This window comes from Brachybacterium sp. J144 (assembly GCF_036321705.1).
Taxonomy (GTDB): Bacteria; Actinomycetota; Actinomycetes; order Actinomycetales; family Dermabacteraceae; genus Brachybacterium.
Genome location: NZ_JAZDCG010000007.1, coordinates 55,680 through 107,279 on the forward strand (window position 1 = coordinate 55,680; position 51,600 = coordinate 107,279).

Here is a 51,600-nt window from a genome sequence, read left to right on the forward strand (position 1 = left end):
GCGAACTCCCTCCCGGCCCTCCCCGAGCGCTACGCGGAGCATCCCGAGCTGCTCGAACCGGTGCCCGAGTGCCAGTCCCCGATCTTCCTGATCACCGAGGTGGAGGGGACCGGGAGCGGAGCCACCGCGCACCTGTTCTTCTCCGCCCCGCCGGAGGCGCCCACGACGCGCGGCTTCGCGGCGATCCTCGCCGAGGCGCTCGACGGCCGCACCGTCGGCGAGGTCCTCGAGATCCCGGAGACGGTCACGAGCGAGCTGGGTCTCGCCGAGGTGGTGAGCCCGCTGCGGCTGAACGGCATGGCGGGCATGCTCGCCCGGATCAAGCGGCAGCTGGCCCAGAAGGCCGGCCTCTAGGCCGTCAGGAGCGCCGCCTGAGCCGCCACAGGGTCGCGGCGGCGCGACTCAGCTCCTGCCGGGCGACACGCAGCGCGGCCGGATCCAACCGCTCGGCGGGCTCCGCCGGCGCGGGATGCCGCGCGGCGAGCGCGCTGGACTCGACCTGTTCGTGCCGCGCGATCGCCGTGCGCAGCTCGAGCGGGACCCGCACGAGGCGCTCGAGCCGATCGCGCACGGCGCCGCGCAGCAGCTCGGCCTGTCGGGCCAGGAAGTCCTCCTCGGTGCCGCCGGGGGCCATCGCCCAGGCCCGCGAGAGGAGGTAGGAGGCGAGGTCCGCAGCGGTCTCGAGCGAGAAGCCGTAGGCATCGGCCGCGTAGTCCCCGTCGCGCAGGGCCAGGGCGTCGTCCCGGGCGAGGGTGCTCGGGGCGATCACCAGCGAGGCGACCACCTGGTCGAAGACGGCGCGCACGGCCGGGTCCGCGGCGACGTCCGCCGCGAGCAGCTCGGCGCGACCCCAGCCGTCGGGGAGGTCGACCAGTTCGGTGCCCTCGCGGGCGAACTCGTCGACCGCGGCATCGAGGACGAGGCGGTGGGCGCGGCGCACGACCTGGGCGGCGTCGGCACCCCGCGGCAGGTCGGGGACGACCGCGCGGACGTCGGCGAGGATCGCGTCCCGCGGGGAGGCGGGCGGGGTCAGGCGCATCATCACTCCCGGCCCGGCGGCTCGTCGAGGAACTCGGTGCTCGCGAGGTCCTGCGGTATCGGGTCCTCGGGACCGAGGCCGGTGTACCAGCTCGGGAGCAGCCGCAGGATCGCCTCGAGCAGGGGCTGCTGGTCGAGGTCCTCCCCGGCGCGCGCGGCGGGCTCGGTCTCGACCAGCCACTGGATCAGCAGGTCGAGCGAGCCGCCCGCGAAGTAGCGCCCGATCCGCTCGTGGGGCAGGTCCAGCGGGACCACGTCGCCCATCCGGTCGAGGGCGACGACGTGCAGGTCGGCGAGGGTCCCGACGAGGATCAGGTAGGTGCGGTGGGAGAACTTCCACTCCAGGGCGCCGCGCAGGAAGGCGTGGTGCCGGGCGACATAGGCGACCATCGTCGCGGCCGCGACCTGGACCATCTCCTGGGTGGTGCCGCCGGCCGCGGCGAGCTCGCGCCCCCGCTCCTGCTGCCGGTCGAACATGGTGCCGAGCATGCCGCCCATGAGGTCGTCGAGCCCCGAGAAATGGCTGTAGAAGCCGGCGCGGCTCACCCCGGCCCGCTTCGCGAGGGCGTTCACGGTGATCTCCCCATCGGCCACGGTGAGATCGCGCGCGGCGGCGAAGATGGCGGCGCGGGTCCTGGCGGGGCGCGGATCCGGGGCGCGGCCCTCTGTGGCGGTCATGGCCCCATGGTAGGCGGGGGTGAGAGAGGATGCGTCGCGTGCGCTCCTTCCTCTCCTCCGCGATCCCGCCCGATCCCCCGCTGCTGCGGGGCCTCGTCGGGCAGACGGTCCTGCACACGCGGGTGGCGGCGCGCGGGACCTGGACCGTGACCGAGCGCGGGGCGGTGCTGCACGCCCGGATCCAGCGACTGGACGGCGACCCGGTGGGCCTGCGGGACGCCCGGGTCGTGGGGGCGCGGATCGCGGGCGCGGGGATCGGCGTCGGCCAGGAGCTGTGGGTCGCCCTGGAGGGCCGGCGCCGCCTCGTCGTCGCGCCACGCTGGTCGCTCGAGGGCCCCTACGGCGCGCTGCTCGCGGTGGACGACGACGGGGAGACCCGCGCCGTGGCGGCGGGCGCGCCGCGCTTCGCGACGGCGGAGCGGATCGACGAGTTCTCCCGGTCGACGCCGAGCAGCATCGAGGAGCGCCTCGCGGAGCTGGGCCGGGAGGGCCCCTTCCATCCCGGGCAGGTCGTCGAGGTGCTCGCCGCGGCGGGGGCGCTCGAGGACGAGGAGTTCGCCGTCCGGGGACCGCTGCTGCTGGGCCGGATGCTCGCGCGCGGCGAGCTGCGGGCGGGCTTCGTGGTCGACGGCGCGTTCCGCGCCTGGGAGCTGCCGCTGGCGGACGTCCTCGAGCACGTGGCCTGGACCTGGGGAGGGCTCGGCGGGCGCACCCCGGGGCGGGACATGATCGCGTGGTTCGCCCTCAGCCCTGCTGGCCGCGAGGCCCTCGGCCCGCCGCGCCACCCCTGACGCACGAACGAACTGTAACCGCTCGTGGGCCCACCGAGATAGCTTTTCTGGTCGGATGTCCGTTTGGCCGGGTCCGCTGGGACGGGACGGGGGCGCTACCCTGGGTCCGACCGACCGGAGAGGCGTGTGAGATGCCAGAACGTACCGTGAGGATCGCGAGCACGAGCGGGCTCCACGCCCGGCCCGCCGCGATCTTCTCCCAAGCCGCGAGCGAGCAGAGCGCCGAGGTGACGATCGAGACCGCCGGATCCGCCGCCGTGAAGGCCTCGAGCATCCTGATGCTGCTCACCCTGAACGTAGGCCACGGCGACGAGGTGACGCTGCGCGCGGAGGGCGAGGGGGCCGAGGAGTCCCTCGACGCGCTCGTCGCGCTCCTCGAGAGGAATCTCGACGACGCGCTCTGAGGACGACGACGGGCCCCGGTTCTCACCGGGGCCCGTCGATCACCTGGGCGGTAGCGGCGGGATTTGAACCCGCGGTGGCTTTGACACCACACATCATTTCGAGTGATGCACCTTCGGCCGCTCGGACACGCTACCGCCGGACAGCGTAACCGCCCCTCCACCTCCTGTTCAAACCGGAGCCGGGCGGGGGCGAGTCAGATCACTCGCCGCGGACCACCACGACATTGCCCACGCCGTGCAGCACCGTCGCATGCGCCGCCGAGCCGAGGGCCGTCTCGTCGGCGCCCCGATGCCCCATCACCAGCACCCGCGACCCCGCGGCCGCATCGAGCAGACCGTCCGGGACGGTCCGCGCCGGGAGGATCTCGACCCCGTCCGGGATCCCGCCGCGGTCCGCACCGGGGACCGCGACGTGCACGCGGCGCAGCGGGGCGCCCCAGGCGGCCGCGAGACGTGCGCCGGTTTGCTCGGCCCGGCCGCTCACGGGCGATCCGTCGACGGCGACCAGCACGGGGCCGGCGCGATGCTCGGCCGAACGGATGATCGCGACCGGGCAGCCCGTCTCGTGCAGCAGCCCGCGGCTGACCGATCCGAGCAGCAGGCCGAGCACCCGGCCCAGGCCGCGGGTGCCGACCACCAGCAGGGACGCGTCGGCGGCGATCTCCGAGAGCACCTCGCGGGGCTCGCCCGGGACCAGTTCTGCGCGCACCTCCAGCCCGGCGACGTGCGAGCGGACCTCGTCGGCGACCTCGTCCATGTGCCGCTGCGCCTGGTTGTGGGGACCGGCGGCCGCGAGGGTCGGCATGCCGGTCAGCTCGTCGCCCAGCAGCGGCCACGACCAGGCATGGACGATCCGCAGCGGGGTCCCAGTGGCGGCGGCGAGATCCGCCGCCCAGCGCACGGCCTCCGCGGAGGCGAGGGTGTCGTCGTAGCCGACGACGATGTCGCTGACGCTCATGCACCCAGGGTACGCCGCCAGTAGGCTCCCGCCCATGACCTCAGTCCTTCCCGATGCACCCCGTCCCGCCCGCCGCCCCACAGAGCGCCACGCCCACGGCGACGTGGTCGCAGACCCCTACGAGTGGCTGCGCGACAAGGAGGACCCGGAGGTCATCGCGCATCTCGAGGCGGAGAACGCCTACGCCGACGCCCGCACCGCACATCTGGGCGCCCTGCGGGAGGCGCTGGTCGCGGAGTTCGTCGGGCACACCCAGGAGACGGACCTGTCGGTGCCGGTGCGCCGCGGCGACTGGTGGTACATCACCCGCACCACCGCGGGCGACGACTACCCCCGCTACACCCGCGTGCGCGACGCGGGGTCCCGGCCCGAGGTCGCCCCGGGCGAGATGCTCGACGGGGAACAGGTGCTGCTGGACGCGCAGGCCGAGGCGGCCGGGAGCGAGTTCTACTCGCTCGGCGGCCTCGTCCCCTCCCCCGACCACGACCTGCTCGCCTACGCCGTGGACACCGCGGGCGACGAGCGCTTCACCGTGCGCGTCAAGGACCTCGCGAGCGGGGAGATCCTCGACGAGGCGGTGACCGGGGTCGGCTACGGCCTCGCCTTCTCCGCGGATCAGCAGTGGTTGTTCTACGCCCGGGTCGACGACGCCTGGCGCCAGCACCAGGTGTGGCGGCACCGGATCGGCGCCGATCCCGCGACAGATGTGCTCGTCCTCGAGGAGTCCGACGAGCGCTTCACCGTGTGGTTCGAGCGCTCGCGCGACGGCCGCGCGCTCGTGTTGCAGTCCTCCTCGTCGACCACGGCCGAGGCCTGGCTGGTCGATCTCGAGGACCCGACCTCCCCGCCCCGTCCCGCGGGCGGCCGCCGCGACGGGGTGGACTATGCGATCGAGTGGGCGGGCGACCGGCTGCTGGTGGTGCACAACGACGGCGCGGAGGGCTTCGCCCTCGCCGAGGCGCCGCTCGAGGATCCCACCGCCTGGCGCGTGCTGATGACCGCCGGGGAGGGCGAGCGCCTGCTGGGGGTGGAGTCCTTCGCCGGTTTCGTCGCCCTCGAGCTGCGCAGCGGCGGCCTCGCCTCGGTGCGGCTGATCCCCCGTGCGGCCGACGGCTCGCTGCTCGTGGAGAGCGCCGAGGACCTCACCCACGGCGGTGAGCTGGACACCGTCGAGCTGGACTCGAACCCGAACTGGGAGCAGACCACGGTCCGCTACCAGCTCACGAGCCTGCTCACCCCGCCCACGGTCGCCGAGCGGGATGTCGCCGCCGGGACCACCGAGATCCTGCGCGTCACCCCGGTGCCGGGCTACGACCCCTCGCTCTACGTCGAGCGTCGCGAGTGGACCACGGCCGCCGACGGCACTCGGGTGCCGCTCAGCGTCGTCTCCCGCCGCGAGGTCGCCCCCGACGGCACGGCCCCCGGCTATCTGTACGGCTACGGCTCCTACGAGGTCTCGATCGACCCGTCGTTCGTGCCGACCCGCCTCTCGCTCCTGGACCGGGGGGTGGTGGTCGCGATCGCGCACGTGCGCGGCGGCGGCGAGATGGGCCGCGCCTGGTACGACCACGGGAAGCTGCTCGAGAAGAAGAACTCCTTCAGCGACTTCGTCGCGGCGGCGGCGCATCTGGCCGAGGCGGGGATCGTGGATCCCGCACGGCTCGGCGCGGAGGGTCGCAGCGCGGGCGGTCTGCTGATGGGCGCCGTCGCGAACCTCGCCCCCGAGCGGTTCCGGGCGATCATCGCCGGGGTGCCCTTCGTGGACGCCCTGACCACCATCCTGGATCCCTCGCTGCCGCTGACCGTCGGCGAGTGGGAGGAGTGGGGCAACCCCGTCGAGAGCGCCGAGGTCTACGCCTACATGAAGGAGTACACGCCCTACGAGAACGTCCGGGCGGCCGAGTACCCGGCGATCTTCGCCTCGACCTCGCTCAACGACACCCGCGTGTTCTTCGTCGAGCCCGCCAAGTGGGTCGCCCAGCTACGGGAGACGGTCACCTCGGACCCGGCGGAGCGGCCGATCGTGTTCCGCTGCGAGATGGTCGCGGGGCACGGCGGCCGCTCCGGCCGCTACCGCAAGTGGGAGCAGCGCGCCGACGAACTGGCCTGGCTGCTGGACCAGCTCGCGGCGACGGAGCCGATCAGAACGCGGGGATGACCGATCCGTCGGTGTAGGTCTCCTCGATGAACGAGCGGACCTCGTCGCTGTGGAGCAGGCCGTCCAGGGCGACGAGGGCCTCGTTCTCGGCGTCCGCCGAGCGCACGACCATCATGTTCGCGTTCGGGTTGCCCTCGCCCGCCTCGATCACGAGCGCCTCCTCGGCGGGGTTCAGGCCGGCCTCAAGGGCGTAGTTGCCGTTGATCACGGCGATCGCGAAGTCGCCGAGGGAGCGCGGGATCTGCGCGGCCTCGAGCTCGGTGAACTGCAGGTTCTTCGGGTTCTCGGCGATGTCGCCCGTGGTCGCCGAGGTCGGGGCGACGCCGTCGGCGAGGGTGATCAGGCCGTTGGCGGCGAGAAGGTCCAGGCCGCGACCGCGGTTGGTGGGGTCGTTCGCGATCGCGACCTCGGCGCCGTCCTCGAGCTCGTCGAGCGAGGTGAGCGTCTCCGAGTAGACGCCGAGCGGCTCGACGTGGACGCCCTCGAAGGCGAAGAAGTCGAAGCCCTTCTCCTCCATCTGTCCCTCGAGGAACGCGGGGGTCTGGTAGAAGTTCGCGTCGATGTCGCCGTCGGCGAGCGCCTGGTTCGGGATCTGGTAGTCGGTGTACTCGGTGATCTCGAGCGCGAGACCGGCGTCGGCGGCCAGGTTGTCCTTCACGAAGGTGAGGATCTGGGCGTGCGGGGCCGGGGAGGCGCCGATGCGGATCGTGGTCACGCCGTCCTCCTCCGTCGGGCCCTCGGACCCGCCGGCGCCGCAGGCGGCGAGGGCGAGCGCGGCGAGGCCGGCGCCGGAGGCGAGCAGAGTGGTGCGGCGGGTGATCGGTGCCATGGGTGAGTCCTTCTCGATGAGGGGTGGGGGGTGGGTCAGCGGGCCGCGGCGCGGTGGTCGACGGCGCGGGAGAGGGCGGTGCCAGCCGCCTGGACGACGATCACGATCGCGACGAGCACGATCACGGTCGCGATCATCACGACGTCGTCGTAGCTCTGGTAGCCGTTGCGGATGGCCAGGTCGCCGAGGCCCTTGCCGCCGACGGTGCCGGCCATCGCGGTGTAGCCGATGACGGCGATCGTGGTGGTGGTGAGCGAGCCGATGATGCCGGGCAGCGCCTCGGGCAGCAGCACCTGGCGGATGATCTGCCAGCGGGTCGCGCCCATCATCGCCACGGCCTCGATCTTCCCGGCGGAGATCTCGCGCAGGTTGATCTCGATGAGGCGGGCGAGGAACGGGATCGCGGAGATCGCGAGCGCGAACATCGCGGCGTTCGGCCCGGTCACGCGGCCCACCACGAAGCGGGTCACGGGGATCAGGGCGATGATCAGGATGATGAACGGGAACGAGCGGCCCACGTTCACGGCGAAGCCGACCACGCGGTTCACCCAGGCGGCGACGCCTCCCCGGGCGCGGGACGTCTCGAAGAGCAGCAGGCCCAGCGGCACCCCGATCAGGGTGGAGAACAGCATGGTCCCCACCGTCATGTAGAGGGTGATGAGCGTGTTGGACCACAGGGAGGTGTTGGAGTCCCAGGTGGTGAAGACGGGGTTGTCGAGCCACTCCATCACGCGGTGACCTCCTTCGTGACGACGCCGGCGGCCTGGAGCTCGGCGAGGAAGGCGTCGAGCCCCTCGCGGGAGATGGGGGCGCCGGAGCGGTTGCGCAGGGCGAGCTGGACCCGGCCCACCTGGCGGCCGCTGATCGTCTCGATCGTGCCGGCGACCAGGGTGGCCTCGGCCTCGTAGGACTCGGCGAGGCGGATCAGGTCTTCGGTGGTGCGGAAGCGCTCGGAGTCGCCGTAGTCGCAGTTCACGACGAGGGCGTCGATTCCGGTGGGGGCCGGCGGGAGCGGGATCAGCTCGGCGCTGAGGGGGCCGTGGGGATCGGCGGCGACGTCGATCAGGTCGCCCGTCTGCGTGATCGTGCCGTCCTGCAGCAGGGTCACGGTGTCGCACACCTCGCGGACCACGGACATCTCGTGGGTGATGATCACGACGGTGATGCCGAGGCGCTCGCGCAGGTCGGCGAGGAGGCCGAGGATCTGGCGGGTGGTGCCGCCGTCGAGGGCGCTCGTCGGCTCGTCGCACAGCAGCACCTTCGGCTCCGCGGCGAGGCCGCGCGCGATGCCGACGCGCTGGATCTGCCCGCCGGAGAGCTGCGCGGGGTGGTTCTGCTCGCGGCCGCTGAGGCCGACGAGCTCGACCAGCTCGGCGACGCGACGCTCGCGCTCGGCGCGGGGCACCCCCGCGATCTCGAGCGGGTGGGCGATGTTCTGGGCGGCGGTGCGGGAGTCCAGCAGGTTCGCGTGCTGGAAGACCATGCCGATGTTCCGTCGCGCCGCGCGCAGGGCCGCGCCGTCGAGGGCGGCGATGTCGGTGCCGTCGATCTCGACCCGGCCCGACGTGGGCTTCTCGAGCCCGGTCAGGCAGCGGATGAGCGTGGACTTGCCGGCGCCGGAGCGGCCGACGATGCCGTGGATGCGTCCCGCGTCGAGGTGGAGGTCGATACCGCCGAGCGCGACGACGGGGTCTCCGCCGCCGGGAGCGGGGAAGACCTTGGTCAGTCGGTCGAGTGTGATCACGCTGGGAAGTCAAGCACCCGTCCCCGCTCGTCGCGGAGCACTTTGTCATCTGACGCAACAAAGCTCACAGACCTGCGACGACGTATGTGCACGGGGTCACCTGACAGGTGTCACGGCCGGAGGGTGAGAGGGCGCCCTACCGCGTCGGCCGAGGCTCCGGGAGGGTGGAGCCATGATCCAGGACCTCTTCGCCCAGCTCACCGCCCTCGTCTCCGACCTCGAGCCCTGGCAGCAGGTGCTCGCCCTGATCCCCATCAGCGCGATCCCCTTCATCGAGTCCTATCTCGGCAGTTTCCTGGGGATCCTCGTGGGGATCCACCCGGCGATCGCGATCCCCGCGGCCGTGGTCGGGAACCTGGTGGCGACCTTCGCGGTGACGGCGCTCGCGGGCCGAGCGCGGGGAGCCGTGCTCCGCGGCCGCGGCGCCGGGGAGCCCGGGGCGCCCGGGGAGCCGGACGTCCCCGCGGCGGGCGGCGGCCGCTTCCGCACCAAGGTCGCCGCGGCGCTCGGCCGGTACGGCGTGCCCGGCGTGTGCCTCCTGGGCCCGCTGCTCGTCGCCTCCCAGATCACCGCTCCCACCCTCGTCGCCCTCGGCGCCGCGAGGAGCCGCGTGTACCTGTGGATGGGCGTGTCGATCGTCGTCTGGGGACTCGCCTTCGGCCTGTTCGGCGGGGTGCTCTCCTCCGTAACCGCGTGAACGCCCAGATAGGCTCCGAGGGACGGAGGGGCTGAGAATGAGCGCACGGGCACGCCAGTGGACGATCTTCTACGCCTACACGCTGTGGTCCGTGCTCGTGATGGTCGCGCTGATGCCGGTGCTGATGCTGCTCATGCTCGGCGCCGCGGCCTTCGCCGAGCTCCGCGACCACCCTCTGCTCGGCTTGGTGCTGCTGGTCCAGGCCGTGACCTCGGTGCTGGCGGCCCGGGCGGCGCTGCGGGACTGGGCGGCCGCGCCGCCCACCCCCGGTCGGGGCCGCTGGGACCTGCCGCGCCTGGGAGCGCTGTGGGGAGGGCAGCACTGGCTCGCGGCCACCGCCCTGCCGCCGATCGTGCTCGCGGCGGTCGCCCTCGGTCCGGGCGGCTCCGCCCCGCTGCTCCTGGTGTCCTGCGCGGTCCTCGCCGTCGGGACCCTGTTCCGGGTGCCGTGGCGGTGGACCGCCGGCCTGCTCATGGTGGCGCTCCTGCTCGCGGCCCTCGGCGTGATCCCCTCGGACCTCCTGGTCTTCGCGGTCGTGGTCTGCGGTGCCACCTTCGCGCTGCGCCCGTCGATCTGGCTGGGGGCGGTGGTGCGCGAGCTCGACCAGGCCCGCGAGGCGCAGGCCCAGCTCGCGGTCGCCGAGGAACGGCTGCGCTTCGCCCGCGACCTGCACGACGTCACCGGCCGCGACCTGTCCGTCATCGCGGTGAAGACGGAGCTGGTCGCCCAGCTCGCCGAGCGCGGCGACCCCCGCGCCGCCGAGCACGGGCGGGAAGCGGCGCAGATCGCCCGTACCTCCCTCGCCGAGATCCGCTCCCTGGTGCGCGGCTACCGCGAGGCGGACCTCGCGACCGAGCTGCAGGGCACCGCCTCCCTGCTGCGCTCGGCGCACGTGGAGGTCACGATCGAGGGCGACGCCGAGCAGGTCCCGGTCCGGCACCGGGGCACCGCCGCCTGGGTGCTGCGCGAGGGCGGCACGAACATCCTGCGCCATGCCGACTCGTCGGCCGTCTCGATCTCCCTGACCCCGGAGGGGATCACCCTCGTCAACGACGGCGCCCCCGAGCAGGGCCCGGTGCGCGAGGGCAGCGGGATGACCGGGATGCGGGAGCGGCTCGGCGATCAGGCCCAGCTCACCGCCGGCAGCGCGCGGGGGATCTTCACCCTCGACGTCCGCTTCGACACCCCGGGAGGACCCTCGTGACCGATGCCCCGACCGCCCTGCGCGTGGTGCTCGTGGACGACGAGCACCTGATACGCTCCGCGCTCGCGACGATGCTGTCCCTCGAGGAGGATCTCGAGGTGGTCGGGGAGGCCGACTCCGTGGCCGCGGGCGCGCGCCTCGTGGCGGAGGCGACCCCGCAGGTGGCGGTCGTCGACCTGCAGCTGCCCGACGGGGACGGGCTCGAGCTGTGCGAGCGGATCGGCGAGCTCTCCCCCGAGACCCGCTGCCTGATCCTCACCTCGCACGCTCGACCCGGCTACCTCAAGCGCGCCCTCGCCCAGGGCGTGCTCGGCTTCCTGCCGAAGACGACGTCGGCCGAACAGCTCGCGACGGCGGTGCGCGCGGTCGCCGGCGGACGCCGCGCGATCGACCCGGAGCTCGCCGCGGAGACGATCTCCTCGGGCGACTCCCCGCTCACCCCGCGCGAGGCGGACGTGCTCGAGTACGCGGCCGACGGTGCCCCCGTCGAGCAGATCGCCCGCCGCGCCCATCTCGCGGAGGGCACGGTGCGCAACTACCTCTCGAGCGCCCAGGCGAAGCTCCAGGCCGCGAACCGGCACGAGGCCGCCGCGATAGCCCGCCGCCAGGGCTGGATCTGAGCGGCGAGGGGGATCAGCGCCGCCGACGGGCGCGGAAGAAGTCCCGCAGCAGGTCGCCGCACTCCTGCTCCCGCACCCCGGTGGTGAGCTCGACCCGGTGGTTCAGACGCGGCTCGCGCACGAGGTCGTAGAGGGAGCCGGCGGCGCCGGCCTTGGGGTCCATCGCGCCGACGACCACCCGCTGCACGCGCGAGAGCACGATCGCCCCGGCGCACATGGTGCACGGCTCGAGCGTGACGACGAGGGTGGCGCCGGAGAGGTTCCAGCGCCCGGTGGCGCGCGCCGCGGCCCGCAGGGCGAGGATCTCGGCGTGCGCGGTCGGGTCCTCGTCGGCCTCCCGGCGGTTCCCGGCCGACGCGAGCACGGTGCCGTCCTCCGCGAGGACGACGGCGCCGATGGGGACATCGGCCGGCACCCGGTCGGCGGCGGCACGGGCCTCGGCGAGGGCCAGGCCCATCAGTTCCTCGTCGGTGCGGGGCGAGGTCACGGCGCTGTCGCCTCGACCCGACCCCGTTCCCCCCGCACCGCGAAGCGCGCCTCGAGGAAGGCGCCGTTGGTGCCGTGCTCCAGCAGCTTGAGATCGAAGGCCCCGCCGAGGAGGGGCCGGCCCGCCCCGAGGGTGACCGGGGCGATCGAGACGAAGACCTCGTCGAGCATGCCGGCGCGGGCGAACTCCGCGGCGAGGTCCCCGCCGCCGACGATCCACACGTCCTTCCCGCCCGCCGCGTCCTCGAGCGCGGCGCGGAAGTCCGCGGGGGCGCCGGAGACAGCGGTGACGCCCTCCCGCCGCTCAGCGGGCGGACGATGGGTGAACAGGAACGTGGGCTGGGTGTAGACCCAGGCGCCGTCGACGACGCCCTCGTGCTCGAGCACCCAGTCATACGTGCTGCGGCCGGTGACGATCGCGCCGACCCCGGCCAGGAAGTCGTCGTAGGGCAGGATGCTCTGCTCGCCGGTCGGCTGCGAGAGGAGCCAGTCGAGGCTGTCGTGCTCATCGGCGAGGAAGCCGTCGAGCGTGGTGGCGGTGTAGTAGCGGTAGACCGTCATGACCGCCAGTATCCGCGCCCTCCGGTAGATTCGCCCCATGCGCGTTCTCGAGATCGATCATCCGCTCGTCGCCCACAAGCTCACGGTGCTCCGCAACCGCGACACCCACTCCTCGGTGTTCCGTCAGCTCGCCGATGAGCTGGTGACCCTGCTGGCCTACGAGGCGACCCGCAACGTTGCCGTCGCCCCGGTGCGGATCGAGACGCCCGTGACCGGGATGACCGGCACGCGGCTCACGAACCCCAAGCCCATGGTCGTCCCGATCCTCCGCGCGGGCCTCGGCATGCTCGACGGGCTCACGCGCCTGCTGCCCACCGCCGAAGTGGGCTTTCTGGGCATGGTCCGCAACGAGGAGACCCTCGAGGTCACCACCTATGCGAACCGTCTCCCGGAGGACCTCTCGGGCCGCCAGTGCTTCGTGCTCGACCCGATGCTCGCCACCGGCCACACCCTCATCGCCTCGTGCGAGTACCTCCACGAGCGCGGCGCGAAGGACATCACCTGCGTGACCCTGCTGTGCGCCCCGGAGGGGCTGAAGGCGCTCGAGGAGCAGCTGGACCCGGCGATCGACCTCACCGTCGTGACCGCCGCGATCGACGAGAAGCTCAACGAGAAGGGCTACATCGTGCCCGGCCTCGGCGACGCGGGCGACCGCCTCTTCGGCGTGGTCGACTGACGACGAATTCCGCGACGCCGGCATTTTTGAATTCGCCGTCGGAACGATATTCGCGAAGGCCGTCCTTGCTGGAATGCATTTCGCATTCCTCGTAGTCTTTCCTCATCCGGCCCCGCTCCGGGGCCGCGCGTCGAGGAGGACCCCATGACCGCCGTCGAGATGCCCCGCGTGACCGAGTGCTCGGTCGCCGGCTGCTCCTACAACCACGATCACGCCTGCGGCGCCTTCGCCGTGACGGTGGGTCACGACTCGAGCTGCGCCACCTTCATCCCCCTGGACGTCAAGGGCGGGCTGAGCAAGGTCGTCACCCAGGTGGGCGCCTGCCAGCTCGCCGCCTGCGCGCACAACCGGGACCTCGAGTGCACCGCCGACTCCGTGCGGATGGGCGCCGGGGCCGATGCCGCGGACTGCCTCTCCTTCGAGGCCCGCTGAGGGCTCCGCGTATCGCCATGTGAACACCCTCTTGCCGCACCGGCGACGGTGCGGCATGCTCTGGCCCATGACCTCGATCGCCGCGCTCCGCGAGACCACCCCCCGGGTGGTCCGCTCGGCCATGCGCGCGATGATGTCCATGATGATGATGCCGATGATGCATCGTCAGCCGAGCCTCTGAGCGCTCCAGACACCTCCGGGGTCGGCTGACAGGAGCCGGCCGGAAGGCGCGGGCTCCAGGTGCCACCGGGAGCACTCCCCCTCGGGGATCCCGGGCCCACCGCCCGCCGCGCGTGCCGCAGGCCGCGCCGCATCTCGGAGACTCACATGACCATCACCCTGGATCGCCCCACCGCCCCGACCGCCCGTCCCCTCGCCGTCCGCCCGGCGGACGCGGTCACCATCACCGTCAGCGTCACCCTCCCCGCCGGGACCGGTGACATCGAGACCGCCCTGCTGGCCGATGAGCTGCGCGGCCACGCCCAGCGCCTGGTCGCCGCCCGTGACGGCCGCACCACCGTGTCGGTCAACAGCCCGCGCGCGTTCGCCGCGACCGGCCCCGTCGGCCGCACCTCGCGGGCGCTCCCGCCGCGCTCCGCGGGCGCCGCGGCCGTGAGCCCGCTGCGTCCGCGCCGCGCCGGAGTGGTCTCGCCCAACTCCCCGGCGCGCCGGGACGCGGAGGCCGCGCGCCGCCGGGCACTGCAGGCCACCGCCGTGAGCCCCGCGAGCCCCTCGCTCGCCGCCGAGGACTCGCTGGTGATCGACCTGTTCGGTCGCCGCGTGCGGATCGACGGCCGCGATGTGGACCTCACCTACAAGGAGTTCGAGCTGCTGGCCCAGTTGGCCCGCGGCGCGCGACGCATCGTCACCCGCGAGGAGCTCATGGAGACGGTGTGGGCCGACGCCCCCGCGGAGACCGGCGAGCGCACGGTCGACGTGCACGTGCGGAGGCTGCGCACGAAGCTCGGCCGGTACCGCCGCCTGATCTCGACGGTCCGCGGCTCCGGCTACCGCCTCGACCCGGGCAGCGACGTCGCGATCCTTTCCTGACGGACGATCGAGACGATCGAGCCGCCCTGCACAGGCCGCACAAAAAAGGACGAGCGGCCCGGAGCTCTCAACCGACAATGTCGGGGGCTCACGGACCGCTCGTCAGGCCTGTCGTCCGTCAGGGGTGGGTGCGGGCGAACAGGCTGGACGGGCTGCCATAGGTGGGGGAACCTGGCACGGTGCCCGTCCGGCCGCTCCCCATGAGGGGGGTCTTGAGGAACGGCACATCTCTCAAGTTTTCAACTGCCGAAACTGTACCAGCATCGGAGGGGGACGGACCCCCAACCGTCATGCGCCTCACTCGCGGGGGTTCTGACGCCCGCCGCTCGATCGGCACACTCTGAGTCTAGGCCTTTCGGCCAGCCCTGTAAACGCCGCGACACTCCGTGTTCTCGCAGGTGAAATGCAGGAAATTCTTCGCCACGTCTGCGTGGGGAGATCCTCATGACATGGTCATGATCAGACCAAAGGAGGAGGCCATGAGACGGACAGCACGGTCGCGTCGTCATGGGTCTTCCGGGGTCGTTCCGCGGGCGGCACGGCCCGCTCCCGCGCACGCAGATCGGTGAGCACGGCACCGGGGTCACTCTCGAGCGCCCCGGCCAGGGAGACGGCGTCCTGCGCACCGAGGAGGTCGATCAGCCGCGTCACCCCGTCGCTCACCAGGTGCGCCGTGCGCAGTCGCGCGATCGGCCGTTCCCCGACCAGCGCCTCCGCGGCCGCCTCCGGCTCGTGGCGGGCGACCCAGAAACCGCCGGGCACGTTGCGCCGCGCCTCGACCGCCTCGGCCGTCCGCTCCTCGCCGACCACCCGGTCGACCCGCCCGTCCGTGATCCGTCGCACGTCACCGTCCCGATCGACGAGGAGCAGGGACGAGTCGCACAGCACCAGGTGCTCGAGCAGCGCGCCCCGTCGGCGCACCATCACCACGGTCGCCGAGGGGGATCCCGCCGCGAGGTCGCAGTCCGCCGCATGCTGGTCCTGGACCTCCGCGATGCCCGCGGCGAGCACCCCGCGCAGGTCGATCCCGGGGTCCTGGCCGAGCCGCAGCAGGCGCGCGGCGAGGGAGTGCGAGTACCAGGCGACGGTGTGGGAGCAACCGGCCCGGAAGCGCTCCGGCAGGCCCGCCCCGTCGAGCAGCACGCCGACCTCGCCGAGGACGCCGGCCGCGTCCTCGTCGGCATCCGGCCGGGCAGGCGAGGAGAGCAGGGCGGCGCGCACGCGCCCACGCTACTCCCTGCCCCCAGTAGAGTTGGCCCCGGACCATGCCGTCCGGCTCCCCAGGGCGGCCGGTCGGCGTCGAGCACGTGAAGGGACATCGATGATCGCGCAGGCGCGGATCACCTCCGACACCACCGCCACGGTGCACCTCGCCGAGGACACCGTCGAGGTCACCGGAGCCGACCTCGCCGAAGTCCGCGACCGGGTCAAGCAGGCGTTCATCCGGGCGGCCCGCGACGACGGCGAGGCGCTCGACGTGGTGATCGTCGAGCCGGACGTGCGCCACCATCTGCGCGTCGAGCCCACCGGACGGATCGCCCCGCGCACCGCCGACGAGCGGCCCGTGCACGGCCCGGCGCTCGACACCCCGCTGCTCGCCCCGCTGCCGCAGGACGACACCGCCGACCTTTCGGGCCTCGACGGGGCCGTGCGCACCCACCGCGCCGGTCGCCGTCGGGCGAGCGCTGCCTCCGCCCCCGAGCCGCCGACCAACGACCTGCCCGTCGTCGCCGCCTCGCCGGCCCCGGCCCCCGCGCCCTCCCCCGCCCCGGTTCCCTCGCCCGCGCCCGCGCCTGCGCCGTCGCCGGCGCCCGCTCCCCTTCCCGAGCGGCGCCCGCTGCCGCCGCGCAGCGTGGAGGACGGCGCGAACCGCCCGACCCTGCAGGACCTGCAGACCTCGACCGCGAAGCGGACGCGGGTCAAGGCCACCAAGGGCTTCCCGGGCTTCGTGACCAAGCTGACCGGCGGGGCGATCTCGCCGCGCCCCGGCCGCGCCGAGCGCCGGGAGAACGAGCGGATGGACCGGATCCGTCGGCCGCTCGACGGGCCGCGGAACATCGCCGTGGTGAACCTCAAGGGCGGCGCCCACAAGACCACCGCCTCGCTGATGATCGCCGCCTCCCTCGGCGTGACCCGCGGCGGCAACGTGCTGGCCTGGGACAACAACGAGACCCGCGGCACCCTGGGTTGGCGCGGTCTGCCCACCGATCATCACCGCACGGTGGTGGACCTGCTGCGGGGCATCGACCGCCTGCAGGCGCCGACGGCCACCAACGCCGACCTCGACCCGTACGTGCGCCCCCAGGGCGAGATGCGCTTCGACATCCTCGCCTCGGACGAGGACCCGGGCTCGATGGCCTCGATCGACGAGCGCGCCTTCGCCGAGCTCGACGAGACCCTCTCGCGCTTCTACCGCATCAAGGTCATCGACACCGGAAACAACGTGCGCGCCTCGAACTGGCTCGCGGCCGTGCGCAGCGCCGACCAGCTGGTCATCATCTCGACCGTGCGCGAGGACACCTTCAACGCCGCCGCCTGGATGATCGACGAGCTGCGGGCCACGGGCCTCGCGAGCCAGGTCGACAACGCGGTGACGATCCTGTCCCACTCGGCCAAGGGAAAGTTCGACCCGTCCCTGCGCAGCCGCCTGCTCGCGCACTTCGGGGCGCACACCCGCGCCGTCACCGAGGTGCCCTACGAGAAGCAGTTCGTGGACGGCACCCACCTCGACTGGGGCCGGATCCACCCGCGCACCAAGGACGCGTGGCTCGACGCGACCGCGCTCATCATCGACGGGCTCTGAGCCCCGCGAGCATGCCGCTGCGCCGCCTGCACCTGGTGCTGGACCCGGATCTCGGGCCCGCCCTGTGGGTGCGCGAGCAGACCGGTCCGGGCCGTTCGCGCGCGCTCGAGGACCTCTCCGCCCTGCGCGAGGGGCCGCTCGCGGGCGTCCTCGAGCACGCCCCCGATCGGCTCCGGCACCGGGTGCGGACCGGCGAGCGCCGTGTGCCCGCCCTGCCGCTCGAACCCGCCGCCCTGTTGGCCCTCGTCGGCGCCGTCGCCCACGCGCTGCGGGAGCGGCTCGGCGAGGGGTTCGCGGACCGGCTCCCCGACCTCGTCGCAGACCACACCGCCGCTCGGCTCGGCGAGGAGCTCGTGGCCATGCCCGAGCTGCTCGGCGCCGTGCTGCTGGACGACCGCGCCCGGGAAGCGGTCGCGGCCCGCGCGCTGCGGGTCCGCACCGAGGAGCGCTTCGGCCGGCCCGTGCTGCGCTGGCGGGCGCTCGACCCGAACGCCTCCGGGCTCGAGCACGCCCTGGTCGACGCCCGGGCCCGCACCGCCTTCCTCGAGCACCTGCGGGCCGCCCCCGCCCCGACGGAGGATCGGCACGGCGTGCTGTGGGCCCTCGCCGAGGACGCCGAGCTGCAGGGCGCCGACGTCCCCGCCCAGCGCCGCATCACCGCCGCCTTCGACGCCTTCGTCGACTCCGCCCGGCCCGGGGTGCGCCTCGGCTCCTCGGAGTCGGAGCTGGTGGTGCGCCTGTTCCAGCCGCCGCTCGGGGCGGCCTGGCCGCTGCAGACCTGCCTGAGGGAGCCCGACGGGACGGTGCATCCCGTCGCCGATCTCCGCGCCGTCGGCGACCTGAGCGCCGCGGGCGCCGCGGAGGCCTCCGCCGAGGTGCTGCGCCTCGCTCCGACGGTGCGGGACGCCGCCGTCGACGAGACCGGCGTGGACTGGCTGCTGACCACCGCGCAGGCCGGGGCCTTCCTCGCCGCGGACACCCCCGCCCTCGAGCAGGCCGGGGTCACGGTGCTGCTGCCGCGGGACTGGACCCGCCAGCGCACGGTGGTGCGGGCCACCGCCGAGGAGGGCGACCAGCAGCAGAAGGCGTCGGGCTCCGGGGTCGGGCTCTCCTCGATGGCGACCTTCCGCTGGCGGGTCGCGGTGGGCGACATGGAGCTCACCGAGGAGGAGATGCAGCAGATCCGCGAGGCGCAGTCCGAGCTGGTCGCCCTGCGCGGCCAGTGGGTGCGCCTGGATCCGACCACTCTGCGCGCCGCCGAGCGCTTCCTCGACGCCTTCGCGCGCCGGGGCACGGCGCCGCCGCCGCAGTTCGTGCGCGCGGCGCCGACGGGTGCTTCCGCGGCCGAGACGCCCTTCGAGGTGGTGGGCGAAGCGCGCTGGACCGACCTCTTCGCGCAGCTGCTCTCCCCCGAGGCGGCCGAGCTCGACGCCGGCATCGATCGACTCCTCCGCTCCCCCGGCGCCGGGCTGCTGGACCTGCTGCCCGGCGGCCCCGGCGCCCCGAGCCTCCCGCCGCCCACCACCCTCGACGCGACCCTGCGCCCCTACCAGCAGGACGGCCTCGACTGGCTGTGGGCCCTGGACCGGCTCGGCCTCGGCGGGATCCTCGCCGACGACATGGGGCTCGGCAAGACGATGCAGGTCCTGTCGCTGCTGTGCCGCGAGCGGGAGGAACAAGAAAAGTACGAGGAGAGCGCCGGAACCGGACCGGTCGGCCCCACCCTGCTGGTGTGCCCCATGTCGGTGGTCGGGGCGTGGCAGCGGGAGGCCGCGCGCTTCGCCCCGCACCTCGCGGTCCACGTCCACCACGGCGGGGACCGGGTGCGGGACGAGTCCTTCATCGCCGGCGCCGCGGACCTCGACGTCGTGATCACCACCTACTCGCTGCTGGCCCGAGACCTGCCGGTGCTCTCCGCGGTGCCCTGGCACCGGATCGTGCTCGACGAGGCGCAGCACGTGAAGACCCCCGGCACCCAGGTCACCCGGGCGGCCCGGTCGCTGCGGGCGACGCACCGGCTCGCCCTGACCGGCACCCCGGTCGAGAACCGCCTCGGCGACCTGCACTCGCTCATGGAGGTCGTGAACCCGGGGCTGCTGGGCCCCGCCGCCGCCTTCCGCGAGCTGATCGCGACCCCCATCGAGGAGGAGGGCGACGAGAGCGCGCTCGCCCGGCTCAAGCTCGTCACCGGCCCCTTCGTGCTGCGCCGCGTCAAGACCGACCGCGCGATCATCCAGGACCTGCCCGAGAAGGTCGAGCTGACCCAGGTGGTCAACCTGACCCCGGAGCAGGCCGGCCTCTACCAGGCCCTGGTCGACGAGCTGATGACGGAGATCCGCAGCGCGGCGGCGCAGGGGTCTGCCGGGTCTTCTGGGTCCTCCGGGCCGTCGGACGCCGCGCGCCGGGCGAAGGTGGTCTCGACCATCACCCGCCTCAAGCAGGTGTGCAACCACCCCGCCCACTACCTCGACGACGGCTCGGCGCTGCTGCGCGAGGGCGAGCACCGCTCGGGAAAGCTCGAGCTGGTCGACGACGTGCTCGGCGCGGCCCTCGCCGAGGGCGAGAAGGTGCTCGTGTTCACCCAGTTCACGAGCTTCGGACGGCTCCTCGTGCCCTACTGGGAGGAGCGCTTCGCCGAGCACTCCCTGAGCGTCCCCTTCCTGCACGGCGGGGTGAGCAAACGGGACCGCGACGCGATGGTCGCCGAGTTCCAGGCGCAGCGGGACCGGCCCGGGGTGATGCTGCTGAGCCTGCGCGCGGGCGGGACGGGGCTCACCCTCACCGCCGCGAACCACGTGATCCACCTCGACCGCTGGTGGAACCCCGCGGTCGAGAACCAGGCCACCGACCGGGCCTTCCGCATCGGCCAGCGTCGCGACGTGACCGTGCACAAGCTGGTCAGCGCCGGCACCGTCGAGGAGCGCATCGACGCCGTCCTCGCCGACAAGCAGGCCCTCGCCGACCGGTCGGTGTCCACGAGCGGCGAGGACTGGCTCGCTGACCTCGACCCCCGCTCCCTCGAGCGCCTGCTGTCCCTGTCCGAGGAGGAGCGCCCATGAGCATCCGTCTGATCTCCCGCCGCGGCGCGATCGGCACCGCCTGGCAGGCCGTCGCCCTGCGGGAGGCGGCCGAGGCGCTGCTGGGCCTCGGCCGGGCCGGCGCCGGGAAGGCCGACGCCCGCGCCGGGAAGGTGCAGTGGCTGGACGTCTCCCCCGGCGCGGTCCGCGGGGACGTGCTGGACGCCGACGGCGCGCTCTACCAGGCGCGGCTCGACGTGCCGGTGCTGCCGGGCCCGGACCGCGAGGCGCTGCTGGCCGTGGCGCGCGCCCACCCGGAGCTGCCCGCCCGGCTCGCCGCGGGCGAGTACCCGCAGCAGATCGAGAAGGAGCTCGCGGAGCACGAGGTGTCCCTGCTCCCCCGCGGCGCCTCCGAGCTGAGCCACGACTGCTCCTGCCTCGACTGGCCCGGACCGTGCCGCCATGTCGCCGCCCTGCTCTACGTGCTCGTGGAAGCGGTCGACGCCCGGCCCGCGGAGCTGCTGACCCTGCGCGGCCTCGCGCTCGAGGAGCTCGTGGCCCCCGCCCCGTCGGCCGATCCCGCCCCGGAGCGCCCGCTGGACCCCGCGCGCGCGGACCCGGCCCTGCTCGCCGCGGCGATCGGGGAGGGTCCGGCCGCGGTGATCGCCGCCTTCTACCGGGCATAGGCTCGGAGCATGCTCGAGAACGCCGTCGCCGCCCTGTCCGCCCTCGTCGAGGAGGCCGTCGCCGAGTCCCGCACCGCGGGGGTGAGCTGGGCGCTGATCGGCGGCCATGCCCACGAGGAGGCGGTGCTGGCCCACGGCGCCGCCGGGCATCGCGAGCTGCACGGGGGCGCGCCCGCCCCGGGCTCGGCCCCCATGGACCGCGGCACGATCTCCCGCATCGCCTCGATGACGAAGTCCTTCACCGCCGCGACCGTCCTCGCCCTGCGCGACGAGGGTGCCCTGCGGCTCGACGACCCCGTCGCCCTGCACGTGCCCGAGGCGGCCGGTGCCTTCGATCAGGTCCCCGGGGATCCGGAGATCACGCTGCGGCTGCTGCTCACCATGAGCGCGGGACTGGTCACCGACAACCCCTGGGGCGACCGCCAGGAGTCCCTCACCCGCGAGCAGTTCGCGGCCGTGCTCGCCGGCGGGCTCGGCGCCGCCCACCGCCCCGGCACCGCCTTCGAGTACTCCAACACCGGCTATGCCCTGCTGGGCCGGGTGATCGACGAGGTCACCGGCTCGGACTACACCGCGGAGATCCGCCGCCGCTTCCTGGACCCGCTGGGGCTCGCCGACACGGGGTGGTCCGCCGCGGAAATCGACGCCTCGCGCCTCGCGACGGGGCACCGCGTCGCCGACCGCGCCGACGCGAGCCGCTTCGAGCCCGTGCCGCTGGACTCCCCCGGCGTGTACGGGGCGATGGCCGGGCTCTTCTCGACCGTCGACGACGTGGCCGCCTGGGTGCGCTTCCTCGCCGCCACGAAGGAGGGCGGTCCGCTGTCCCTCGCCTCCCGCCGCGAGATGCAGCAGATCCACCGCCACCAGTCGCTGCCCGCGCGGGACGGCGGCTTCGACCGGATCCGCGGCTACGGCTTCGGGCTGGTCATCGAGCAGTTCCCGGACCTAGGCACGGTGATCTCCCATTCGGGTGGCTACCCCGGCTACGGCTCGTTCATGGTGTGGCACCGCGACTCCGGGGTGGGCGTGACCATGCTCGCGAACTCGAAGTACGCCCCCGCCACCGCGCTGTCGATGCAAGCCCTGCGCCTGCTGCACGCCGAGGTCCCGCAGCTGCTCGCGCCGCGGGTCCCCGTGCCCGCGCCGCGCACGGCGCAGGCGGCCACGGCGATGCTCGACTGGCTCGCAGGCGGCCCCGAAGAGCAGGCCGAGCGCTGGTTCGCCGACACCATGGATCTCGACGCCCCGCGGGACGAGCGGCGCCGCCGAGCCGCCACCGCTCTCGAACGGACCGGCCTGAGCGCCGCGGACCTGCGCGCGCTGCAGGTCGGGGAGGCCGAGGTGCTCACACCCGCGCAGCTGCGCTGGAGCGTGCCGGGCGCGGTCGAGGGGACGGCGCTGCGGATCGATCTGCTGATGGACCCGCGCCGCGAGGCGCTCGTGCAGCAGCTCGAGACCACCGCCGTCGCGGCGCCCGGGGCTCAGCCGAAGGCGTAGCCGCCGTCGGCAGCGGTCTCACTGGCCTCACAAGAGAGGTACTCGCCCTCGGCGGTCAGGCCGATCACCCCGAGGTCCTCCGCCGTGCACGGCTGCCCCGCCTCGACCTGGGCGAAGGCGGAGTCGATGTCGCTGGTCGCGCCGCCCCCGGGTCCCGCGGCGGAGCCGGGCGGGAAGATCACCAGCAGAGAGAACGCCACGATGATGCCGAGCACCACGGCCGCGACGACGCCGAGGCCGACGGCCATGTACGTCGAGCGGCGGCCGGGCGCGCCCGGACCGGTCACCGTGCCCGGCCCCGACTGGGTATAGGTCTGGGAGTACGTGGGGGCGAAGTGCTGCGGCCCGGGCTGCGCCGGCTGAACCGGCTGAGAGGGCTGCGCCCACTGCGGCCCGGTCTGCGGGGAGGCGGAGCCCGAGGAGAAGCCCTGCTGCACCTGGCCGGCGCGGATCGCCTCGAGGGAGGCGGGATGGACGGTCGGGGCGGGACGCTCGGGGCGGCGGGCCCCCGGGGCGTCCGCCGGCAGGGGGTCGAGGGTGTCGGTGAGCTCCAGCGGGGCGCCGTCCGCATGGGTGAGCGGATAGGTCGGGGGCACGCGCGGCAGGTCCCGGCGCACGGCGTTCGCATCCTGGTAGCGGTCCTCCGGCTGCGGGGCGAGCAGGCGCCGGATCACGGCCGACAGCTTCGGGGTCACCCCGCGCAGGTACTGGTTCAGCTCGTCGGGGCGGAAGGCGCCGTCATGCAGCTTGATCGGCCCGTTGAGGGCGACCAGCGCGACCACGCCCGCCGCGTACAGATCGTGCGAAGGCGCGGGCTCCGCCATGGAGAACAGCTCGGGGGCCATGTAGCCGGGCGTGCCGTTGACCATCCCGACGTGGGTGAAGCGCACATCGCTCTCGTGCACGGCGATCCCGAAGTCCGCCAGGCGGGAGACCGGGCGGGCGCGGCCGCGGGCCTCGAACATGATGTTCGCGGGCTTCACGTCACGGTGGATCCAGCCCTCGGCGTGCACATGGGCGAGGCCGTCGAGGAGCTGGTCGAGGATGACCACGGTCGCGGGCTCGCCGAGCTTCCCGCGCCGCTTGACCACGGACTCGAGGGTGCCGCCGGAGACCAGCGGCATGGCGATCACGACGTGCTCGTCCTCCGCGCCCCAGCCGTAGGGGGTCAGGAGGTGGGGATGGTCGAAGCTGACGCCCTTCTCGCGCACGAAGCGCATGAGGTCCGCCGAGTCCCGCTGCCGCAGCACCTTCGCGGCGCAGATCTCCTGGGTCTTCTGATCCCAGGCTCGCCAGACGGACCCGGATCCCCCCTTGGCGATCAGGTCCACCAGCGCGAAGCGCCCGACAATAACGTCAGCCATAGCGTGATCAGCATAACCGGAGCCGACGCCCTCGTTATGCTGGTGTGGATCGTGCAGGGGCACGGCACGGGCCGACGGAGCGAGAGGGGACCCGATGGCACCGCTCGAGGGCGACGCGTTCTGGGACCCCGTCCCCGGCTCCTGGATGGTGATGGGCATCCTGCTGGCGGTGCTGGTCGTCCTCACGATCGGCTTCCTGGTGTGGACGGCGATCCAGCGGGACTCCCCCGACCACTCGACGAAGGACCTCGTGGACCGGGCGGTGCGCCGGGACACCGAGCGGGCCACCTCGATCCGTCGGCGCCTCGACGCGGACTCCGGCCGAGCCGACACCACCGAGCCCGACCTGCGATGACCGCGGCCCACGGCCCGCGGCGGCGGGACCTGGGCGCCCTCCTCGCGCTCGGCGCCCTCGGCCCCGGCCTGCTCGCGGGCTGCTCCCCCGGGCGCGTCGCCACCTCCCCCGACGTGCCCCGCGACCCTCTCGCCGAGCTCGAGGCGGAGCTGTGGGACTCGCGCTCGGCCGCCGACCTCCTGGCGCAGGACGTCGAGGGCGCCGACGACCTCGACCTGACGGCCGCGCGCGAGGAGCTGGTGCGCTTCGTCGAGGCGGCCTACCTCTCCCCCGAGACCCTGCGCCCTCTCCCGGACCCCGAGGCCTACGAGCACATCCGCGCCGCGACCCCCGCGTACTGGGAGGACAACCTGCAGGACGCCTGGGAGGCCTCCGAGCGGCTGTACTACGCCCACAGCCCCGCCGAGGGGTTCCGCACCGTCGGCAGCCCCGCGATCAGCTCCTCCTGGTTCCGCCGCGAGGCCGAGGGCACCCCGTTGCTGCTCCTCGGGGCGACGATAGCCTGGACGGCGATCGAGACCGCGAGCCGTCGGGTCGGGGTCTGCGCCTTCCGGGTGGGGATCCGCGCGGAGCTGGACGCCGACGGCGCCATCCCCACCGCGTCCCTCCGGGTCACGCTGCACGGGATGGACCTGTGCGCCATGCAGGAAAGCCACGGGCTGACGATCCCCGCCCTGGGGGACGACGAGGCGCACGTCTCCGCCCGTGAGGAGACGGCCCGGCTGGTGCTCACCTCCCCCCGCCTCGGCGCGGAAGACCTCGCCGACGAGGAGTCCGCGGTGCTCGAGGGCGACGAGTCCACGAACGTCCTCTGCGACTGAGCACGCGCAGTTCACCTCGACGTGGCCGCGCGCTCACCCTCGGCACGCCCTGCGGACAGCCGTCCTGCCTAGCGTGCGGTTACCACGCACGACGACGAGGGGAGGCACCATGCGACCGGGTCGCACCCTGCTGCTCGCCATCGACGGCGCGACCGGCGCGGAGCTCTCCCCTCTCCTGGACGTCGCCACCCCCTTGGAGCTGCGCCCCGGCGGCCCGTCGGAGCCCGCACCCGCGCTGACCAGCCTGATCACGGGGGCCTCGGTGGCCCGCACCGGGATCGCCACCGAGCACCCCTTCCGGCCCGACCGCCCCGCCGAGCGCTCCACCTGGTACGCCCGCTCCCTCACCGCCCCCACCCTCTTCGACGCGGTCGCCGCCGCGGGCGGATCCGCCGCCGCGCTGCAATGGCCCGCGACCGCAGGCGCCGAGATCGCCCTCTGCCTCCCGCTCGTCGAGGACCTGCGCCACTTCCGCAACCGCTGGGAGATGACCGAGCGCACCAGCAGCGAGCGGATGGTGCTCGAGCACCTCGCGCCGCGTCGCGCCGCCGGGGTGCACCTCTCCCAGGTCCCGCACGACGCCCTGGTCGTCGAGATCACCGAGGAGGCCTGCGCCCGGGAGAAGGTCGACCTGCTCGCGGTGCGCCTGACCGGTCTCGGGACGCAGCGGCGCGAGGACGGCCCCGACTCCCGCGCAGCCGTCCGGGCCCTCGGCGACACCCTCGAGAGCGCGCAGCGGGTGCTCGCGGCCTTCGCCCCCGCCGCCGAGGACCGCGTGCTGCTGCTCCCCGGTCGCCCCTTAGTGCCACCGTGCCTGCTGGTCCACCCCAACGCGGTCCTCGCCGCGAAGGGACTGGTGCGCACCGAGGGGACGCACCTGGAGAGCTTCCGGGCGCTGGTCTGGCCCGACGGTCCGCGCGGCGTGGTCCACGTGCCGCGGGAGGAGGGCTCCGCCGTGCGGATCGCCGCTCTCGAGGAGCTGTCGGGCCTGGTCGAGCTGGCCGCGCGGGACGGCCGCTCCCGGCTGACGCTGCGCACCGTCGAGGACGGTGTCGGCGCGACCACGCGCACCGATGTGATCGCGGTGCTCGAGGGATCGCCGGGCACCGTGTTCGGCCTCTCGGCGACCCATCGGCCGCTGGTCGACGGGGACGACCCGTACTACGCGGGCCCGCGGGCCGTGAGCGACCCGTCGGCCGCCACGACCGCCCTCGCCGGCGGGCCCGGGCTCGCGGACGCCCCGGCCACCGGGTCCTGGGCCGATCTCGGGGTCACCCTCGCCCGGGCGATGGGCCTGGTGCTCGACGGGGCGAGCGCCGCCGGGATGGTCGCCGCGAGTTCCCGGTAGAAGCAGGGCGCGCAGGGAGCGCTCAGCCGCCGCCCAGCCGCTCCCGGACCGTGTCGACCAGGCGGGCCAGCACTCCCTGCCGCGGGGCGGCGCGCCGGTCGCGGAGGTCCTCGAGGCCGGGGGCGTCCTGCGCGATGTGGTAGGACCCGCCGTGCAGGGCGGGATGGCGCGGATCCGCCTCGATCTCCGCAGGCGTCACCTCGCACTCGAGCACCACCAGCACGCGGACCTCACCGTCGACGTCCACCACCAGCTCGAGGCTGTCGGGCTCCGCCCCGAGATCCGCGGTGACGTCGGCCCGGAGCACGTCGAGCATCGCGTCGAGCCCGGCCGGGCCCGCGGTGCCCTCGCGCAGCATGTCGCGGACGTGGAGCGCCACCAGGTTCCCGCCGACGTCGAGGACCAGGTCGATCAGCTCGTGACGGCCGACGTCCCGCCCCTGCTCCTGCAGGCGCAGCTGCTGGACGATGAGGCGCAGCGCCCCCTCGACCGGGGCATGGGACAGCAACCGGCGGGCCTCGGCGCGGGCCGCGGAACGCCCGTCCCACAGCACGGGACTCGCGCTCATGCCACGGCGGGCGCGGTCAGCGCGCGGCGCACCGCCTCGATCTGGGACCGGCGGGCCTCCTGGGAGGCCGGCCCGCGCCCGGAGATCGCCGGGAGATGCGCCTCGCCGGGCACGTCCACGTGCTCGAGCGGGACGCCCGCGGTGCGGAGCCGGGCCGCGAGCTCGCGGGACTCGCCGCCCAGCTCCCGGTCCTGCCCGCCGGACACAAGGTGCACGGGAGGGAGCGAGGCCAGCACGCCCTGCAGGGGGCTGAGCCGCGGCGAGTCCGCGGGAACGGAGCCGGCATAGAGGCGCACCGCGGTGCCGAGGTCGGTCTCGTCGTCGATGTGCGCGGCGAGATCCGCCCACGGCGACTCGAGCAGCAGCAGGGCCGGCACGTCCCCGCCCTGCGCGACGAGGGACTGGGCGACGGCGAGGGCGAGGCCGCCCCCGGAGCTGTCCCCGGAGAGGACCCAGCGGCCGGGGCGCACGCGGGCGGTGCTCGCGAGGCCGTCTACAGCATGGAGTACGTCGTCGATCGCGGCGGGGTACGGGAAACGGGGGGCGAGTCGGTAGTGGACCATCGCGACCGCGGCGCCCGCACGACGCCCCACCTCCTCGAGCCACTCCCAGTGCTCGCGGGACTCCCCGAGCACGAAGGCTCCGCCGTGCAGGTGCACGAGGACCCCTCGATCCGCGAGGTGCTCGTCGATCCAGGTGACCGGCACCGACTCGTACCGGTGCCGGGTCACACGATCCGGGGAGGCCACGGCCCGCGGCGGACGGGTCGGGCGCTGGGAGGCCAGGACGCTCAGCGCGCGCAGGAAGCTCATGGCCCGCATCATCCCACGGCCCGGGCGGGGGCGGGCGGGACGATCTCGTCGTCGACCATCCGCGGGAGGGCCGCCCGGAAGCCGGCCACGGCGAGCCCGAGCCCGGTCAGCGCGAGGAAGCCGAGCACGACGGGGACCGAGGCGGTGAGGTCCAGCAGGGCCCCGGCGAGGAGCGGTCCGACCGCGGCGAGGATGTAGCCCAGCGGCTGGACCATGCCCGAGAGCCGGGCCGTGACGAGGGCGGAGCGGGAGCGGGCGGGGATCAGCGCGATCGCCGTGGGGAAGGCGAAGCCGCCGACGCCCAGCACGCAGGCCCACACCAGAGGGGAGACGCCGGGCAGGAGCCACAGCCCCAGGTAGCCGGCCGCCGTGAGCACCCCGAACGCGCCGACGATCCAGGGCAGCCCCGGGGCGCGGGCGATGACGGTGGGCATGACCAGCCCGGCCACGATCCCCCAGGCGGAGATCAGCGCGACGGTGAGCCCGGCCCGGGCGGGGCTCACGCCGCTCTCGGTGAGGATCTGCGGGAGCATCCCGAACTGGGTGTACGCGTTCGTGGCCTGCAGGCCGAACATGATCGCGAGCGCGATCGCGGTGCGGGAGCGCAGCAGGGAGCCGCGCAGCGCGCCCTCCGGCGGCGCGGGTGGGAAGTCGTGGCCGGTGCGGCGCAGCACGAGCGCCCACACCACGACCGGGATCGCGGCGAGCATCCCCCAGGTCTGCAGGGAGACCCGCCAGCCGTCGGCCTCGCCCCCGGTGAGGGGGACGGCGAGGCCCGCGCCGAGGGTGCCGCCCACGGCGAGGACCACCGAGTAGAGCGTCATCAGCGCGACGACCCGCCGCCCGCCGTGGAGCTTGATCCACGCCGGGACCAGCACGTTCCCGAGCGCGGGACCGAGCAGGGCGAGGACGGAGAGTCCGAGGAAGAGGGCGAAGGAGTCGACCGTCGGCCGCAGCAGCAGGCCGATGCCCACGAGCACGAACGAGGCGAGGACGGTGCCGGTGAGGCCCAGGCGGCGGGAGATCGGGACCGCGGCGATGCCGAGCACGCCGAAGGTGAGGCAGGGCAGCGCGGTGAGCAGGCCGGCGGCCGCCGCGCCCTGCCCGTAGGCGCCGACGACCTGCTCCATGAGCGGGCCGACGCTCGTCGCGCCGGGGCGCAGGTTCACGGCGACCAGGAGCACGGCGACGATCGCGAGCAGCCCTCCGACGGCTGCCGCCCGGGCGGTCGCGGCGGGGGCGGGGCCGGGGGCAGGAGGCGCGGGGCGAGTGCTCACCCGTCCCTTCTACTCCCCCGCCGCGCGGGCGGCCAGTCCGTCCCGCCCCCGCTGCCGCGGATCTCACCCGGGCTCAGTGCGGCTGGGTCGCCTTCTCCGCCCCGGCGCCGGTCATGGAGCGGACCTCCATCTCGGCCTGCTTGAGCTCGTCGTGCTCCGGGGAGGTGATCGAGCCGAGCCAGCCGAGGAGGAAGCCCAGCGGGACCGAGATGATCGCCGGGTTCGTCAACGGGAACCAGGCGAAGTCGGCGCCGGGGATCATCGCCGTCTCGGAGCCGGAGACCACCGGGGAGAAGGTGATCAGCAGCAGCGCGCTGCCGAGGCCGCCGTAGATGGACCACAGCGAGCCGCGGGTGTTGAACCGCCTCCAGTACAGCGAGTACAGGATCGAGGGCAGGTTCGCGCTGGCCGCGATCGCGAAGGCGAGCGAGACCAGGAAGGCGACGTTCTGCTCGGCCGCGAGGATGCCGCCGACGATCGAGACGGCGCCGATCACGACGGCGGTGCTCCGGGCGACCCGGACCTCCTGGGCCGAGGAGGCCGCGCCGTCCTTGATCACGCCGTTGTAGATGTCGTGCGCGAACGAGGCCGAGGCGGTGATGGTCAGGCCCGCGACGACCGCGAGGATCGTCGCGAACGCGACCGCGGAGATGATGCCCATCAGCACCGTGCCGCCGAGCGCGTACGCGAGCGCGGGAGCGGCGGAGTTCGAGCCGCCGGGCAGGGTGCCGATCACGTCGACGCCCACCATCGACGCGGCGGCGAAGCCGAGCACCATCGTGCACAGGTAGAAGAAGCCGATCAGCCCGATCGCCCACACGACGCTGCGGCGGGCCTCCTTCGCCGTGGGCACCGTGTAGAAGCGCATCAGCACGTGCGGCAGACCGGCCGCGCCGAACACGAGCGCGATCGCGAGGGAGACGAAGCCGAGCTTCGTCGCGCCGGACGTGCCGTACTGGTGCATCGGCTCGAGGATCGTCGCGCCGTCGGGATGCTCCGCGACCGCCCGGGCGAGCACCTCGGAGAGGTTGAAGCCGTTCAGCGCGAGGATCCACACGGTCGCGACGCCGACGGCGGTCACCAGCAGCACCGCCTTGATGATCTGCACCCAGGTGGTGCCCTTCATCCCGCCGATCAGCACGTAGGCGATCATCACGACGCCCACCACGGCGATCACGATCGACTGGCCCACGCGGCCCTCGATGCCGATCAGCAGCGAGACGAGCGCGCCCGCGCCCGCCATCTGGGCGAGGAGGTAGAAGAAGGTGACGGCGAGGGTCGAGGTCGCGGCCGCCGTGCGCACGGGGCGCTGGCGCATGCGGAAGCTGAGGACGTCGGCCATCGTGTACTTCGCGGTGTTGCGCAGCGGCTCGGCGACCAGCAGCAGCGCCACCAGCCACGCGACGAGGAAGCCGACGGAGTAGAGCAGGCCGTCGTAGCCGTAGAGCGCGACCGCGCCGACGATGCCCAGGAACGAGGCGGCCGAGAGGTAGTCGCCGGCGATCGCGATGCCGTTCTGCCGGCCGGAGAATGCGCGGCCGCCGTGGTAGAAGTCGCCGGCGGTCGTGTTCTGCTTCGAGACGCGGATGACCACGACCAGGGTGACCACCACGAAGGCGAGGAAGATCGCGATGTTGAAGAGCGGGTTGCCGAACTCCATCAGCGCTCCCCCTCCAGCTCGTCGCGCAGCCTCTCCGCGATCGGGTCGAGGTTCCGGGTCGCGTGGCGGATGTACAGCCACGTGATCAGGAAGGTCATCAGGAACTGGCTGAGCCCCAGGAGCAGGCCCACGTTGAGGGTGCCGAACACCGGGGTCGACATCATGCCCTCGGCGTACGTGGACAGCAGCACGTAGGCGAAGTACCAGACGAGGAACGCGATGGTCATCGGGATCGCGAAGCGGCGGAAGCTGCGGCGCAGGCGGCCGAAGTCCTCGGACCGCTGAACGGCCTGGAACTGCTCGGGTGTCGGGGAGGGCGCGGCGCCGGAGGCCGCAGGAGACGGGGTGGTCACGGACACAACTCCTTCGTTCTGTTCGTCGCCCCGGCCCGGGGAGGAGGACCGGCGCTCCCGGAGACCGTAGCAGGTGTGATCTCCGTCATAGGAGGAGTGCGCGATCACCAGCCGTCCGATCGAGAGGTCGGGATCGTCGTACGGGCCCGGGCCGCCGCGTAGGGTGAGGAGGTGCTCGACATCCTGGACCGCGCCCGGGAGAGCCTCGCCCGGCCCTCCGCTCCGGTCCCCTGCGCCGTGGCCACCATCGTCTCCGCCCAGGGCTCCGTGCCGCTGCCCGCGGGCACCTCGATGCTGGTGGGCGCCGATGGCGCACTGCAGGGCTCGCTCTCCGGCGGCTGCGTCGAGGGAGCGGTGCTCGAGGCCTGCCGCGAGGCGCTCGAGACCAGGAGGAGCAGCCTCCGGAGCTTCGGGTTCAGCGAAGAGGACGCCTTCGCCGTCGGGCTGATGTGCGGAGGCTCGCTCGAGGTGCTGATCCAGCCGTTCGCTCCCACGCCCCCGGGTACCCAGAGCCCCCTCGGCACGGTCGAGGACCCCTCCCCCGCCGCCTACGTGACCCGCCTGCCGCACGCGTCCGACGCTCCACCGGCGGTCGTTCCCGAGGGCGACGACTCAGGCGGCCCGCGCGCTGTCCTGCTCGCGGGCGACGGGGCCGAGGAGGTCCGCGGCGCGCTCACGACCCTGCTCCCCCCGGAGGCGCTCGAGGCCGGGAGCACCCAGGTCGCCGCCATGCTCCGCGAAGCGCGCACCGGCACCCTCCGCCTCCCCGCGGGCGCCTCGACGATCGACCTGTTCGTCGAGTCCCGTATCCGGCCCGCGCACCTGGTGGTGTGCGGGGCGAACGCCTTCGGGCAGGCGCTGGTGGAGGCGGCGCGGCCGCTCGGACTGCGGATCACCCTGTGCGACCACCGGCCGGCGTTCACCGATCCCACGGCGTTCCCGGGGGCGGAGGTGGTACGCGACTGGCCGCACCGGTTCCTGGCCGCGGCCGCAGAGCGCGGGGACCTCGATGCCCGCAGCATGGTCTGCGTGCTCACGCACGATCCGAAGGTCGACGTGCCGGTGCTCGCCACCGCTCTGCGGCTGGACATCGCCTACGTCGGGGCGATGGGGTCCCGGCGCAGCGATCACGATCGGCGCACGGCGCTGCGCGAGGCCGGGGTGGACGCGGAGGCGCTGTCTCGGCTGCGCTCCCCGATCGGCCTCGACCTGGGGGCGGGGAGCCCGGCGGAGGTGGCGGTCTCGATCCTCGCGGAGATCCTGGCCGTGCGGGCTGAGCGCCGCACCGTCGAGCCGCTGCGCGACGGCAGCGGTCCGCTGCATGCGCGCACTGCTGCGAGCGGCTGAGAGGTCAGCCGGGCACGTCCAGTCGCCACAGGTCCTCGGGGAGGTCGAGGTCCGCACCGTCGTCGAGATCCGTGCAGTCCACGAGCTGCACGTGATCCCGTCGGGCGCGGAGCAGGTCGCGGGCGCCCACATCCGCGTGCGCGGCCTCCGCGGCGGCGGCGGTCCAGGCGGCGTCGAGCAGCACCGGATGGCCCCGTCGGAGCCCGCCGGAGGCCTCGCGGTGGGCGGCGGCAGTGATCCCGCCGGGGCGGTGGACGGACAGCACCCGGGCCACCTCCGCCGCGCACGTCCCGGGGCGGTCCACCGGCGTGACCAGCACGTCGCGGCCCGCGCCGATCGCGGCCAGGCCGGTGCGCAGGGAGGTCCCCATCCCCTCGCGCCAGCGCGGGTTCTGCTCCGTGCGCGCCCACGGCAATCCGTCCAGGACGGCGCCCACCCGCTCGGAGTCCGCGCCCGTGACGACCACGACCTCGGCGCAACCGCCGTCGCGCAGGGCGCGAGCGACGTGCTCGACCAGGGGGGCGCCGCGCAGGAGCAGCAGCGCCTTGGGGCCGCGGCCCAGGCGCCGTCCGGCGCCCGCGGCGAGGATCAGGCCGACGGGAGGCGCGGACGCCAGCCGGGGGACGGCGAACGACGCGGCGCTCACCGTGCCAGGAGGTCGCTGCCGAACACCGGCAGGTCCCGCGCTCGCACCCCTGTGGCATGGTGGATGGCGTTGGCGATCGCCGCGGCGGCGCCGACGATGCCGATCTCGCCGATGCCGCGCGCGCCGAGCGGCCCGGCCTGGGGGTCCTCCTCGTCCAGCCAGTGCGCCTCGAGGGAGCGGATGTCCGCGTTGACGGGCACGTGGTACTCGGCGAGGTCGTGGTTGACGACGTGTCCGAAGCGGGGGTCGAGCTCGCCCTTCTCGTGCAGCGCCATCCCCACCCCCATGGTCATCCCGCCGAGGAGCTGCGAGCGGGCGGTGCGGGGGTTGATGACCCGCCCGACGGAGAACACCCCGAGCATGCGGTCCAGGCGGATCTCGCCGGTCTCCTCCTGGACGCGGACCTGCGCGAACTGGGCGCCGTAGGAGTGCATGGCGAACTGCTTCTCGGCAGGGTTCTCCGCCGCCTCCCCGATCGCCTCGACGCCGTCGGCCGGGGCGGTGCCGAGCTCGCGACGGAAGGCGTCCGCGGCGGCCAGCACGGCCGCGCTCCAGCTGGCGAGCCCGGTGGAGCCGCCGGCCACGGTCGCGTTCGGCAGCGCGGTGTCGCCGATCCGCAGCGCGATGCGGTCCGGGTCGACCTCGAGGGCGTCGGCGGCGACCTGGGTGAGAGCGGTCCACGTGCCGGTGCCGAGGTCGGCGGCGCCGATGCTCACCTCGTAGACCCCCGCCTCGTGACGGATCAGGGCCTTCGAGCCGGGCTGCCGGGATGCGGGGTAGGTCGCCGAGGCGACACCGGTTCCGATCAGCCACCCGCCCTCCCGGCGTGCGCGGGGCCGCGGGTCGCGGTCGGCCCAGCCGAAGCGGGCGGCACCCTCGTGCAGGCAGTCGATCAGCCGGCGTCGGTTGAAGGGCATCCCTGTGTCAGGGTCATGCTCCGGCTCGTTGCGCACCCGCAGCTCGATCGGGTCCAGCCCGCAGGCCTCGGCGAGCTCGTCCATCATGATCTCCAGGCCCACCATCCCCGGTGCCTCGCCGGGAGCGCGCATCCAGGAGGGGACGGCGAGGTCCAGCGGGAGCACGCGCTGGGCGATGCGACGGTGCTCGCCGGTGTACATCTGCCGGGAGGGTTTGATCGCCACCTCGGGGAACTCCTTGGTGCGCGAGGAGCTGGAGACCGCCTCGAGCCCGAAGGCGGTGATCGTGCCGTCGGCCCGGGCGCCGATCCGGAAGCGCTGGGAGGTGGCGGGCCGGTACCCGGTCAGCGCGAACATGTGCTGGCGGGTGACGGCATGCTTCACGGCGCGACCGGGCACGGAGTGCGCGGCCAGCGCCGTGAGCATCATGTCCGCATGGGGCAGGCCCTTGGAGCCGAAGCCGCCGCCGACGTACGGGCTGATGATCCGCAGCTGCTCGGGGTCGATGCCCAGCATCGGGGCGAGGGTCTGCCTCGCGGGGTGCACGCCCTGGGTCGACGTCCACAGCGTGAGCTGCTCGCCGTCCCAGCGGGCGATGGTGGTGTGCGGCTCCATCGGGTTGTTGTGCTCGAGAGGGGTGGAGTACCGCTGGTCGACCACGATCTCCGCCGCGGCGAGCGCGGCCTCGAGGTCACCGGTGTCGATGTCGTCACCGCCGCCCTCGGGTTCGCGCACTGCGGGGTGGTCGGGACGGAAGTCGGCGTCGTGCGGCGCAGCCTCGGTGGTGACCACGACGAGGTCGGCGGCGTGGCGGGCGGCCTCCGGGGTCTCGGCCAGGACGGCGCCGAGGTACTGGCCGCGGAAGCCGATCCGGCCGTCCTGGAGGATCGCCAGCTCGCCGTCCTCGGTGTCGGCGAGCCGGAGGGCGTTCTCGTGGGTGATCACGCGCACCACACCGTCGAGCGCGAGCGCGGCCGTGGCGTCGATCGCGGTGACGCGGCCGAGCGCGATCGTCGAGCACAGCGGGAAGAGATGGAGCGGATCCTCGACCGGGTGCTCGTAGGCGTAGGGGGCGAGGCCGCGCACCTTGTCGGGCCCGTCCAGACGCACCCGCGGGGTGCCGATGGAGGAGGCGCGCAGGAGGTCACTCATCACGGGGCTCCTCGTTCTCCTCGCCCAGGCCGGCGAGCTCGGCGAGCACGCTCACCATCACTCCTTGGGCCATGGTCACCTTGAACTCGTTGCCCGCGACGGGACGGGCCTGCTCGAGCTCGGCCGCCGCGGCCCGGCGGAAGCTCTCGCGGGTGGCGGGGGCACCGGCGAGGAGCTGCTCGGCGCGGCGGGCGCGCCAGGGGGCGTGGGCGACGCCTCCGAGGGCGATCCTCGCGGAGAGGATCGTGGGCCGCGCGGCGTCCGGGTCGAGCTCGAGCACCGCGGCGACCGAGACCAGGGCGAAGGCGTAGGAGGCGCGGTCGCGGATCTTGCGATACGTGGAACGGGTGCGGGCTGCTCGGTCGGGCGGGGGCAGCTCGACGGCGGTGATCAGGTCGCCGTGCTCGAGGACCGTGTCGCGCTCGGGCTCGTCCCCCGGAAGGCGGTGCAGCGCGGTGAGGGGCAGGCGCTTCTCGCCGTCGCTGCCCAGCACCACCACGGTCGCGTCCAGGGCGGCGAGCGCGACCGCCATGTCCGAGGGGTGGGTGGCGATGCACGCATCGGATGCGCCGAGGATCGCGTGGTAGCGGGTGTAGCCCCCGATCGCCGAGCAGCCGCTGCCCGGGGCGCGCTTGTTGCAGGGGGTGGTGGGGTCCTGGAAGTAGACGCAGCGGGTGCGCTGCAGCAGGTTCCCGCCGGTGGTGGCGGCGTTGCGCAGCTGGCCCGAGGCGCCGGAGAGGAGGGCGCGCGAGAGCATCGGGTGGTCGCGGCGCACGCGCGGATCGGCGGCGAGATCGCTGTTGCGGACCATGGCGCCGACGCGGAGGCCGCCGTCCGGCAGGTCCTCGATGTCCGCGAGGTCGACACGGCCGAGGTCGACCAGCAGATCGGGGGCGGTGATGCCGAGCTTGAGGTGGTCGACGAGGTTGGTGCCGCCGGCGAGGTAGGTCGCGCCGGGCCGTTCGGCGACCGCGGTGACGGCGCCGGCGGGGTCTTCCGCGCGTACATAGTCGAAGGGTCTCATCGGTCCGTCCCCTCGCTCGCGGCGCTCGCCCCGGCCACCTGCTGGACGGCGGCGACGATGTTGACGTAGGCGCCGCAGCGGCACAGGTTCCCGCTCATCCGCTCGCGGATCTCGTCCTCGGTGAGCTCGATCGGGTGGTCGTGGCCGTGGTCGTCGGTGACCACGCTGGGGTGCCCGTCGGCCGCCTCGCGGAGCGCGCCGGTCGCGGAGCAGATCTGCCCGGGGGTGCAGTAGCCGCACTGGAAGGCGTCCTGCTCGAGAAAGGCGGTGTGCAGGGCGGAGAGCTCGCCGTCGGGGGCGAGGCCGTCCGAGGTGAGCACCTCCGCGCCGTCGAGGGACACGGCCAGCAACAGGCAGGAGTTCAGCCGCCGCCCGTCGACCAGCACGGTGCAGGCGCCGCACTGGCCGTGGTCGCAGCCCTTCTTCGGGGACATGTTCCCCAGGTGGTCCCGCAGCGCGTCGAGCAGGGTGGTGCGCGGGTCGACGGTCAGGTCATGCGGCTGACCGTCGATGACGAGGTGGACTGGATGGCCCATCGGGCGCCTCCGGATCAGGTCGGGATTCGACCGTACTGGCCGCCCGAGGGCTCGGCAACCGGTTCCGCCGGACACCGACCGATCGTTCGCCTGCGCCGCGGGTCAGCCGCTGAAGCCGCCGGTGCCGGCCATGTCGCGGAAGCGCGAGTACTGGCCCTCGAAGGAAACGGGGACGGTCGCGGTCGCGCCGTTGCGGTGCTTGGCGACGATGAGGTCCGCCTCGCCGGCGCGCGCGGACTCCTTCTCGTAGTAGTCCTCGCGGTGGATCAGCACGATGAGGTCCGCGTCCTGCTCGATCGAGCCGGACTCGCGCAGATCGGACATCATCGGGGTCTTGTCCTGGCGCTGCTCGCTGCCGCGGTTCAGCTGCGAGATCGCGATGACGGGGACCTCGATCTCCTTCGCGAGGAGCTTGAGGGCGCGCGAGAACTCGGAGACCTCCTGCTGGCGGGACTCGACCTTCTTGCCCGAGCTCATCAGCTGCAGGTAGTCGATGACCACGAGCTTGAGGTCGTGCTTCTGCTTGAGCCGGCGGCACTTCGCGCGGATCTCCATGAGCGACATGTTCGCCGAGTCGTCCATGAACAGCGGGGCGTCGGCGATGCGGCCCATCGCGCGGGCCATCGCCTGCCAGTCGCGGTCGTCCATCGAGCCGTCGCGCATGCGGTGCATCGGCACCTGCGACTCCGCGGAGAGGAGGCGCATCGTGATCTCGGTCTTGTCCATCTCGAGGGAGAAGATCACCGAGGCCATGCCGTTGTGGATCGAGGCGGAGCGCAGTACGTCCATGCCGAGGGTCGTCTTGCCCATCGCGGGACGGCCGGCGAAGATGATCATCTGCCCCGAGTGGAGGCCCTGGGTGAGCTCGTCGAACTGGGCGAAACCGGTGGGGACACCCGTGACCTGGCCGCCGCGGTTCTGCGTCGCCTCGATCTGGTTGAGGGTCTCGTCGATCACCTCGCCGAGGGCCACGAAGTCCTCCGAGGAGCCGCGCTCGGTGACCGCGTACACCTGGGCCTGGGCCTCGTTGATGACTTCGTCGACCTCGCCGCCGTCGGCCGCATAGCCGAGCTGGACGATGCGGGTGCCCGCCTCGACGAGGCGCCGCAGCGTCGCCCGCTCGACGACGATCTCGGCGTAGAAACCGGCGTTCGCCGCGGTGGGAACCATGTCGATGAGGTCCGCGAGGTAGGCGCCGCCGCCCACGCGCTGCAGCTCGCCGCGCTTGGAGAGCTCGTCGGAGACGGTCACCAGGTCCGCCGGCTCGCCGCGGCCGTAGAGGTCGATGATGGCCTCGTAGATCATCTCGTGCGCGGGTCGGTAGAAGTCGTTGCCGCGCACGGTCTCGACCACGTCGGCGATCGCATCCTTGGAGAGCATCATGCCGCCGAGCACGCCCCGCTCCGCGGCGAGGTCCTGCGGCGGGGTGCGCTCCAGACCGCGGTCGGATCCGGCTTCGAAGGCTTCGGTGGAGGTCACCCGGACAGTGTAGGAAGCTCCGCCGACGGTCGGGGACGCGGAGCCCCCGCTGTGGACTCACCGCTGCCGGAAGACCACCACCCGCTGCACCGCGTAGCTCAGCGCGGACAGCAGCAGATCCGCCGCGATCTTCGCGCCGAGCAGCGGCACGCCCACCGCATGCAGGGCGCTGACCAGGGCGATGTCGGCAAGCAGCACCCCTGCGGCGAGGCCGGCGTAGCGGGCGAGGGCGCGTCCCAGCGGCACCCGTCGGCCGCCGCGGAACACCACATGCCGGTTGAGCGCGAAATTCGTCCCCGCGCTGATCAGCCGGGCGATCGCGAGGGCGAGCCACACCGGGGCGCCGAGCCCCGCGAGGGCCAGGAACAGCCCCGTGTCCAGGGCGAAGGCGGCGAGTCCGCTGCCGGCGAAGGCGAGCACGGGCGCGAGCACCCGCAGCGAGTCCCGGACCGGCCGGAAGTGGCTCGTCGCGTTCTCGTCGACGTAGAGGGTCGCGATCGTCACCTCGCGCAGCGGGATCCCGCGCCGGGCCGCCGCAACCAGCAGCGCGTACTCGTACTCGTAGCGGTCACCGGGCACGGTCCCGGCCCAGTCGAGCAGGGTCGCGGGGATGCCGCGCAGGCCCGTCTGGGTGTCGCCCAGGCGCACCCCGGCCACGGCCTCGAAGGCCCACGAGCTCACGACGTTCCCGAGCCGGGAGCGCAGCGGCACCTCGGGGCCGGTGAAGGAGCGCACGCCGAGCACGATCGCCGGGGCCCCGTCGGCCGTCGGCGCCACGACCGCAGTGGCAACCCGCAGCACGTCCAGCAGCGAGTGCTGACCGTCGGCATCGGCCGTGACCACGCAACGGCCGGGCAGCTCCGCGCGCACCAGGTCGAGAGCGGCGCGCAGCGCCGCGCCCTTGCCGCGGTTCTCCGGGAGGCGCAGCACACGGGCGCCGAGCACCTCGCAGGCGTCGAACGTCACGGCATGGTCCGGGCCGGAGCCGTCGTCGACCACGACGCCGTCGACGCCGAGGGCGGCGAGCGCCCCGACCAGCTCGAGCAGCTCGGGCCCCGGGGCGAGGGCGGGGATCACGACGACGACGCCGCCCGGGGCCGGCACGGGGAGGGCCGAGGGACGGACGGAGAGACGGGTGCGGTGCAGGATGCTCATCGCTCAGCCAGCCACGTAAAGGATGTCGCTGGTGGCGCGCTCGCCGCCGTTGCTGGGCTGGTTGACGATCTCGCCGTCGAAGATCATGACGCTGGATCCCCCGCCGTCGAGGTTGTAACCGGTGGTGCAGCCGAGGCCCGCGAGGATCTCGCCGAGCTCCGGCAGGGTCGCGCCCCGCGAATAGCCCTCGCTGCGACCGTCGACCACGAGGAACACCAGGTGGTCATCGCCGATCACGCCGATCGCGGTGCGCGGTTGCTTCCCCTGGATCGAGTGGTTGCCGATGTTCGTGTCGATCTCGACGTCCTCGACGCCGTCCGGGACCGCGCCGTCCACGAGGACGGCGGGGCCGAAGCTGAGGGTCTGCCAGACGCCGGCGTCGAGCAGCTCCTGGGCGCTGGTGGCGGTCTCGTCGTAGACCTCCACGCGGCCGTCGGCGTAGAAGGCGAGGCCGTCCCGGGCCGGCTCGTCGCGGTAGGCGACGCCGTTGCGGATCACGATCCCGGTGTCGCGGAAGCCGTAGTAGTCGCCGTTGATCGCAAGCACGGCGTCCTGCGCGGCGGCGATCGCGCTCGGCTCCTCGGTGATGTTCTGGCCGAAATCGTCCTGCGCGAAGGCGGAGCGGATGATGCTCGCGCCGCTCACCTCGATCTCCGCCGCGTACCAGGCGAGGGCCTCGGAGCCGGTGCCGGTCGCGGTGGAGGTGAGCGTGATCGTCGTGGTCGAGGAGGTGTAGCCGGTCGCGGTGTACGTGCCGTCGGTCGCGAGGGCGACGGCGGTGGCGGAGGTGCCGGCGGCCTCCTCCGCGGCGGAGACGCTCGCGACCTCGACCTTCTCCCGCAGGAAACGGTCGTAGGCCCAGGCGGCGGAGCCGCCGGTGCCGGCGAGGAGGGCGAGGCCTCCGCCCAGGAGGGTCCGGCGGGCGAGGGCCCGGGGGCGGGCGGGTTCGGTGCTGGTGTCCATGCCGGAAGCGTCGGACGCGCTGCTGTGCCGGGGGCCCGCGGGAGCTTGTGCGCTCGCTGTGCGTCCTCCCCGTCGCCTGCCGTTCACCTCACATACATCCACGACAGGGCGGACATAGGCGATGCACAGATGCGGACCGGAGGGTTGCCCCATCACCACCCACCCCCGAGGAGCACCCCATGTCCGTCTATCTCCTGTACGCCCTCGACCTCGCCGCCGTCCTCGTCCTGACGTTCGGCGTGTACTGGCCGCGCCACCGCCGCCGCGACCTGGTCGTCGCCTTCCTCGGCATCAACGTGGGCGTGCTCGCCGTCGCCGCGCTGCTCGCCGGCTCCGCGGTCTCCGCAGGCCTGGGCCTGGGCCTGTTCGGGGTTCTCTCGATCATCCGCCTGCGCTCGGACGAGCTGGCCCAGCACGAGATCGCCTACTACTTCGCGGTGCTCGCCCTGGGCCTCGTCGCCGGGCTCTCCACCACCCCGAGCGCCCTCGCGATCGGCTTCATGGTCCTGATCGTGGCGACCATGGCGATCGTCGACCACCCCGCGCTGCTGGGAGCCCACCGCCGCCAGGTGGTGGTCGTGGACCGGGCGATCGCCGACGAGCCGACGCTGCGTGCCCACCTCGAGGAGACCCTCGCCGCCGACGTCACCACCCTGAGCGTGCAGCGCCTGGACACCGTGTCCGACACGACCGTGGTCGACGTCCGCTACCGGGTCCGCCGGGGGCGCCGGACCGCACCGCTCGAGGCGGCCCCGATCGTGCGCCCCACGGCTCCGAGCTCCGCGCAGGGCAGCCCGGCGGAGGCGATGAGCCGATGAGCGCCCTCGACGCCCTGCCCGCGGTGTCCCTCGAGGAGATCACCGAGCGCGCCGCCCTCCTGACCCGCACCGACCGCAAGTACCTCGTGCCCCGTGAGGAGGTCGAGGAGCTGCTCGCCGCCTCCCCCGCCGCCCTGCGGGCCCTCGAGATCGACGGCCGCCGCCGCCAGGCCTACCTGTCCCTCTACTACGACACCGTCGACCTCGCCTCCTATCGGGCCGCGGCCACCGGCCGGCGTCGCCGCTGGAAGGTGCGCCGCCGGGTCTACGTGGACTCCGGAGCGTCCTTCCTCGAGGTGAAGACCCGCACCGGCCGCGGCGAGTCCGCCAAGGTGCGGATCGCCCTCGATCCCGGTCGGGAGGAGGCGGACCCGCTCACCGATCCGCTGGACGGCCCTGCTCTCGACGAGGTGCGCCACCTGCTCGCCGCAGCGGACTGCCCGGTCCCCGTCGGCCCGCTGCGCCCCGTGCTCACCACCACCTACGACCGCGCGACCGTGCTGCTGGAGGCGGAGGACGCGCGCCTCACCCTCGACGAGCACCTCGTGTGGACCGGTCCCGAGGGGCAGACGCGCCACCTCACCGACCAGGTGGTCGTGGAGACCAAGGCCGGCACCCGCCCCTCGAGCCTCGACCGCGCCCTGTGGCGCCGCGGCCACCGCCCTCAGCGCCTGTCCAAGTTTGCGACCGGCCTCGCCCTGCTCTACCCCGCACTGCCCGCGAACCGCTGGCACCGCACCACCGGCCGGCTCCACCCGGCCGCCTGAGATCCGTCCCACCCGAGAGGACCCCGCCATGACCTCCACCGCCACTCCCCGACGCCGTTCCCTGCGCCGCCTGAGCGCGGCCCTCGCTGCGGGTGCGGCGACCCTCGCCCTCGCCGCCTGCGGCGCCGCGACCGCCGTCACCGGCACCACCGACAGCACGACCTCGACCACCGGGACGACCACCGCGACCGCAGCTGCCGACCTGACCGGCCTCGACACCCACGTCGACGAGGACGACCTCACCTGGGACGCCGCGGAGGAGCAGACGATCGAGCTCACCGGCGAGAGCGTGACGATCACCGAGGGCGGCGTCTACCGCGTCTCGGGCACGCTCACCGACGGCCAGCTGATCATCGCGGCCGGCGACGACGAGACCGTCACGATCATCCTCGACGGCGCCTTCATCACCTCGAGCACCGGTCCCGGTATCGCCGTGACCAGCGCCGACGAGGTCACCCTCTACCTCGAGAAGGGGAGCTCGAACAGCGTCGCCGACGGCTCCGGCTACGAGGTCACCGACGACTCGACCCCCGTCGCGGCGATCGCCTCCGCCTCGGACCTCACGATCGCCGGCCCGGGCGCGCTGACCGTCACCGGCAGCACCAACGACGGCATCTCGTCCTCGGACGGCCTCGCGATCCTTTCCGCGGACCTGACCGTGACCGCGGTCGACGACGCGGTGCGCGGCAAGGACTACGTGACCATCTCCGGCGGCAGCCTCGACCTGACCAGCGGCGGCGACGCCGTGAAGTCCGACAATGCCGAGGACGCCGACCGCGGCTGGGTGCTGATCACCGCGGGCACCCTCACGATCGACGCCGGCGACGATGGCATCGATGCGGAGCAGGCCGTGGAGATCCTCGACGGAGCGGTCACCATCGCGCAGTCCGTCGAGGGCGTCGAGGCGCAGGACATCCTGATCAGCGGCGGGACGCTCGACATCACCGCTTCCGACGACGGCCTGAACGCGACCGCCGCGGACAGCGCGGACTCGACGGACGGGAACGGCGCCGGCGCCGATCAGAGCCGCGAGGCGGACGACGGCTCGTCGCTGTCGATCACCGGCGGCACCGTCACCGTCGACGCCGATTTCGACGGCCTCGACTCCAACGGCTCGATCTCGCTGACCGGCGGCGAGGTGACGATCACCAGCGCGGACAACGGCGGCGACTCGGCCGTGGACGCGAACGGGGACGTGACCCTCGACGGCACGACCCTCACCGCCAACGGCACGGAGGTCACCTCCGCCGAGGAGCTGTCCGCGGGCGGCATGGGCGGCGGCATGCGCGGCGGGATGGGCGGCGGGCCCCGCGGCTGACCGACCAGGTCAGTCAGTCGGGGATGACCACCCCGGCGGCCTGCTCCGGGTGGCGCTGTAGCCAGCTCTCCACGAAGGGGCAGATGACGACGACGGACAGGCGGGCCGCGCGCGCCTCGGCGAGCGCGGTCCGCACCAGCACGGAGGCGACCCCCTCCCCGCGGTGGGCGGGGTCGGTGACGGTGTGGATCAGCTCGATGCGGCGTCGGCGCCGCTCGTAGATCATGATGCCGACGGTCTGATCCTCACGGATCGCCTCATAGCGGCTGGCCACGGCGTTGTCCCGCACCCCCATCCGGGCGCGGGGGTCATGGGTGTGGGTCTCGGGGTCCTCGAGGCTCTCGGCGGGGTCCGTGGTCATGGCGGGGCTCCTTCCGGCCGCTGCCTCCACGGTACGGGGATCACCCCTCGGCGCGCATCACGCGCACGTCCCCCTTGCCGGTGCGGGCCTCGACCTCGAGGGTGCGCTCGGCGTCGCCCACGCCCTCCACCGGGGTCAGGCGCACGTCCCGCTCCCCGAAGCCGGTGGCGAGGTCGAGGCGCGCCGCGGTGCCGGGGGCGACGGAGATCTCCACGTCGCCGAGGCCGCTGCGGGCGGTGAGGCGGCCCTGGACGGCGCGGCGCACGCGGACGTCGCCCGCGCCGGTGCTGAGGGAGGCCTCGCCCGACAGCTCGCCCACCTGCAGATCGCCCGTGCCGCTGCTCAGCCGGGTGCGCTCCTCGGCGCCGCGCTCGACGCGGATGTCACCCGAACCGGTACGGGCCTCGAGGCGGCCGAGCACCCCGTGCACCGCGATCTCTCCCGCGCCGTCGTCGAGCACGGCGCGGGATCCGGCGGGGACCACGACGGTGACGTCGAGCTGGCCGGTGAGCCCCTCGGCGGAGCGGACCATCGAGCGCACGGACTCGGCGATCCGGTCGGAGAGAGGGGCACCGTCCTCGCCGGCCGGGCGGAACAGGCCGCTGAGACCGCCGCCGAGGCTGCGGGCCTCGTCGGCCGGGGCGTCGACACGCAGCCGGCCGTCCTCGCAGCGGATCCGCATCCGCTCGGCGAGGGCGCGGGCGGCCTCGCCGTGCGGGGCGAGCTCGACCCGCGCGACGGTGCCGTGCTCGGCGCGCAGGATGAGGGCGCCGCGAATGTTCTGGACGGTGACGTCGATCGGGCCGTCGACGGGGAACTCATGGACGAGAGGGCTGGTCATGGCGGGGATCCGATCTACTGGAGGCGGCGAGGGCGCGGTGCTCAGAGGAACCAGCCGCTGGTGCGGCCGTGGCTGCGGCGGACGGACGGGCCGGTCGTGCCGGAGCTGCCGCCGCCGTCGAGATGGGCGGTGAGGGCCCGCACGAGGAAGGTGTTCAGGCTCAGCCCCTCCGCCGCGGCGGCCTGCTCGAGCCGGTCCTTGAGGTGCTGGGGCGGGCGGAAGGCGACCCGGGCGGTGGCGCCGTCGGCCTCCGGGGGCGCGGGGGGCACGGGCGGGGGCGGCGGGACGGGCGGCACGGGGGCCGATGGCGGCTCCGGGGCGTGGACCTGCACCTCGAGCTCGCCGCCGCGGAGGGCGAGGTCCACGCGGCCGGGGGCGATCTCCGCGGAGATCTCCCCGGCGAGCTGGGAGAGGGCGTCCTGCAGGGCGAGCCGCAGCGCGGGCTCGACGGAGACGGCGAGCAGTTCGGCGGCGCGGCGGGTGGGCTCGTCGCCGACGGCGGCGGCCGCGGTGAGCTGGTCCTGGACGGTGCGGGTGAGCGCGCGGAGTTCCATGACCCCATCGTGACGCCATAGTGGCACCACGTCAAGAGTCGGGCTCAGCGGGCGGGGCCCTCCGGGCCGAGAGCCGCGAGGAGCTGCTCGACGCGGGCCACGTCCTCGTCGCGCCCGAGATGCGCCCAGCCGTCGCGGGCGCGCCGCGCCGCCCGTCGGGCGCGCCCCGCCTCGCCGCGCTCGGCGAGCAGGTGGGCGTGACGGTCCTCGAGGTACGCGCCCCAGTACCGGGCCCGGGCGTCGTGCCCCACCGGCATCGCGTCCAGGGCCCGCAGCGCCTCCTGCCGGCGCTCCTCGTAGGCGGTGGCGTCGGCGGCGTCCCCCTCCGGTCCGCTCTCCGCGAGGGCGTGACCGGTGGCGAGGAAGAGTCCCACCCGGGCATCGACCACGTGGTCCCAGAGCAGCTCGGGGCGCAGCAGATGGCCGCCCCCGCCCTCCCGGGCGCGGCGCAGCACGCCCGCGGCCGCGATCTCGACCTGGGTCCGATCGCCGAGGTCGAGGGCGCGGCGCAGGGCGAGGGCGTTGGCGGACAGCTCCGTCTCCAGCAGCGGGACGCGCTCCGCGGCGGGGGTGCCCAGGTCGTCGGCCAACCAGCGCGCCTCGGACGCGAGGCGCCGCAGTTCCCGCAGGGATGCCGCATGCTCGCCGGTGCGCTCGTGGATGCTCGCCGCGAGCCGCGCCACCTCGAGCGCGGCGCGGTGGTCGCGGCGCTCGCGGGCGATGCGGCGGGCCTGCTCGAGCGGCACCCGCGCGGCCTCGTAGCGCTCTGCCTGCACCCGCTGGGCCGCGACCGCGAGCAGCGGTCCGGTGCGCAGGGCGTCGGAGGGGAGGGTCCGTTGCAGCGAGGCCAGGCGTCCCGCCGTGAAGGAGGCCTGCGCCGTCGCGCCCGCCGCCATCAGGGCGACCAGCAGGTCGGTGATCAGCCCGATGCGCAGCGGCGGGTCGTCGACCTCCTCCATCAGCCGCAGCGCGCCGAGGGAGTGCCCGGCGGCGAGCAGCGGGCGCTCGGTGCCGAGGGTGCGGGCGAGCACGGCGTGCGCGGAGGGCACGATCCGCAGCGGATCCGGGGCCGCACCCCCGGGCTCTTCCCCCGTCGGCCCCGCCTCGAGCAGCTCGAGCAGGTCCAGCGCCGTGGTCGTCGCCGCCCGGTGGTCGCCCGCGCCCGCGAGGGTCTGCGCGAGGCGGAGGCGCAGCTCGGGCTCGGGATCGCCGAGCAGCTGGTCGCGCGCCGCGGGCAGGGCGCGCAGGGCGGCGCGGAGGCGGGCGAGGGCACGACGGAGGTCGCCGCCCTCCGGCAGACCCTCCGGCGCGAGAGAGGTCAGCTCGAGGCCGCGAACCACCGCGAGCACCGGCGCGGGGATCTCGGCCCGCTCCCCGCGGTGACGCCCCGCGGCCGGGGCAGAGCCAGTGGCAGGAGCGGAGCGGGCATCAGTGCGGGCCGGTCCCCGCTCGAGCAGCACCTCGACCGTCGCCGCGGCCTGGGCGGGGCGGCCGCTGCGGCGCAGCAGGGAGACGATCTCCGCGGCGTCCTGCCGCGCGCGCTCCGCGGAGCCGGCGAGGTGCGCCGCACGCAGCGATACCCGCAGGAGCAGGAGCCGGGTCTCGGGCGGGGCCGAGCGCCGGCGGAAGCGCTCTATCAGCGCCTCCGCCTCCTCGCGCCGCTCGGCGTGCAGCAGGTCGTGGGCGCGCGAGGCCGCGCCGAGCACCCCGTCGGGGCTCGGCAGCGGCAGCGACGGCGGCCGCAGCGCAAGGCGCAGCGCGTCCAGCGTCGGCGGCTCGTCCCGCTCCCCGCCCCCTGCCGGCAGCGAGGCGGCGTCCGAGAGATTCACGAAGGGCAACCTACCAAGCACCCGCTGGACATCCGGTGGCCGGATTCCTGTCAGCGCCCGGTGACTCGGGCTCCGTACACTGGGCGCGGCACCGGCATCGTCCCCCGGGCCGTGAAAGGCGCGCAGTGACCCTCGGATCGACCCTGCGGTCGGGCCGGCCCCCTCAGGAGGCGGCTCCCTTCGGCGACTCCTCCCCCGAGATCCGCGCCGGCCACCTCCACCTCGATGCATCGATCGTCCCGGTGGTGCGCACCGGTTTCGACGTCGACGCCTTCACCCGCCGCGGCACCGAGCGACTCCCGGTGGACGCCGCGGCGATCGCCGCGGCCCCGGCCCTGCCGGCGGAGGTGCGCACCGCGCTCGGGGTGCTGCAGCGCCTCGAGGCCTCCGCCCTCGCCGAGTCGCGGGCGATGCTCGCGACCGCAACCGCCCGTGAGGCCCGCATCACCGCCTTCCTCGCCACCTGGATGGTCGACCGCTTCTGGCAGGCGAGGGCGCTGCGCGATCTGCTCGAGGCCGACGTACGCGCCCCCGCGAGCGGTCGCCCCGGCGCGGACCCGGAGGAGCACCACTCCCGTCGGCCGCTGCACGTGCTGCGCAGGATCCACGTGGACCGGGTGCAGCCGCTGCTCGGCCCGCTGTGGACGGCGCTGGCCGCCGAGGAGGTGCCCGCCGGCCACATGGCCCGGCTCGCGATCCAGGAGGCCTCGCTGCAGGTGGCCCTGCGCGCCGTCGCCCGCCGGCTCGGCGGCGAGGCGCTGCGCGTCGTCACCACCGTCGCCGAACGGCACGAGGAGTCCGTCGCCTTCTTCACCGCCGAGGCCCGCACCCGCGTGCTCCGCTCCCGGCGCGAGGCCGCCGTGGCCCGTCTCGTGCTCTCGCTCGACTCGCCGCTCGACGGCGGCGGCATCGTCGACCGGGATCTCGCCGCCGCGGTCGCCGTGATCGGCGCCGATGTCCGCGACCGCGCCGCCCTGCGCACCGCCCGACGGGAGATCACCCGTCTGCTGCCGGGCCCCGACCTGCCGGATCCTCGGCTCCGCGACCTGCCCCGACCCGGAGAGTGACATGGCCTTCGACCTGGACCAGTTCGCCGAGACCTCCGTCCCCGTGAAGTACGAGGACCTCGACTTCGACACCTTCGACTCCCAGCCGCTGGACGCGCAGACACTCCGCTCCCTGCGCTACATGTGCGATGTCGAGTTCCACACCTCGTGCTTCCTGCGCGACCTGCTGGTGACTCCCTCGCACCGCGAGGAGTCCGCCGGCGGCTTCATGACCATGTGGAACCGCGAGGAGTTCTGGCACGGCGAGGCGCTCGCCGCGGTCCTCGCCCGGCACGGCATCGTCGTGGACTACGACGAGCTGAAGGCCAAGCGGGTCAAGCTCGGCTGGCAGGGCGCGATCGAGCCGCTCAAGCAGTCGGCGCTGAGCAACCTCGTGGGCACCGACTTCGTGGCCGTGCACATGGTGTGGGGCGCCGCCAACGAGCTCTCCGCGGTCGCCGCCTACCGTCGGCTCTCCGCCCTCACCGATCACCCGGCGCTCTCCCCGCTGCTGCAGCGCATCGCCCAGCAGGAGACGCGGCACGTCGCCTTCTACACCACGCAGGGGCGGGAGAAGCTCGAGGCCTCGACGGGGGCGCAGCGCCTGGTGCGCCTGGTGCTCTCGAAGGTGTGGCGCCCCGTGGGCAGCGGCATGATGGACGAGTCCGAGGTCAAGCACGTCATGAGCCACCTCTTCGCCGGTCAGTCCGGGGAACTGGACAAGCTCGACAAGCGGGTGCAGAAGCTTCCCGGGCTCGAGGGGCTGACCATCTTCCGGAGTGCCTTCGCGCGACTCGGCATCGCCTGAGGGGGCCGCGCTGCTCCGCGGCGCGGCCCGTTACTCCTCCCCGTCCTCGTCCCGGTCCGTTGCGGAGCGGCCGCCGACGCCGACGGTCTGCCGCGCGGAGGCGTCCATGCGGGGCAGCCGGTGCTCGCGGGCACCCATCCGCGCGGCGAGGGCCTGCGAGGACACCATCACCACCGCTCCCGGGTAGTCGGCCAGGACCCTCTCGAGCATGGCCCGGCCGGCGTCGTCGAGATCGCCCTCGAGGCCGTCGATCACGAGCAACGGCGGCGCCCCGTAGACGGCGCGGGCGAGCGCGAGCCGGGCGCGGTCCGCGCGGCCCAGCGGCTCGCCGCCGCTGCGCAGCCTCGTCCGCATCCCCTCGGGCAGGGCGTCGGGGTCCAGCCCGACGAGCGCGAGGACCTCGCGGTCGTGGGCGGCGTCGAGGTCGGGCCGACGGTAGTGCAGGGCCCGGCGCACCGTGCCCCGCTCGAAGACGGTGCCGGAGCTCGCGCCGCCCACCAGCACCCGGGCCCGCTTGGCGGAGACCTGGCGCAGGTTCTCGCCGCCCACCCACACGGCGTCGGGCTCGTCGGAGTCCGGTCCGGGGGACAGCTCGAACAGGCGCCGCACGAGCTCGTGCGGGGAGTCCGGATCCTCGGAGACCAGCCGGATCCGGTCGCGGGAGCGGGCGCGCAGCGGCTCTCCCGGTGCGGTCAGGCCGGGCAGCTCGAGGTGGACCAGCACCTCGCCCTCCGCGCCCGGGCGCGGGGCCGGGAGCTCCGCGGAGGCCCGACGGCGGCGCTCGGCCCGCTCGCGCCGCGCCTGCGCTCCGGCGAGCGCGGGGCCCAGCACCATGCGCGCCGCCCGGTAGGTCTGGCGGTACTCGACGATGCGCCCCAGCTCGAGCACGGGGGTGGAGGCGAGGCCGGCCACGGCCATCGCCGCCATCGTCACCCCCGGCTCGAGGCCGAGATAGGTGCCGGTCGCGGCGACCAGCAGGGTGGTCAGGGTGGAGGCGACGATGCCGCCCGCGCGGATGGTGCCGACGGTCTCGGCACGGTCCACCGCGATCTCCACCAGGTCCCCGGAGGCCTCCCGCAGGTTGCGCAACTCGCGCTTCGTGCCGCCCGCGGCGAGGATCCCGTCGGAGGCGGTGACGGTGTCGGCGATGCGGGTCGCGAGCTTCCCGCGGGTGCGGCGCATCTGCCGGGTCTTGATCAGGGCGGTGCGCGCCCACGGCAGCATCAGCACGCCGAGGACCACCAGCGGCAGGCCCATGGCGAGGGCCAGAGCCGGGTGCAGCACCGCGAGGGTGGCGAGGCCGCCCCCGATCAGCGGGACGGCGACGACCAGCGGCGCGATGCCCTGGGACACCCAGTTGCGGACCCCCGAGAGGTCGTTGGTGGTGCGCGCGACGGTCACGCCGAGCGAGGTCGAGTGCCCCGGGGTGAGCGCGTCGCCGACCAGGGTCAGCCGCAGCTGGTGGACGTAGTCCTGGCCCAGCTTCTCGGCCACGACGCGCTCGTGCACCTTGAGGGCGCCGACGGCGAGGGCGACGGCGACGAGCAGCAGCAGGGCGCGGAGCAGCAGCGGGGAGCCGCCGACGGGGGCCGCCTGCATCCGCACCAGCGCCCAGGCGCTCGTCGCCCCCAGGGCCGCCTGCCCGAGGCCCAGCAGGACCAGCACCGCGAGCCAGCGCCGCCGCGCCCCGCGCAGCAGCGGGGGCAGCGGCGGGGCGTGGCGGAGCAGCCCGTTGGGGAGGCGCTCGGGCGCCCGCGAACGGTCACGACGCACGGGAGCCGGCTCCCTCCAGCACGTCCGCGAGCAGGGCCCGCGCCACCTCGGCGCGGCCCAGGTCGAAGGTCGCCGTGACGGGCACGTCGAGGGCGCGTCGGGCCTCCGCCGTCGCGAGCGGCGAGCTGGTCACCACCCCCGAGACGGCGACGGGGGTGCGGCCGAGGGCGGAGAGGACGGAGGCCCCGCCGACGGCGCCGAGGGCGTCCCCCGCGGCGAACACGATGCCGTCGACGACCCGGTCCAGCTCGGGGTCGGCGAGGAGGCGGGAGGTCTCGCCCTGGTAGAGGCCGTCGGCGATCTCGAGGAGCACCACGTCGGGGCGCTCGGCGCCGCCCGCGAGCTCGTCGGCGAGGGAGAACACCAGGTCGCGCACCTCGTCGTAGGGGACGTCGAAGGTCGAGGGGTAGCCGAAGTCGGTGAAGTCCAGGACGCGGTGTGCCCCGGCGTCGAGGAAGAGGTTGTAGTCGTTGCCCGCACCGGTGCCGGTGGCCTTCGCGGCAGCGACCCGCAGGCCCGCGGCGGCGAGGCCGTGGGCCAGCTCGGCGAGCACCGTCGACTTGCCGGAGTTCATCGAGGTGCCGAGCACGGCGAGCACGGGCACGTGGTGCGCGGGGCGGTCGAGGCGGTCGGTCACCTGGCGGACGGGACGGTGCGCGGAGACCCGGGCGAGGGTGATCGGACCGTCGGCGTCGGCGAGCACGCCGACCGGCTCGATCTCGGTGGCCGCGCCGATCTTCGCGTGCTGCTCGACGACGCGGGAGGCGAGACCGCCCGCGGCCGCGAGATGCGCCGGGCCGAGATCGCCGGGGACGAGCGCCAGGAACTGGTCGGCGGCGTAGCGGCTGCCGTAGGCGACGACGATCTCGTCGCCCTCGAAGAGCACCGCGCGCCGGGAGGCCGGCGTCTCGAGCCGCTTGTGGTGGCCGATGGAGGTGACCCGGGCGAGGACCACCTCGCCGGCCTGCGGCACGTGGTCGCCGGTGAGCAGGTGGAGGCCCTCGGCGGAGCGCACGTGCGAGGCGACGGCGCGGGTCGAGAAGGCGTGCTTGGCCCGCTCCAGACGAGCCCGCAGCTCCGGGGCGGAGACGACGGTCTCGACCGGGGCGGGGGTCTGGGCGGTGGTGTGCTCGAGGAGGGTCATGGCGTGCTCCTGGGGAGGTCTGGGGAACTGACACGAGCAGTGAAGCGGGGGGCGATGAACCGGTGATGAAGCGCGGATGAGAGGCCTCTCAGGCGCGCTTCCCGCCCACTTCCCCGCCCGCCGCCGCCCGGCTCCGCGCGGTTCCCGCCCCCGCCACGAGTTACGGCGCCTGAGGGAGCATGTTTTTTTGGAAACGGTTCCTCCCACGAAAGAAGCGAGGGGGTGCCAGAGGGGG

The 51,600-nt window shown here is 74.1% G+C and carries 51 protein-coding genes and 1 tRNA gene (1 of these 52 cut by a window edge); 23 read left to right on the forward strand and 29 right to left on the reverse strand.

What is annotated here, in order from left to right:
- On the forward strand, positions 1-354 hold the 3' portion of the coding sequence (locus V1260_RS04510) for a SufE family protein (protein WP_329745603.1). The gene continues 81 nt to the left of window position 1, outside the view; 354 of the gene's 435 nt are visible here — the last part of the coding sequence; its start codon lies beyond the left edge, outside the window; it ends in the stop codon at positions 352-354.
- A gap of 4 nt (positions 355-358) precedes the next feature.
- Here the strand turns inward: V1260_RS04510 and V1260_RS04515 are convergent, their stop codons facing one another.
- Together V1260_RS04515 and V1260_RS04520 are read right to left on the reverse strand one after the other, a co-directional pair.
- Positions 359-1,042 carry a hypothetical protein gene (locus V1260_RS04515; protein ID WP_329745604.1) on the reverse strand — a complete coding sequence of 228 codons (684 nt, stop codon included), beginning with the start codon at positions 1,040-1,042 and terminating at the stop codon, positions 359-361.
- Positions 1,042-1,716 carry a TetR/AcrR family transcriptional regulator gene (locus tag V1260_RS04520; RefSeq protein ID WP_329745605.1) on the reverse strand — a complete coding sequence of 225 codons (675 nt, stop codon included), beginning with the start codon at positions 1,714-1,716 and terminating at the stop codon, positions 1,042-1,044. Before V1260_RS04520 ends, V1260_RS04515 begins: the two co-directional genes overlap by 1 nt.
- Positions 1,717-1,754: 38 nt before the next feature.
- On the opposite strand from V1260_RS04520, the gene V1260_RS04525 reads away from it, so the two are divergent.
- Together V1260_RS04525 and V1260_RS04530 are read left to right on the forward strand one after the other, a co-directional pair.
- Entirely contained in the window at positions 1,755-2,507 is a 753-nt protein-coding gene (locus V1260_RS04525) for a hypothetical protein (protein ID WP_329745606.1), read from the forward strand.
- A gap of 131 nt (positions 2,508-2,638) precedes the next feature.
- Entirely contained in the window at positions 2,639-2,911 is a 273-nt protein-coding gene (locus V1260_RS04530) for an HPr family phosphocarrier protein (protein WP_329745607.1), read from the forward strand.
- A 48-nt stretch (positions 2,912-2,959) separates the two neighbouring features.
- Here V1260_RS04530 and V1260_RS04535 read toward each other — a convergent pair.
- Together V1260_RS04535 and V1260_RS04540 are read right to left on the reverse strand one after the other, a co-directional pair.
- Positions 2,960-3,046, reverse strand: a tRNA-Ser gene (locus V1260_RS04535).
- A gap of 64 nt (positions 3,047-3,110) precedes the next feature.
- The gene (locus V1260_RS04540) at positions 3,111-3,869 is read right to left on the reverse strand and encodes a universal stress protein (protein ID WP_329745608.1); all 759 of its coding nucleotides are present in this window, start codon (positions 3,867-3,869) and stop codon (positions 3,111-3,113) included.
- A gap of 34 nt (positions 3,870-3,903) precedes the next feature.
- Between V1260_RS04540 and V1260_RS04545 the strand changes: the two genes are divergently transcribed.
- Entirely contained in the window at positions 3,904-6,027 is a 2,124-nt protein-coding gene (locus tag V1260_RS04545; protein ID WP_329745609.1) for a S9 family peptidase, read from the forward strand.
- On the opposite strand, the gene V1260_RS04550 is transcribed toward V1260_RS04545, so the two are convergent.
- From V1260_RS04550 to V1260_RS04560, 3 genes are read right to left on the reverse strand one after another with little or no spacing between them, the layout of a single operon-like run.
- Positions 6,011-6,856 (reverse strand): MetQ/NlpA family ABC transporter substrate-binding protein, encoded by an 846-nt coding sequence (locus V1260_RS04550; RefSeq protein WP_329745610.1) that lies wholly within the window; start codon positions 6,854-6,856, stop codon positions 6,011-6,013. The two genes, V1260_RS04545 and V1260_RS04550, sit on opposite strands and share 17 nt — an antisense overlap.
- Positions 6,857-6,891: 35 nt before the next feature.
- On the reverse strand, positions 6,892-7,584 hold the full coding sequence (locus V1260_RS04555) for a methionine ABC transporter permease (RefSeq protein WP_329745611.1): 693 nt from the start codon (positions 7,582-7,584) through the stop codon (positions 6,892-6,894).
- Positions 7,584-8,600 (reverse strand): methionine ABC transporter ATP-binding protein, encoded by a 1,017-nt coding sequence (locus V1260_RS04560; RefSeq protein WP_329745612.1) that lies wholly within the window; start codon positions 8,598-8,600, stop codon positions 7,584-7,586. The genes V1260_RS04555 and V1260_RS04560 overlap by 1 nt, the downstream gene beginning before the upstream one ends.
- 172 nt (positions 8,601-8,772) lie before the next feature.
- Between V1260_RS04560 and V1260_RS04565 the strand changes: the two genes are divergently transcribed.
- Genes V1260_RS04565 through V1260_RS04575 form a run of 3 tightly spaced genes read left to right on the forward strand, consistent with a single transcriptional unit; the run spans position 8,773 to position 11,121 of the window.
- Positions 8,773-9,297 (forward strand): hypothetical protein, encoded by a 525-nt coding sequence (locus V1260_RS04565; protein WP_329745613.1) that lies wholly within the window; start codon positions 8,773-8,775, stop codon positions 9,295-9,297.
- Positions 9,298-9,334: 37 nt separating this feature from the next.
- Positions 9,335-10,501, forward strand: coding sequence for a sensor histidine kinase (locus tag V1260_RS04570; protein ID WP_329745614.1), 1,167 nt, complete (start codon positions 9,335-9,337; stop codon positions 10,499-10,501).
- A complete protein-coding gene (locus V1260_RS04575; protein WP_329745615.1) occupies positions 10,498-11,121 on the forward strand; it encodes a response regulator transcription factor in 624 nt (207 codons plus the stop codon). The genes V1260_RS04570 and V1260_RS04575 overlap by 4 nt, the downstream gene beginning before the upstream one ends.
- A gap of 13 nt (positions 11,122-11,134) precedes the next feature.
- On the opposite strand, the gene tadA is transcribed toward V1260_RS04575, so the two are convergent.
- Together tadA and V1260_RS04585 are read right to left on the reverse strand one after the other, a co-directional pair.
- Positions 11,135-11,608 carry a tRNA adenosine(34) deaminase TadA gene (tadA, locus tag V1260_RS04580; RefSeq protein ID WP_329745616.1) on the reverse strand — a complete coding sequence of 158 codons (474 nt, stop codon included), beginning with the start codon at positions 11,606-11,608 and terminating at the stop codon, positions 11,135-11,137.
- On the reverse strand, positions 11,605-12,168 hold the full coding sequence (locus V1260_RS04585) for a dihydrofolate reductase family protein (RefSeq protein ID WP_329745617.1): 564 nt from the start codon (positions 12,166-12,168) through the stop codon (positions 11,605-11,607). Before V1260_RS04585 ends, tadA begins: the two co-directional genes overlap by 4 nt.
- A 37-nt stretch (positions 12,169-12,205) precedes the next feature.
- On the opposite strand from V1260_RS04585, the gene upp reads away from it, so the two are divergent.
- The 3 genes from upp to V1260_RS04600 all read left to right on the forward strand — a co-directional run bounded on the left by upp (position 12,206) and on the right by V1260_RS04600 (position 14,326).
- Positions 12,206-12,844: a uracil phosphoribosyltransferase gene (gene upp / locus V1260_RS04590; protein ID WP_329745618.1), complete on the forward strand. Its 639-nt coding sequence runs from the start codon at positions 12,206-12,208 to the stop codon at positions 12,842-12,844.
- A gap of 144 nt (positions 12,845-12,988) precedes the next feature.
- Positions 12,989-13,276 carry a DUF1540 domain-containing protein gene (locus V1260_RS04595; protein WP_329745619.1) on the forward strand — a complete coding sequence of 96 codons (288 nt, stop codon included), beginning with the start codon at positions 12,989-12,991 and terminating at the stop codon, positions 13,274-13,276.
- Positions 13,277-13,603: 327 nt separating this feature from the next.
- Complete coding sequence (locus V1260_RS04600) at positions 13,604-14,326, forward strand: winged helix-turn-helix domain-containing protein (protein WP_329745620.1); 723 nt, start codon at positions 13,604-13,606, stop codon at positions 14,324-14,326.
- 459 nt (positions 14,327-14,785) lie between these two features.
- Here the strand turns inward: V1260_RS04600 and V1260_RS04605 are convergent, their stop codons facing one another.
- Positions 14,786-15,547, reverse strand: coding sequence for a hypothetical protein (locus tag V1260_RS04605; protein WP_329745621.1), 762 nt, complete (start codon positions 15,545-15,547; stop codon positions 14,786-14,788).
- A 100-nt stretch (positions 15,548-15,647) separates the two neighbouring features.
- On the opposite strand from V1260_RS04605, the gene V1260_RS04610 reads away from it, so the two are divergent.
- The 4 genes from V1260_RS04610 to V1260_RS04625 are packed head-to-tail and all read left to right on the forward strand — an operon-like array spanning position 15,648 to position 22,329.
- A complete protein-coding gene (locus tag V1260_RS04610) occupies positions 15,648-17,129 on the forward strand; it encodes a MinD/ParA family ATP-binding protein (RefSeq protein WP_329745622.1) in 1,482 nt (493 codons plus the stop codon).
- Positions 17,090-20,188 carry a DEAD/DEAH box helicase gene (locus V1260_RS04615; protein ID WP_329745623.1) on the forward strand — a complete coding sequence of 1,033 codons (3,099 nt, stop codon included), beginning with the start codon at positions 17,090-17,092 and terminating at the stop codon, positions 20,186-20,188. Before V1260_RS04610 ends, V1260_RS04615 begins: the two co-directional genes overlap by 40 nt.
- Positions 20,185-20,832 (forward strand): SWIM zinc finger family protein, encoded by a 648-nt coding sequence (locus V1260_RS04620; RefSeq protein ID WP_329745624.1) that lies wholly within the window; start codon positions 20,185-20,187, stop codon positions 20,830-20,832. Before V1260_RS04615 ends, V1260_RS04620 begins: the two co-directional genes overlap by 4 nt.
- A gap of 9 nt (positions 20,833-20,841) precedes the next feature.
- Positions 20,842-22,329, forward strand: a complete 1,488-nt coding sequence (locus V1260_RS04625) for a serine hydrolase domain-containing protein (RefSeq protein ID WP_329745625.1) — start codon at positions 20,842-20,844, stop codon at positions 22,327-22,329.
- Here V1260_RS04625 and V1260_RS04630 read toward each other — a convergent pair.
- Complete coding sequence (locus V1260_RS04630) at positions 22,314-23,693, reverse strand: serine/threonine-protein kinase (RefSeq protein WP_329745626.1); 1,380 nt, start codon at positions 23,691-23,693, stop codon at positions 22,314-22,316. The two genes, V1260_RS04625 and V1260_RS04630, sit on opposite strands and share 16 nt — an antisense overlap.
- 94 nt (positions 23,694-23,787) lie before the next feature.
- Between V1260_RS04630 and V1260_RS04635 the strand changes: the two genes are divergently transcribed.
- From V1260_RS04635 to V1260_RS04645, 3 genes are all read left to right on the forward strand, one after another.
- Positions 23,788-24,048, forward strand: a complete 261-nt coding sequence (locus V1260_RS04635) for a hypothetical protein (RefSeq protein WP_329745627.1) — start codon at positions 23,788-23,790, stop codon at positions 24,046-24,048.
- Positions 24,045-24,869: a hypothetical protein gene (locus V1260_RS04640; protein ID WP_329745628.1), complete on the forward strand. Its 825-nt coding sequence runs from the start codon at positions 24,045-24,047 to the stop codon at positions 24,867-24,869. The genes V1260_RS04635 and V1260_RS04640 overlap by 4 nt, the downstream gene beginning before the upstream one ends.
- A 109-nt stretch (positions 24,870-24,978) precedes the next feature.
- Entirely contained in the window at positions 24,979-26,217 is a 1,239-nt protein-coding gene (locus V1260_RS04645) for an alkaline phosphatase family protein (protein WP_329745629.1), read from the forward strand.
- 22 nt (positions 26,218-26,239) lie between these two features.
- On the opposite strand, the gene V1260_RS04650 is transcribed toward V1260_RS04645, so the two are convergent.
- From V1260_RS04650 to V1260_RS04670, 5 genes are all read right to left on the reverse strand, one after another.
- A complete protein-coding gene (locus V1260_RS04650; protein ID WP_329745630.1) occupies positions 26,240-26,785 on the reverse strand; it encodes a hypothetical protein in 546 nt (181 codons plus the stop codon).
- Positions 26,782-27,597, reverse strand: coding sequence for an alpha/beta hydrolase (locus V1260_RS04655; RefSeq protein ID WP_329745631.1), 816 nt, complete (start codon positions 27,595-27,597; stop codon positions 26,782-26,784). The genes V1260_RS04650 and V1260_RS04655 overlap by 4 nt, the downstream gene beginning before the upstream one ends.
- 8 nt (positions 27,598-27,605) lie before the next feature.
- On the reverse strand, positions 27,606-28,874 hold the full coding sequence (locus tag V1260_RS04660; protein WP_329745632.1) for an MFS transporter: 1,269 nt from the start codon (positions 28,872-28,874) through the stop codon (positions 27,606-27,608).
- A 73-nt stretch (positions 28,875-28,947) separates the two neighbouring features.
- The gene (locus tag V1260_RS04665; RefSeq protein WP_329745633.1) at positions 28,948-30,534 is read right to left on the reverse strand and encodes a solute symporter family protein; all 1,587 of its coding nucleotides are present in this window, start codon (positions 30,532-30,534) and stop codon (positions 28,948-28,950) included.
- Positions 30,534-30,887: a DUF485 domain-containing protein gene (locus tag V1260_RS04670; RefSeq protein ID WP_329745634.1), complete on the reverse strand. Its 354-nt coding sequence runs from the start codon at positions 30,885-30,887 to the stop codon at positions 30,534-30,536. Before V1260_RS04670 ends, V1260_RS04665 begins: the two co-directional genes overlap by 1 nt.
- 171 nt (positions 30,888-31,058) lie before the next feature.
- On the opposite strand from V1260_RS04670, the gene V1260_RS04675 reads away from it, so the two are divergent.
- Positions 31,059-32,234 carry an XdhC family protein gene (locus V1260_RS04675; protein WP_329745635.1) on the forward strand — a complete coding sequence of 392 codons (1,176 nt, stop codon included), beginning with the start codon at positions 31,059-31,061 and terminating at the stop codon, positions 32,232-32,234.
- A 4-nt stretch (positions 32,235-32,238) separates the two neighbouring features.
- Here V1260_RS04675 and V1260_RS04680 read toward each other — a convergent pair whose 3' ends face one another.
- The 7 genes from V1260_RS04680 to V1260_RS04710 form a co-directional block, all read right to left on the reverse strand.
- A complete protein-coding gene (locus V1260_RS04680; protein WP_329745636.1) occupies positions 32,239-32,880 on the reverse strand; it encodes a nucleotidyltransferase family protein in 642 nt (213 codons plus the stop codon).
- Positions 32,877-34,949, reverse strand: a complete 2,073-nt coding sequence (locus tag V1260_RS04685) for a xanthine dehydrogenase family protein molybdopterin-binding subunit (RefSeq protein WP_329745637.1) — start codon at positions 34,947-34,949, stop codon at positions 32,877-32,879. The genes V1260_RS04680 and V1260_RS04685 overlap by 4 nt, the downstream gene beginning before the upstream one ends.
- The gene (locus V1260_RS04690) at positions 34,942-35,973 is read right to left on the reverse strand and encodes an FAD binding domain-containing protein (protein ID WP_329745638.1); all 1,032 of its coding nucleotides are present in this window, start codon (positions 35,971-35,973) and stop codon (positions 34,942-34,944) included. Before V1260_RS04690 ends, V1260_RS04685 begins: the two co-directional genes overlap by 8 nt.
- Entirely contained in the window at positions 35,970-36,509 is a 540-nt protein-coding gene (locus V1260_RS04695) for a (2Fe-2S)-binding protein (RefSeq protein WP_329745639.1), read from the reverse strand. The genes V1260_RS04690 and V1260_RS04695 overlap by 4 nt, the downstream gene beginning before the upstream one ends.
- Positions 36,510-36,611: 102 nt before the next feature.
- A complete protein-coding gene (dnaB, locus tag V1260_RS04700) occupies positions 36,612-37,988 on the reverse strand; it encodes a replicative DNA helicase (protein WP_329745640.1) in 1,377 nt (458 codons plus the stop codon).
- A 57-nt stretch (positions 37,989-38,045) separates the two neighbouring features.
- Entirely contained in the window at positions 38,046-39,143 is a 1,098-nt protein-coding gene (locus tag V1260_RS04705) for a bifunctional glycosyltransferase family 2/GtrA family protein (protein ID WP_329745641.1), read from the reverse strand.
- A gap of 3 nt (positions 39,144-39,146) precedes the next feature.
- Positions 39,147-40,106 carry a phosphodiester glycosidase family protein gene (locus V1260_RS04710; protein ID WP_329745642.1) on the reverse strand — a complete coding sequence of 320 codons (960 nt, stop codon included), beginning with the start codon at positions 40,104-40,106 and terminating at the stop codon, positions 39,147-39,149.
- A gap of 179 nt (positions 40,107-40,285) precedes the next feature.
- On the opposite strand from V1260_RS04710, the gene V1260_RS04715 reads away from it, so the two are divergent.
- The 3 genes from V1260_RS04715 to V1260_RS04725 are packed head-to-tail and all read left to right on the forward strand — an operon-like array spanning position 40,286 to position 43,009.
- Positions 40,286-40,924, forward strand: coding sequence for a DUF4956 domain-containing protein (locus tag V1260_RS04715; protein ID WP_329745643.1), 639 nt, complete (start codon positions 40,286-40,288; stop codon positions 40,922-40,924).
- Positions 40,921-41,691 (forward strand): polyphosphate polymerase domain-containing protein, encoded by a 771-nt coding sequence (locus V1260_RS04720; RefSeq protein WP_329745644.1) that lies wholly within the window; start codon positions 40,921-40,923, stop codon positions 41,689-41,691. Before V1260_RS04715 ends, V1260_RS04720 begins: the two co-directional genes overlap by 4 nt.
- A gap of 28 nt (positions 41,692-41,719) precedes the next feature.
- Positions 41,720-43,009 (forward strand): carbohydrate-binding domain-containing protein, encoded by a 1,290-nt coding sequence (locus V1260_RS04725; protein ID WP_329745645.1) that lies wholly within the window; start codon positions 41,720-41,722, stop codon positions 43,007-43,009.
- A gap of 13 nt (positions 43,010-43,022) precedes the next feature.
- Here the strand turns inward: V1260_RS04725 and V1260_RS04730 are convergent, their stop codons facing one another.
- From V1260_RS04730 to V1260_RS04745, 4 genes are read right to left on the reverse strand one after another with little or no spacing between them, the layout of a single operon-like run.
- The gene (locus V1260_RS04730; protein WP_329745646.1) at positions 43,023-43,370 is read right to left on the reverse strand and encodes a GNAT family N-acetyltransferase; all 348 of its coding nucleotides are present in this window, start codon (positions 43,368-43,370) and stop codon (positions 43,023-43,025) included.
- 40 nt (positions 43,371-43,410) lie between these two features.
- Entirely contained in the window at positions 43,411-44,211 is an 801-nt protein-coding gene (locus V1260_RS04735; protein WP_329745647.1) for a DUF4097 family beta strand repeat-containing protein, read from the reverse strand.
- A gap of 41 nt (positions 44,212-44,252) precedes the next feature.
- The gene (locus V1260_RS04740; RefSeq protein WP_329745648.1) at positions 44,253-44,765 is read right to left on the reverse strand and encodes a histidine kinase; all 513 of its coding nucleotides are present in this window, start codon (positions 44,763-44,765) and stop codon (positions 44,253-44,255) included.
- 44 nt (positions 44,766-44,809) lie between these two features.
- Positions 44,810-46,594 (reverse strand): hypothetical protein, encoded by a 1,785-nt coding sequence (locus V1260_RS04745; protein WP_329745649.1) that lies wholly within the window; start codon positions 46,592-46,594, stop codon positions 44,810-44,812.
- Positions 46,595-46,719: 125 nt separating this feature from the next.
- Between V1260_RS04745 and V1260_RS04750 the strand changes: the two genes are divergently transcribed.
- Positions 46,720-47,661 carry a hypothetical protein gene (locus tag V1260_RS04750; protein ID WP_329745650.1) on the forward strand — a complete coding sequence of 314 codons (942 nt, stop codon included), beginning with the start codon at positions 46,720-46,722 and terminating at the stop codon, positions 47,659-47,661.
- A gap of 1 nt (position 47,662) precedes the next feature.
- Positions 47,663-48,448 (forward strand): ferritin-like domain-containing protein, encoded by a 786-nt coding sequence (locus V1260_RS04755; protein ID WP_329745651.1) that lies wholly within the window; start codon positions 47,663-47,665, stop codon positions 48,446-48,448.
- A 30-nt stretch (positions 48,449-48,478) separates the two neighbouring features.
- Here the strand turns inward: V1260_RS04755 and V1260_RS04760 are convergent, their stop codons facing one another.
- Both V1260_RS04760 and V1260_RS04765 read right to left on the reverse strand, forming a co-directional pair.
- A complete protein-coding gene (locus V1260_RS04760) occupies positions 48,479-50,221 on the reverse strand; it encodes an ABC transporter transmembrane domain-containing protein (protein ID WP_329745652.1) in 1,743 nt (580 codons plus the stop codon).
- Positions 50,211-51,365, reverse strand: coding sequence for a DUF1611 domain-containing protein (locus tag V1260_RS04765; RefSeq protein ID WP_329745653.1), 1,155 nt, complete (start codon positions 51,363-51,365; stop codon positions 50,211-50,213). Before V1260_RS04765 ends, V1260_RS04760 begins: the two co-directional genes overlap by 11 nt.
- Positions 51,366-51,600: the final 235 nt, after the last annotated feature.

Excerpts from the sequence above, each read along its gene's own strand:
- V1260_RS04515 (WP_329745604.1), bottom strand. The coding sequence starts at position 1,042 with ATGATGCGCCTGACCCCGCCCGCCTCCCCGCGGGACGCGATCCTCGCC.
- V1260_RS04520 (WP_329745605.1), bottom strand. The coding sequence starts at position 1,716 with ATGACCGCCACAGAGGGCCGCGCCCCGGATCCGCGCCCCGCCAGGACC.
- V1260_RS04530 (WP_329745607.1), top strand. The coding sequence starts at position 2,639 with ATGCCAGAACGTACCGTGAGGATCGCGAGCACGAGCGGGCTCCACGCC.
- V1260_RS04540 (WP_329745608.1), bottom strand. The coding sequence starts at position 3,869 with ATGAGCGTCAGCGACATCGTCGTCGGCTACGACGACACCCTCGCCTCC.
- V1260_RS04545 (WP_329745609.1), top strand. The coding sequence starts at position 3,904 with ATGACCTCAGTCCTTCCCGATGCACCCCGTCCCGCCCGCCGCCCCACA.
- V1260_RS04550 (WP_329745610.1), bottom strand. The coding sequence starts at position 6,856 with ATGGCACCGATCACCCGCCGCACCACTCTGCTCGCCTCCGGCGCCGGC.
- V1260_RS04555 (WP_329745611.1), bottom strand. The coding sequence starts at position 7,584 with ATGGAGTGGCTCGACAACCCCGTCTTCACCACCTGGGACTCCAACACC.
- V1260_RS04565 (WP_329745613.1), top strand. The coding sequence starts at position 8,773 with ATGATCCAGGACCTCTTCGCCCAGCTCACCGCCCTCGTCTCCGACCTC.
- V1260_RS04570 (WP_329745614.1), top strand. The coding sequence starts at position 9,335 with ATGAGCGCACGGGCACGCCAGTGGACGATCTTCTACGCCTACACGCTG.
- V1260_RS04585 (WP_329745617.1), bottom strand. The coding sequence starts at position 12,168 with ATGACGGTCTACCGCTACTACACCGCCACCACGCTCGACGGCTTCCTC.
- upp (WP_329745618.1), top strand. The coding sequence starts at position 12,206 with ATGCGCGTTCTCGAGATCGATCATCCGCTCGTCGCCCACAAGCTCACG.
- V1260_RS04595 (WP_329745619.1), top strand. The coding sequence starts at position 12,989 with ATGACCGCCGTCGAGATGCCCCGCGTGACCGAGTGCTCGGTCGCCGGC.
- V1260_RS04600 (WP_329745620.1), top strand. The coding sequence starts at position 13,604 with ATGACCATCACCCTGGATCGCCCCACCGCCCCGACCGCCCGTCCCCTC.
- V1260_RS04610 (WP_329745622.1), top strand. The coding sequence starts at position 15,648 with ATGATCGCGCAGGCGCGGATCACCTCCGACACCACCGCCACGGTGCAC.
- V1260_RS04620 (WP_329745624.1), top strand. The coding sequence starts at position 20,185 with ATGAGCATCCGTCTGATCTCCCGCCGCGGCGCGATCGGCACCGCCTGG.
- V1260_RS04625 (WP_329745625.1), top strand. The coding sequence starts at position 20,842 with ATGCTCGAGAACGCCGTCGCCGCCCTGTCCGCCCTCGTCGAGGAGGCC.
- V1260_RS04630 (WP_329745626.1), bottom strand. The coding sequence starts at position 23,693 with ATGGCTGACGTTATTGTCGGGCGCTTCGCGCTGGTGGACCTGATCGCC.
- V1260_RS04635 (WP_329745627.1), top strand. The coding sequence starts at position 23,788 with ATGGCACCGCTCGAGGGCGACGCGTTCTGGGACCCCGTCCCCGGCTCC.
- V1260_RS04640 (WP_329745628.1), top strand. The coding sequence starts at position 24,045 with ATGACCGCGGCCCACGGCCCGCGGCGGCGGGACCTGGGCGCCCTCCTC.
- V1260_RS04645 (WP_329745629.1), top strand. The coding sequence starts at position 24,979 with ATGCGACCGGGTCGCACCCTGCTGCTCGCCATCGACGGCGCGACCGGC.
- V1260_RS04650 (WP_329745630.1), bottom strand. The coding sequence starts at position 26,785 with ATGAGCGCGAGTCCCGTGCTGTGGGACGGGCGTTCCGCGGCCCGCGCC.
- V1260_RS04655 (WP_329745631.1), bottom strand. The coding sequence starts at position 27,597 with ATGAGCTTCCTGCGCGCGCTGAGCGTCCTGGCCTCCCAGCGCCCGACC.
- V1260_RS04665 (WP_329745633.1), bottom strand. The coding sequence starts at position 30,534 with ATGGAGTTCGGCAACCCGCTCTTCAACATCGCGATCTTCCTCGCCTTC.
- V1260_RS04685 (WP_329745637.1), bottom strand. The coding sequence starts at position 34,949 with ATGAGTGACCTCCTGCGCGCCTCCTCCATCGGCACCCCGCGGGTGCGT.
- V1260_RS04690 (WP_329745638.1), bottom strand. The coding sequence starts at position 35,973 with ATGAGACCCTTCGACTATGTACGCGCGGAAGACCCCGCCGGCGCCGTC.
- V1260_RS04695 (WP_329745639.1), bottom strand. The coding sequence starts at position 36,509 with ATGGGCCATCCAGTCCACCTCGTCATCGACGGTCAGCCGCATGACCTG.
- V1260_RS04705 (WP_329745641.1), bottom strand. The coding sequence starts at position 39,143 with ATGAGCATCCTGCACCGCACCCGTCTCTCCGTCCGTCCCTCGGCCCTC.
- V1260_RS04710 (WP_329745642.1), bottom strand. The coding sequence starts at position 40,106 with ATGGACACCAGCACCGAACCCGCCCGCCCCCGGGCCCTCGCCCGCCGG.
- V1260_RS04715 (WP_329745643.1), top strand. The coding sequence starts at position 40,286 with ATGTCCGTCTATCTCCTGTACGCCCTCGACCTCGCCGCCGTCCTCGTC.
- V1260_RS04720 (WP_329745644.1), top strand. The coding sequence starts at position 40,921 with ATGAGCGCCCTCGACGCCCTGCCCGCGGTGTCCCTCGAGGAGATCACC.
- V1260_RS04725 (WP_329745645.1), top strand. The coding sequence starts at position 41,720 with ATGACCTCCACCGCCACTCCCCGACGCCGTTCCCTGCGCCGCCTGAGC.
- V1260_RS04730 (WP_329745646.1), bottom strand. The coding sequence starts at position 43,370 with ATGACCACGGACCCCGCCGAGAGCCTCGAGGACCCCGAGACCCACACC.
- V1260_RS04735 (WP_329745647.1), bottom strand. The coding sequence starts at position 44,211 with ATGACCAGCCCTCTCGTCCATGAGTTCCCCGTCGACGGCCCGATCGAC.
- V1260_RS04740 (WP_329745648.1), bottom strand. The coding sequence starts at position 44,765 with ATGGAACTCCGCGCGCTCACCCGCACCGTCCAGGACCAGCTCACCGCG.
- V1260_RS04755 (WP_329745651.1), top strand. The coding sequence starts at position 47,663 with ATGGCCTTCGACCTGGACCAGTTCGCCGAGACCTCCGTCCCCGTGAAG.
- V1260_RS04765 (WP_329745653.1), bottom strand. The coding sequence starts at position 51,365 with ATGACCCTCCTCGAGCACACCACCGCCCAGACCCCCGCCCCGGTCGAG.